Origin of the sequence: Pseudonocardia charpentierae (assembly GCF_031845345.1) — a bacterium.
Classification (GTDB): domain Bacteria; phylum Actinomycetota; class Actinomycetes; order Mycobacteriales; family Pseudonocardiaceae; genus Pseudonocardia; species Pseudonocardia charpentierae.
The window spans coordinates 1-57,671 of sequence record NZ_JAVREJ010000014.1 but is presented as its reverse complement, the minus strand read 5'-3'; the positions used below and the strand labels follow the sequence as shown (position 1 = coordinate 57,671).

The window sequence follows — 57,671 nt, the reverse complement described above, 5'->3', positions numbered from 1 at the left end:
TTCTAGGGGTAGGGTAAGGCTCGTTGTGCGTCGGGTCAAGGCTTCAGCCCTAGAACGTTCTATGATCAGGGGGTACTGTGTCGACGTGACAGAAGCAGAGCGCCCGAATCGGCCGCGGCGGCCAACGCTGGCAGACGTCGCAGCTCGGGCAGGGGTATCGGTCGCGCTGGTGTCGATCGTGATGCGAGGCGTGCCCGGAGCCAGCGCGGACTCACGGCGCCGGGTAATGGAGGCCGCCGACGAGCTGGGCTATCGTCCCGACAGCCGTGCCCGGCTTTTGCGCAGCAGCAACAGCCGGTTGATCGGCGTCACGTTCGGAGTCCAGCACCCCTTCCACGGCGATCTGCTCACGGGCCTGTACACGGCGGCTGAGGAGGCGGGCTACGAGCTGGCTCTCAGTGCCGTCACTCCGGGCCGTGACGAGGGCCGTGCCGTGGCGAGTCTGCTGCAGGACCGCTGCGAGGCGCTCATCCTGCTCGGTCCTCACTCGCCGACGTCCTACTTGGCTGAGCTCACCACGCGGCTGCCGGTTGTCGTCGTCGCCCGGGCCGTGCGCCACCGTGCCCTCGACGTCGTCCGCACCGCTGACGCCCTGGGCATGCACCAAGCTGTCGATCACCTCGTCGCACTCGGGCACAGCCGAATCGCCCATATCGACGGCGGTCGCGCGCCCGGCACGGCTGAACGGCGGCGTGGCTACCGCGAGGCGCTCGACCGGCACGGCCTCGCCGACACCGCCGTCGTCCTTCCGGGCGGCCTCACCGAGGACGACGGTGCCACCGCTGCACGCGCCCTTCTCGCATTGAGGCAGCGGCCTACAGCCGTCACGGTCTTCAACGACCGCTGCGCCACAGGTGTCCTGGATGTTCTCCACGGCGCGGGGCTGTCCGTGCCGCGTGACATGTCCGTCATCGGGTTCGACGACGACCGCCTTGCCCGTCTTTCCCACATCGCTCTGACCACGGTGGCCCAAGACACCGAGCAGCTCACCGCCCAAGCCGTCGCTCGCGCCGTCGGCCGGCTCGACGGGACAACCGCGGCTGAACGGGAGGTGGTGATCCCACCCCACCTCGTCGTCCGTGCTACCACCGGTGCCCCGATGCAGGCGTTCGCCGAGACCATCTAGTTGCTGGTTGTCCTGGGCCGTGTCGTTGGTGGCACCAGGCCGACGAGATGGCAGTGGCGCAACAAGGCGCTACGGGTACTCGGCGTTGTGACCAGATCTGTGACCACGAAGCTGCGGCATCGCTCGATCCGGGCGTGTCCTGGTGAGACGACTGCAGGCTCGCGCGGCAGGTCGGAGGGACATCAGCGGCACCTATGAGACGCCGTGCGCCGTGCTGCTCCCGACTCATAACCCAGAGGTCGTAGGTTCGAATCCTACCCCCGCTACCAGCCTAAACGGCCCTCGGGAGATCCTCCCGGGGGCCGTTTCGCGTTGTCCGGTAGTACCCCGCGCAGGGTGCGTGGTCGGCACTGCCGGGGGCCTGCCCTACCTCGCGAGGTAGGGCGCAGGAGTGCAGGCCGCGGGTCTGCCTCATGTCGTCCGGGGTCTGCGGTTGCCACGCTCGATGCACAACGAAGCATCCAGCGCAGGGAGCTGCAGATGACCCGGCCCGAGAACGTGAATGGACCCTTCGGCGGCCCGACCCAGCAGTGGGCCTGGCCCGCGGCCCCCGCTGGTCGGCAGTTCCCGGACCCGGCCTCGGGGGCGCAGCCGCCGTACCCGGCTTACCAGCAGGCCTACCAGCCCTACCCGCCCCAGCAGGCGCACCCGTCCGCTTGGGCGCAGCCGGCCCGGCCGTTCCCGCCGGCACCGATCGCTCCGGCGACCGCTTCGCGACCCCGCACCCGCCCCTCCGCCGGCAGGATCCTGGTCTACGCCCTGGTCGGGATCCTGATGGGCGGGCTCCTCGGCGGGGCGCTCCTCCTGCTGACGGGCAACGGCACCGTCCCGGGCGGGGCCCCGTCCGTCGCGTCACCGGCCGCCCAGGTGGTGACCATGTCGTTGCCGCCGGTCGTCGACGGGCATCCGCAGATCGACGACGAGTACTCCCGGCAGCTGGTCGACGCGGCGAAGCAGCAACTGGCGGCGGTGACGCCGAACCCGGTCGTGGGCATGTACGGCGACCCCGGGCAGCCGCCCGCGTTCGTGGTCGTCGCCGGCACGACGACGTCCGGTGACCCGGATCTGGTGCTCACGGGCATGGCCGCCGGCTTCCAGCAGTCGCTGGGCGCCCAGGGGCTCGAGTTCGTCGACCAGCCGGCCGGCCCGCTCGGAGGCACGATGCGCTGCGCGCAGCAGACGCCGATGACCACGTGCATGTGGACCGTCGACGGCGCGTTCGGCATGAACATGGTCTTCCAGCAGGACCTGGCGCAGGCAGCGGCGGCGACGCTGCGGGTCCGCGACGCCATCGAGGTCCACGCGAGCTGATCGGTAGGTTGCCGGGGTGCTGACGCCGTTGCTGCAGCGCCTCGGCAGCGTCCTCGACGAGGCCGGGGTCGCCTGGTCGGTCGTGCACGAGGAGTCCGGCCCGCAGATCGACGACGTGACGCTGCACGTGGCGCCCGCGGACGCCGATGTCACCGTTGACGCCCTCGACCGCTGCGGCTTCGCCCCGCTCGGATCCGGAACGGGCCACCTGGCCCCGGACGGACCGCGCTGGCTGCGGGTCCGCCTCGACTCCGGCGGGGCGCCCGGGCGCACCTGCGCCACCTCGCGCGGCGTGACCGTCGCCCTGCTCGGCCCCGACGGCGTGGGCAAGTCGACGCTGCTCGCCGGCCTCGCGACGGCCTACCCGCTGGCGATCCGGCAGATCTACATGGGCATGTGGCAGGGCGCAGGACAACCCGGCTACACCCGTCTCGACGCCGTCCGCGCGATCCTCGTCCGCCCGTTCCGGGTGTGGTGGCGCGTCCTGTGCGGGGCCGTGCACGTCGCCCGCGGGCGGGTGGTCGTGTTCGACCGGTACACCTACGACGCGCTCCTGCCGGTCACGGGCTCCTGGCCCCTGCTCAAGCGGCCCTACTTCTGGGTCCTGGCCCACCTCGCCCCGCGCCCGGACCTCGTGCTGGTGCTCGACCTGCCCGGTGAGGTCGCGTTCGCCCGCAAGGGCGAGTCGACCCCCGAGCGGCTGGAGGCCGTCCGGCAGGGGTTCCTCGCGCTGGTACCGCGGCTGGGTGCCGAGGTCGTCGACGCGGCCGCGCCGCCGGAACAGGTGCGCGCGGACGTCGTGGCCCGGATCTGGCAGCGACACCGGGCGCGGCTCGCCGAAGATCCGGTCAGCAGACCTCGACCGGCAGCGAGGACCGCAGCCCCGTCAGCTCCAGAACCCGCGCCACCCGCGACCCCGCGCTGATCCGCAGCGCGAGCGGTACACCCTGCTCGCGTGCCCGCGTCGCCAGTTCCACGAGCAGCGCCACCCCCGCGCTGCTCACGTAACCCGTCGGGTGCAGGTCGACGACGACCCCGCCGGGCACGAGCGCATCGAGCAGCGCCGGGCGCACAGCGGCCACGCCGTCCAGGTCGAGATCGCCGGTCACCCGGAGCACCGGCGGATCCGTACCCGGCACGGTGGCGACGGACGTCGTGCCGCCGGGCTGGACGGGCCCCACAGCGCGGGGCCGATGCGGAGCGACGGCCGTCGGCACCGGGACCCGGAACGTCACGGTCGTGCCGTCGTCGCCCGCCACGATGCGCACGTCCTTCCCGACGGCGTGGAGCACCTGTACTCCCCGCCCGCGGTGCCCGGCGTCGGTGGGGACCGGGCGCCAGCTGCCGGAGTCGCGCACCTCGACGGCGACGCCGCCGTCCGGTCCGGGACGGCGGTCGAGCGTGTAGCGGAACTCGCCCGCGCCGGTGCTGCCGTAGGCGTGCTCGACGGCGTTCGCCGCGGCCTCGCCCAGCGCGTACTGCAGGTCGTCGAGCACCTCCTCCGGCAGCCCCACCGCCGCGGCCCACTTCTCGACGGCGCGGCGCATCACGCGCAACTGCCGGGGCTCGGCGGGCAGCACCTCGTGCAGTGGTCCGGGCATCAGCCGGACGGCGACGACGGCGATGTCGTCGGGCTGGGCGGCGTCGCCGAGCGCTCCGTCGGCGAGTGCGGTGTCGACGACTGTGCTGACCAACTCGTCGGGGGCGAGGTCGCGGACGCCCGCCGCGGCCCGGGCGAGCCGCTCCAGGCCGTCGTCGAGGACCTCGCCGCGCCGCTCGACGAGCCCGTCGGTGTAGAGCAGCACCGAACTGCCCGGGGCGATGACGGCCTGGGCCTGCCGGTACGGCGGCCGACCGGTGACCCCGAGCACCGTGCCGCCGCCCTCGTCGAGGTAACGCGGGCCCCCAGGCTCGAGCAGCAGCACGGGCGGGTGCCCGGCCCTCGCCCAGCACAGTGCGCCGTCCGCGCAGTCGACGACCAGGCAGACGCAGGTACTGCCGGCGGATCCCGGGACCCGGCGCGCGAAGCGGTCGAGCCGCTCCAGCGCGGCGGCGGGGGTGTGGCCGTCGAGCAGGTACGCGGCCAGCGCGCTGCGGAGCTGGCCCATCACCGCCGCCGCGGTCGCCCCGTGCCCGACGACGTCGCCGACCACCACGGCGACGCGGTGGTCGTCGATCGGCAGCAGGTCGTACCAGTCGCCGCCGGCGGCGACCCCCACGGCGCTGGGCAGGTAGCGGGCGGCGACGCCGAGCCGGGGCAGCTCCGGCAGCTCCGGCGGGAGCAGGCTGCGCTGCAGGACGTCGGCCACCTCGTGCTCGGCCTGGTGCAGCCGCGCCCGGTCCAGCGCCTGAGCGCACTGCCCGGCCAGCGTGAGCACGGCGGCCCGCTCCTGTGCCGAGAAGGTCGGGCGCCCGCCCGGGAAGCGCAGCACGATCGCGCCCAGGGGGCGGGTGGGGCCGCCCAGGACGAGGGGCACGGCGACGAGCGCGCCGGCATCGGGACCACCGCCGTCGCGCCCGGTGCTCTCCCAGAGGGGCTCGCCCGTGCGGGCCGCGTGCGCGGCGGGGTCCGGGTCGTCGAGCGGCAGCCGCCGGACCGCCGCGGGCATCGCGTCCGCGCCCCGGGCGGCGAGCACGTCGAGGTGCTCCCCGGAGCGCAGCAGCACCGCGGCGGAGCTCGCGCCCAGCCGGGCGGTGTGGTCCAGGACGACCTCGGCGACGTCGACGAGGCGGGTCGCGCCGGACAGCGCCCCGACGACCTCGCCGAACTCCTCCGCGGTCCGCCGCGCGGCGCTCTCCGCGGCCAGCAGGCCGGCGCGCTGCAGCGCCTGTGCGCACAGCTTGGCCAGAACGGTCAGCGCCGCGCGTGCTGCACCCGTACGCACGTCGCGGGGATGCCCGCCGAGCCCGACGACGCCGAGGCACATGCCCGCCGCGACCAGCGGGACGCAGTCGACGGCGTCGCTGCCGGGCTCCGCCCACACCGGGCTGCGCGTGCGGGCGGCTTCGGCGGGCGCGTCCGGGGCGGTGACCGGTATGGGCCGTGGCTCGGTGAGGGAGGTCGCGGCGTCGGCCGGCTCGAGCACCGCGTCGTCGCCCGTGCCGGACAGCCGCCACAGCACCACCGCAGTGGCCCGGGCCAGCCCCGCGAACTGCTCGGCAGCGGCCGCGGCGACCTGCTGTGGGGTCGCGGCGGCGGACAGTGCGGCGGTCGCCCGCTGGAGGACCTCCAGCCGGGCCCGGTTGGCCTGCTCCCGCTCCAGCAGCAGCGCGTTGTCCAGCGCGGTCGCCGCGCGCTCGGCGAGATCGGCGAGCAGCGCGATGTCGCCGTCGTCGAACGGGGCGGAGCCGCGGGTCCGGCCGACGGCGAGCAGCCCCGAGGTCTGCCCGCGCGCGGCGAGCGGGACGAGCGCAATCGTCGCGAAGTCCATGCTGCGCCGCAGCTCCCGCTGCCGGTCGTCCGTGCTGCTGGCCTGGATGAAGGCCTCGTCGATCGTGTACTGCCGAACCTCGCCGACGTCCATGGACCTGACCTGCATCCAGCTGACGTCGAGCCGGTGGAGTGTCGCCTCCTGCTCAGGCGTGTGCGCGGCGATGGCACGCCCGTCGGTCGCCCGGCCGTCGTCGATCTCGACGAAGCGCGCCATGTCGACCAGGCCTTCGTCGACGAGCGTGCGGACGAGCATCTGGCGCCGCCCGGTGAGCGTCGTCTCGCGGTCCAGCGCGGCGCCGACCACCGCCAGCAGCCGCTGCCGCTCCCGCTCGCCGACCCGGCTGTCGATGTCCAGGCACCCTCCGACGTAGCCGCCGACGTATCCCTCGGCCGGCGCCCCGCGGTCGAGCACCCACCGGTGGTGGCCGTTGGCGGCACGCAGCCGGTACTCGACCTCGAACGGGCCGCCGTCCGCCGCCGCACGCACCCTGGCGTAGTGCGCGCGGTCCGCCGGGTGGATGCGGTCCTGCCAGGCCAGTCCCAGGTCGGCGTCGGGCTCGGCGCCGGTGAACTCCGACCAGCCGCGGTTGACGAAGAGCCGCCTGCCGCCCGGCCCGTCCGCCCAGATCAGTGCCGGGGTCGAGTCGGCCATCGCCCGAAAGCGGCGCTCGGCCTCGCGGCGTGCGCGGCCGAGCGCGACCCGGCCGTCGACGCGTGCCCGCAGCTCGCGGGCGGAGAATGGCGTGACCAGGTAGTCGTCGGCACCGGCGCCCAGCCCCTCGACGGCCGCCTCGGGCCCGGCCCGTCCCGACATCAGCACCACCGGGACGAGCGAGGTGCGCGGGTCGCCGCGTAGTGCCGTGAGCAGTTCGAGGCCGCTCAGTCCGGGCAGGGAGACGTCGGCGAGGACGAGCTCCGGCGGGTCGGCCACCGCCGCTGCGAGTGCGGCCGTTCCGTCCGCGGCGGTGTCGACGCGATGCGTACGACTGAGGAGGCGCACGAGATAGGCGCGCATGTCGGCGTGGTCGTCGACCACCAGGATCCGGCCCGCGCCGGGGTCGACGGTCGGGATGACCGGCTGTGGGTCGCCCGCGTCGGAGTCGCGCAGCCACCACAACGCCTCCGCGACGTACTCCTCGCGCAGCTCGTCGTCGTCGCCCGGCGGGGCGGCATCGGGGATGCCGGACGGTACGTGAGCACGTCCGAGCGGGACGGCGACCGCCACGGCGAGACCGGACGCCGTCCGGTCCGTGCTCACCGAGCCGCGGAGGAGACCCACCAGCTCTGCGACGAGGGCCGGCCCGATCCCGCCGTCGTCGGGCTGCACCCCGGCCGCGGCGGGGTTGGCGATCCGCAGCACCGCGGAGTCACCCTCCCGCCCCAGCGTGACCGTGATCCGTCCGACGGAGGAGACGGCGACGGCGTGGGCGAGCAGCGTGAGCACCACCTGCTCCCACATCCCCCGGTCGACGAACGCGGGCTCGCCCAGGTCGTGGCAGTCGAGGTCCAGCGCCAGTCCGGCGTGCTCCACCGCGGACCGGAACATCCCGGCCAGGCCCGCGGTGAGGGCCGTGAGGTCGACCGGTTCGACGTGCGGGTCGACCTGCCCCGCGTAGAGCCGCGACAGCTCCAGCAACCGGTCGACCATGTGCCGCAGGCGTTCGGCGTTGCGCTGCACGAGCTCGAGGTCCCGACGGAGCGCCGAGCCGGGCGCGGCGGCCTCGCGCAGCTCGGCGAGCGGGCCGAGCACCAGCGACAGCGGCGTGCGGAACTCGTCGCTGATGCCGGCGAAGAAGGCCGTCTTGACCCGGTCCACGTCGCTCAGGTGCTCGGCACGCCGCTGCTGCGTGGCGAACGCGTCCGCGGCAGTGGCGGCCGTGGAGACGTGGACGCCGACCAGCTCGAGGAACGTGCGGTAGTCGTCGTCCAGCGCCAGGTAGGCGCTGACGCCGGTGATGAGCACTCCCGCCGCCCGGTCCGCGCCGATCCGGACCGGCAGGGCGACGGCCTCGTCGAACGGCGCCTCGTCGTGCCGCTCGCCGCCGAGAAGCCCGGGGCGCAGCGGACCGCCGCCGGGGAGCCGCCCGTCAGGCAGGGCGCCGGCCAGACCGGAGACGACGGTGCTGAGCCCGGTCGTCGCCACCTCCCGGAAGGACGCCGCCCAGAGGTCGTCGTGGCCGACCGTCGCCGGGGCCAGCGGCTCGCCCGGCTCGACGCCCTGCGCGGCCACGAGCCGTGCACCGCCGCCGTGGCCGTCGAGCAGGTAGAGCAGGGCGGCGGGACGTCGGCGCGGTAGCGCGACAGGACGTCGACGGCGGCGGTGCCGGCCGCCTGCACGTCCGTGGCGTCGCCGAGCCGGGCGAGCTCGCTCAGAGCGCGCAGCCGCCGTTCGCCGATGACGCGGCCGGTGGTCTCCGTGCAGGCGCAGAACACACCCTCGGCGCCCGACTCGTCGGCGCCGAGCGCGCTCAACGAGTAGGTGAACCACGCCTCCTCCGGCCGGTCCCGCCGGGCCAGCAGCATCGGCATGTCCTCCTGGAAGACCGCCTTGCCCGCGAGCGCGTCTGCCAGCGCGGGCTGCAGCCCCGGCCACAGCTCGGGCCAGGTCGTCGCGAACGGCGCGGCCAGGGCGTCGGGGTGCCGGTCGCCGAGCAACGGGGCGTAGGCGTCGTTGTAGAGCAGCGCCCACCGGGGACCGGCCGCGACGTACATGGGCAGCTGCGAGCGCAGCAGCAGTTCGACGGCCGTGCGCAACGACGCGGGCCAGCGCTGCGGCGGCCCAAGGGTTGTGCCGGCCCAGTCGACCTCGCGCATGCGCCGCGCCATCTCGCTGTGCCCGACGAACGGCGACTCCACGCCCTCATCCTCCCGGATCCGCCCTCGGGCCAGAATGTCCGCCGCCGTCGGGGCGGTGCAACCGGGGTCGGCCGGGCGCGGGGTGTCAGCAAGGTGGCCTTCCAGACGCGTGGTGACAGGAAGGTGGCCTTGCAGGCGTCGTGGGGCGCGCGGCCGCGGGCTCCGCGCGGCAGGCTGCGCTCGTGGAGATTCCCGGCTGGCCGGCGCAGCTTCCCCCGCTCGTCCGCGCCGAACCGCTGCCCGGCGGCCTCGTCTGCACCGTGCTCGGCGGGACGCTCGCCGACGGGCGCCAGGTGGTGGTCAAGCGCTGCCCCTACCCGGCCGAGGTCGAGGCCGACGGGCTCGCGGCACTGGCCGCAGCCGGTGCGCCGGTCCCGCAGGTACTGGCCGCGACCGACGACCTGCTCATGCTCGAGCGCGTGGACGGCACGCCCGACTGGGCCGGGCTCGGCCGTACCGTCGCCCGGCTGCACCGGGTCACCGGCCCGCGCTTCGGCTGGCACCGCGACAACTCCGGTGGCCGGATCACCCAGCACAACGGGTGGCACGACGACTGGCCGAACTTCTTCGTCGAGAACCGGGTGCGGGTGCACCTGGCCGACCCCGCCGTCCCCGACGCGCTACGGCGGCGTCTCGAGCGCGCCTGCGCCGGCCCGCTGCCTGCGCTGCTGCCCGCCCGACCGCCCGCGTCGCTGACGCACGGGGACCTGTGGACGGGCAACGTGGTCGGCGGGCGCTGGCTCGTCGACCCCGCCGTGGCCTACGTCGACCGCGAGCTGGAGTTGGCGTTCATGGACCGGGCCGACCTGCCGGCGGAGTTCCACGACGCGTACCGCGAGGAGTGGCCGCCGGACCCGGGCTACCCGCAGCGCCGGCCGGCCCTGCAGCTGCACAAGCTGCTGGTGAACGTGCGGCATTTCGGCGAGCGGTACGTGCGGCCGATCGAGGCGGTGCTCGACGGTTACGGGTGGTGATGCCCGCGAAGTCAGCAAAGCCACTTTGCTGCGGTCCGATTGCAGGAAAGTGGCTTTGCTGCAATCCCCGGCCTGCGCCACGGTTACGGGCGGTGAGCGGCGAGTTCGAGCTCGTACGCGTCGTCGCCCACCCAGATCCGCAGGCCGTCGCCGTCGTCGGTGATGTACCCGTCCTCCTCCTCGCCCAGCTCCCGCAGCGCCCCCAGCGCGAGCACGCCGACCTCCAGGAGCCCGCCACCCAGATCGCGCGGCCGGTACTCCGAGGCCAGCCGGGCGGTGCGGCACTCGGTCGCCAGCCACCGCGCGTTCCGCTCGCCGACGTCGGCACGCCAGGTCTCCCGCGATCCGGTCATGGATCGGAGTATGAGCCCGACGGCGCACGCCGACGAGGGGGATGAGTGCGACACTGCCAGTCGCCGAGCCGACGCGGACCCGAGCGGCCGGGGCGGTGGGCGACAGCCGGACGAGCGGGATGCGGGGGCGTGCGATGACGGGTCTTCGGCCCGGCCCGGGCCGCAGGCGGCCGTTGACACGCCTACGCCTGCGCGGCTCCGTCCCGCCCGCGTCCGGTCCGGTGGCGCCGCGCCGGGCTGTGGTCGCGAACGGTGCCGCCCGGCCGTCGGAGCGTCGCGGACCGGAGCGACCGGACCCCGACGAGGCCGTCCGCTACGGGCTGCGGGTCGCCGCCGGCTACGCATGGCGGTCGGTGGCCGTGGCCGTCGCCGTCTACCTCGTGTTCGTCGCGCTGGGGCGGCTGCACTTCGTCGCCATCTCGGTGTTCGTCGGGCTGCTGATCACCGCGCTGCTGCGTCCGCTGACCGACCTGCTCGCGAGGCGGGTACCCCGCGGCGGGGCCGTCGCGATCGCGATCATCCAGGCGATCGTCGTCGTGGGGGGCGTGGTCACCTTCGTCGCGACGCAGGCGGTCGGGCAGTTCGGGCGACTCATCGGCCAGTTCGCGACGGGCATCCGGGAGATCGAGGTACTGCTGTCCGGGCCGCCTCTGCGGCTTCCTGCGGGCGAGCTGAACCGCTGGACGACCCAGGGCCTGGCGTGGCTCGCGGAGAACCGCGGCCGGCTCGCGGCGCAGGCCGCCGGCGAGGCGAGCGTCGTCGCGGAACTGTTCGCAGGCCTCGCGCTGGCGGTGTTCTGCTCTCTGTTCTTCCTGCACTCCGGCGAGCGGCTGTGGAGCTGGGTGCTCGGCCAGCTGCCGGTGCGCCGCACGCGCTGGGACGCCGCCGGGCGGGCGGGCTGGACGGCCTTCGCCGGCTACACCCGGGGCGTCGTCATCGTCGCGGTGTCGAACGCGACGCTCGTCGGGATCGCGTTGTTCCTGCTCAAGGTGCCCCTCGCGCTGCCGCTGACGCTGCTCGTGCTGCTCGGCGCCTTCATCCCGCTCATCGGTGCCCCGATCGCACTGTGGATCGCGACGCTCGTGGCTCTGGCCGGCCGCGGCCCGCTCACCGCGCTGGCCGTGCTCGTGCTGATCGTGGTGATCGGGCAGATCGAGGGCCACGTCCTGCACCCGTTCATCATGAGCCGGGCGGTGAAGCTGCACCCGGTCGTCGTCGCGGTGTCCGTGGCGTCGGGGACCGTGCTGGCGGGGATCATCGGGGCGGTCGTCGCGGTGCCGATGGTGGCCGTGGCGTGGGCGACCTTCGCGCAGCTGCGCGCCATGAGCGCGCTCGACGACGCGGATGCCGAGGCCCCCGACCCCCGCGACGCGGACCCACCGCCGCCCGGAACCCCCGTGACCCCGCCCACGGTGCTCTGACCGTGGCGTGCGATGCGGGCGTCAGTAGCCCAGGTAGCCCCCGGCGCCGTTGCTGCGCCCGCCGGCCACGACGGTCTTCATCCCGTACCGGTCGACCATGTAGCGGACGCCGGCCGTGATGTTCGCGACCGGGTCGGTGATCGGCCGACCGGCGAGCTGGGGGTGCACGTAGGCGCGGAACGTCGACGGGATCGTCTGCATCAACCCGCGCGACGGAGTACCCCGCACCGCGTTGCTGTCCCAGGTGTTGACCGCGTGCGGGTTGCCGCCCGACTCGGCCAGGATGATCTTCTTGACGCCGGAGGCCAGGCTCTGCGGCATGCCCATCACCTGCAGGGCCTCGGCGATCCAGCCGTCCAGCCCGCCCGCCCGGATCTGCGACTGGGTGCGGGCCTGCTGCGCGTGCAGGGCGGCGAGCTGGTCCGCGAGCCGGCTCGCCTTCTGCACCGACGCAACCCGTTGCTCGGCCGCCTCGTCGTCGATCGAGTAGGCGACCGGCAGCATCGGGGCGGCCTCCGCCAACGTCCGGATGCGCTCCGCCGGCTGCAGCACACCGGCGCTCGCCGCGAGGACGGAGTGGGGCGCCGCGTCGGCGGCCGCCGCAGCGGGGGCCGGGTCCGCCGAGGCCGACGACCCGGGCAGGAGGGCGGTGACCGCGCCCGCGGCGACCGCGCCGAGCGTCGCAGCCGTGGCCACGACCTGGACGCGGCGGTGACCGTCGGACGGCGCCCGGTGCGAGGCCCGGTCGCGGACCGGGACGGCCGGTTGCGTCCGGCCTCTCGGAGTGCGGTGACCAGCCACGGATGTGCCCTTTCAGCGCGGGGGAGCGACCCGTCCACGTGCCCACCGGTTGGGGAGGCCCGGGGAGCCGGTGGGGAGTCCGGCTCCGTCGTGCACGTGATCGGGTCGTGACGCTCGGTGCAACTGTAGGGAAGCGGTGGGCGCCCGGACAAGCTCCTGTTACGTCATTCGGCGCAATGCACTCGCCGCTCATCCGATCTCCGCGGTGGCGCATGATTACGCCTGAGCGGCGATGAACGGTCGTCGGGCGCGATCGGTGGTCTTCGTGCTGGTCGCGGAGCCGCCGTGCGCATCGTCACGCTGTGCAACCGCTGCCCGGTCTCGAAGGCGGGCCGGACGGTGCCGGGCCGGGTTAGGGTCGTGCAGTGGGTGACGCTGTGCAGGAGACCGTGGACGCCGTGCAGGACGCTGTGCAGGAATCCGAGCCGGACCGCTGGTTGCGGTTCGACGGGCTCGACAACGTCCGTGACGCCGGGGGCCTGCCCCTGCGCGACGGCGGCCGCACCCGGTTCGGGCAACTGTTCCGCAGCGCCAATCTCCGCTACGTCACCGACGCCGACGTCGCCCACCTCGTCGACGTACTCGGCCTGCGGCTGGTGATCGATCTGCGGACCGCGCGCGAGATCGACCGCGACGGCCCGACGGCGGTGGCCGACGCGGGTGTCGAGACCGTCGCGCTGAGCTTCATCCCCGAAGACGGCGAGGCGCTGCCCGAGACCGGCGACCAGACGGACCCGCTGCTGCGCGCCTACCTCGGCTACCTCGTCGACCGCACGGAGAACGTCGTACAGGCGGTCCGCCTCCTGGGTGGGCCCGACGCCGGTCCGGCTCTCGTGCACTGCGCGGCGGGGAAGGACCGGACGGGCGTGCTCCTCGCGCTCGTGCTCGACGCCGTCGGGGTGGAACGCGAGGCCGTGATCGCCGACTACGCGCTCTCCGCCCAGCATGTCGAGACGATGTTCCGGCGGTGGACCACCGCGGCCGGCCGGGAGATGCCCGACGACCTCACCCCGCACCTCCCGCGGGCCGAGGTCATCGCCACGGTCCTGGCCCGGCTGGACGACGAGCACGGCCGCGACGGTCGCGACGGCCCCGCCGGCTGGCTGCGCGCGAACGGCCTGGACGACGCCGTGCTGGACCGGCTCCGGGAGCGCCTCGTCGGCCGGTGACGGAGTTCGTCCACAGTGGACGCAGTCGGCCACTGTGGATCCGTCGGCGCGCGGCGGACGCCGACCCGTGTCACCGTTACGGAATGACGCCGCGGGGGAGAGCGCCATCTGTCAACGCCACCGCAGCCGCTCTGCTCGGCCTGTTGCACGACGAGCCGATGACCGGTGGCCAGCTCGTCTCGGCCGCCGACGGCAGGTTCGGCGCCTTCTTCTCCGTCACCCGCAGTCAGGTCTACCGCGAGCTTCCCGCGCTGGCCGAGTCCGGGCTGCTCAAGCTGGGTGAGCAGGGTCCGCGGGCGTCCCAGCAGTACGTGCTCACGGCGGCGGGACGGCGCGCCTTCGCGGCGTGGCTGGCGTCGGGCGGCGGGGCCGACTCCCTGCGCAGCCCCCTCGTGCTCCGGTTGCTGCACGGACGCCAGCTCCCGGTGGAGCAGCGCGTAGAGCTCGTCCGGTGCAGCCGCGAGACGTTCGGCGCCCGGCTCGCGTCCGCCCGGGCCGCCGCGCGCAACGAGGACGACCCGTACCGCCGAGCCGTCGCCGACTTCGCGGTCGCCCACAACCGGGCCATGGTCAAGCTGCTGGACGCGATCCCGCTCGACTGAGGCTGCCGGCTCCACGCGTAGTCTGGGCAGTTGTGAACCCCGACGTCGCAGCCGAGCTGAAGGACCTCTCCGCCACGCTGGAGAGCATCGAGGCGGTCACGGACCTGCCCGCGCTGCGCGCCGAGATCGCGGACCTGTCCGAGCAGGCCGGACGCCCGGACCTGTGGAACGACCCCGATGCCGCCCAGAAGGTCAACAGCCGGCTGTCGCACGCGCAGGGCGACCTGCGCCGCGTCGAGGAGCTGCGCCGCCGCCTCGACGACCTGCCGGTGCTCTACGAGCTCGCCGAGGAGGAGGGCGACGAGGGGTCGCTCGCCGACGCCGACGCCGAGCGGGCCAAGCTGCACCAGGACATCGAGAGCCTCGAGGTCCGCACGCTGCTCTCGGGTGAGTACGACGCCCGCGAGGCGCTCGTGACGATCCGCTCCGAGGCCGGCGGGGTGGACGCCGCCGACTTCGCCGAGATGCTCATGCGCATGTACCTGCGCTGGGCCGAGCGGCACGGCTACGGCATCGACGTCTACGACACCTCCTACGCCGAAGAGGCCGGCATCAAGTCGGCCACGTTCCAGGTCCACGCGCCGTTCGCGTACGGGACGCTGTCCGTCGAGCAGGGCACCCACCGGCTGGTGCGGATCTCGCCGTTCGACAACCAGGGCCGCAGGCAGACGTCGTTCGCCGGCGTCGAGGTGGCACCGGTCGTGGAGACCAGCGACCACGTCGACATCGACGAGAAGGACCTGCGCGTCGACGTCTACCGCTCCTCGGGGCCGGGCGGCCAGGGCGTGAACACCACCGACTCCGCGGTGCGGCTGACGCACCTGCCCACCGGCATCGTCGTGTCCTGCCAGAACGAGCGCAGCCAGCTGCAGAACAAGGCCTCGGCGATGATGGTGCTGCAGGCCAAGCTCCTGGAGCGCCGCCGTCAGGAGGAGCAGGCCCGGATGGACGCCCTCAAGGACACCGGCTCGTCGTGGGGCAACCAGATGCGCTCGTACGTGCTGCACCCGTACCAGATGGTCAAGGACCTGCGGACGGAGTTCGAGGTCGGCAACCCGTCCGCGGTGCTGGACGGTGAGATCGACGGCTTCATCGAGGCCGGAATCCGGTGGCGCCGCAGCCAATGACGGTCCGGTCACGGGGCCTCGCTAGGCTGCGCCTCCGTGATCCGCCTGGAACGCGTCACCAAGATGTACAAGACGTCGACGCGCCCGGCGCTCGACCGCGTGTCGGTCGACATCGAGCGGGGGGAGTTCGTCTTCCTCATCGGGCCGTCGGGCTCGGGCAAGTCGACGTTCCTGCGGCTGTTGCTGCGTGAAGACGTCCCGACCAAGGGCACGATCATGGTCGCGGACCTCGACGTCGCGAAGCTGCCCCGCCGCCGCGTCCCGCGGCTCCGCCAGCGGATCGGCTGCGTCTTCCAGGACTTCCGGCTGCTGCCGAACAAGACCGTCGGGGGCAACGTCGCGTTCGCCCTCGAGGTGATCGGCAAGCCGCCCCAGACGGTCCGCAAGATCGTCCCCGAGGTGCTGGAGCTCGTGGGCCTCGACGGCAAGGCCGAGCGGATGCCGCACGAGCTCTCCGGCGGCGAGCAGCAGCGGGTCGCGATCGCCCGGGCCTTCGCCAACCGGCCGATGGTGCTGCTGGCCGACGAGCCCACCGGGAACCTCGACCCCGACACGAGCCAGGACATCATGCTGCTGCTCGAGCGGATCAACCGCACGGGCACGACCGTCCTCATGGCCACCCACGACCACTCGATCGTCGACTCGATGCGCCGGCGCGTGGTGGAGCTGAGCATGGGCAAGCTCGTCCGCGACGACGTGCGGGGTGTCTACGGAGTGGGCCGCTAGTGCGCACCGCCGACGTACTTCTCTCCGCGGAGGCGCCATGAGAACCGACTTCGTCGTCCGCGAGGTCGTCACCGGCCTGCGCCGCAACGTCACGATGACCGTCGCCATGGTCCTGACCACGGCGATCTCGCTCGCGCTGGTCGGCACCGGCCTGCTCGCCGTGCGCACGATCGACCGCACCGAGCAGCTCTACAGCGACCGCGTCGAGGTACAGGTCGCGCTGACCGCCGACGTCTCCGTCGCCGACACCGACTGCAGCCAGCCGGTCTGCTCCGGCCTGAAGGCGACGTTGGAGAACTCCCCGCTCGTGGCGTCGGTGCGCTTCGAGAGCCAGCAGCAGGCCTACGAGCGCTACCTGCAGCTGTTCAAGGGGCAGTCGCTGGCCGAGGTGGTCCGCCCGCAGTCGCTGCCCGCGACGCTGCGGGTGAAGCTGAACGACCCCGAGGCCGGCGCACAGGCCGTCCGCGAGGCGATGACCGACCAGGTCGGCGTCCGCAACGTCATCGACCAGCGCGACGTCGTCGCCAAGCTCTTCGACTTCCTCTCCGGTGTGCGGAACCTGACCTTCGCCGTCGCCCTCGTCCAGGCCGTCGCGGCACTGTTGCTGATCTCGAACACCGTGCAGGTCTCGGCGTTCACGCGGCGGGTGGAGGTCGGCGTGATGCGGCTGGTGGGGGCGACGCGCTGGTACACCCAGTTCCCGTTCCTCATCGAGGCCGTGGTCACCGGGATCGTCGGCGCGGCGATCGCGTCGTTGGGGCTGCTGGCCGGCAAGTTCCTGTTCATCGACGACCTGCTGTCGGGCATCGTCAGCAACGGCGTGATCCCGCCGATCGAGGTGGCCGACATCCTGTGGGTCTCACCGATCCTGCTGATGATCGGCGCGGGCGTTGCCGCGGTGACGGGGTACGTGACGCTGCGGCTCTACGTGCGCCTCTAGAGGTCGCGGCCCCGGCGTAAACTGGACAGGTGAAGGAGCAAGGCCGGAAGACCATCGCGCAGAACCGCAAGGCGCGCCACGACTACAGCGTCCTCGACACATACGAGGCCGGTGTCGCGCTGATGGGCACCGAGGTCAAGAGCCTGCGGCTGGGGCGCGCGTCGCTCGTCGACTCCTTCGCCACCATCGACGACGGCGAGGTGTGGCTGCGCGGCCTGCACATCCCCGAGTACACGCAGGGCAGCTGGACGAACCACGAGCCGCGGCGCAACCGCAAGCTGCTGCTGCACCGCGACGAGATCGAGCGGCTGATCGGCAAGACCCGCGAGGGCGGGCTCACGCTGGTCCCGCTGTCGCTGTACTTCCGCGACGGCAAGGTCAAGCTCGAACTCGCGCTGGCGCGGGGCAAGCGCGACTACGACAAGCGCCAGGACCTGGCCAAGCGCGATGCGGACCGGGAGATCTCGCGCGCCTACGGTCGCGCGGCGAAGGGGCGCGTGCGGGAGATGCGGTGACGGTGCCGTCGCCGCCCCGGTACGACGCGGACGTCCCGCGTTACCTCGCCGACCTCGGCGTTCCGGGGATTGTCGACGTCCACGTGCACTTCCTGCCCGAGAACGTGCTCCAGAAGGTGTGGGGTACTTCGACCAGGCGCAGGAGCACTACGGCATGCCGTGGCCGGTGCACTACCGGCTGCCCGAGCCGGAGCGGGTCGCGATCCTGGAGAAGCTCGGCGTGGCGACGTTCGCGCCGTTGGTCTACCCGCACCGCCCGGGCATGGCGCGCTGGCTCACCGGGTGGGTCACCGCCTTCGCCGACGCCACGCCGGGCGCGGTGCGAACGGCGACACTCTTCCCCGAGCCGGACGTCGCGGACTACCTCGGTGCCGCGGTCGGGGCCGGGGCGCGGATCGCGAAGGTGCACGTGCAGGTCGGCGGGTTCGACCCCCGCGACCCGGTGCTCGCCCCGGCCTGGGGACTGCTCGCCGAGGCGGGCGTCCCGGTCGTCGTGCACTGCGGCCACGGCCCGCGACGCGGCGCGCACACCGGCCTCGACGTCTTCGCCGAGGTCCTCGCAGCGCATCCGCGACTGCGGGCCGTGCTCGCCCACGCGGGGATGCCCGACTTCGGGGCCGCCCTCGACCTCCTGGCCCGCCATCCGGCCTGCCTCCTTGACACGACGATGGTCGGCACCCCGTTCACCGAGGTGATCGCCCCGTTGCCGTCCGACTGGGCCGCGCGGCTCGCGGACGTCGCGGACCGGGTGGTGTTCGGCTCCGACTTCCCGAACATCCCGTACGCCTACGCCGAGCAGGTCCGGGCCGTCGCGTCGTGGGCGGCCGCCGACGACCGGCTGGGCGCCCCGTTCCTGCGGTCGGTGCTGCACGACGCCCCGGCCCGCCTCCTGGCGCTGGAGCCCGCCGGCACACAGGAAGCCGGGCCGACACCAGAGTCGTGACCTGGGTACGGGCCCGGGTTCTCTTGTGTCGACGTCCGGGATGATCCGGCGCCCCGGAGGCGTTACCCTGGTGCAGTCGCCGCTGGGGCGGCGCTAGGGGGTGAACGGTTTCGACTCCGGAAGCGGATCGAGGGGAAGCGTGCCGAGGAAGGCGACGATGATCTCGTTAACCACCCGTCGCAAAAAAACAAGTGCCGCTAATAAGCAGCACGTTCTGGCTAAGAGCCAGGCTGAGCTCGCGCTCGCTGCCTGATCTAGTGCAGAACTGTCGGCCCGGGGGTGTTCCCGCTCCGGTGTCCGGCATCAGCTAGGGGACTCACCCGTCCGCCCGGTCGCGGGGTGGACGGGAACATCAAACAGCGACTGGGATCGTCACACCGGCTCGTCCGCATGACCGGTGGATCCGAGTAGAGGCACAGCGGACTGCGCACGGAGAAGCCCTCGCGAAGCAACGGAGGACCCGGGTTCGATTCCCGGCACCTCCACCTCGCGCGAACGCCCAGGTCACCGACCTGGGCGTTCGTGTTTTCACGAGGCGGACTTGACATACAACCGATCGGTTGTATGTTGGAGACATGACCGAGACGGACGAGAACCGGGCCGACGCCCTGTTCCACGCGCTCGCCGACCGGACCCGGCGCGACATCATGCGCCGGGTGCTGGCCGGCGAGCACTCGGTCTCCACGCTCGCGGCGAAGTACGACATGAGCTTCGCCGCGGTGCAGAAGCACGTCGCCGTGCTGGAGAAGGCCGGCCTGCTCACCAAGCGCCGCAGCGGTCGTGAGCAGTTGGCCCGCGGCGACGTGGAGGCGGTGCGGTCCGTGGCGTCCCTGCTCGTCGACCTCGAGCAGATATGGCGCGGCCGCATCGCCCGCATCGACAACCTCATCGCATCCGATACCGAACCGGAGGGCTGAACCATGCCTGTCACCGACGTCCGCCATGACATCGACAACCTGACCCTGACCATCACCGCCGAGTTCGCCGCCCCCGTGGAGCGGATCTGGCAGGTCTACGCCGACCCGCGCCAGCTGGAGAAGGTCTGGGGGCCGCCGAGCTACCCGGCGACGGTCGTCGACCACGACCTGCGGCCCGGCGGCCGCGTGAACTACTTCATGACCGGTCCCGAGGGCGACAAGCACGCCGGGTACTGGCAGGTCACCTCGGTCGACGAGCCGCGTGGTTTCTCTTTCGACGACGGTTTCGCCGACCTCGACTTCACCCCGAATCCGGATCTGCCGGTCTCGAAGAACGAGTACACCTTCACCGAACGCGACGGCGGTACCCGCGCGACCTATGTGAGCACCTTCGCCTCCGCCGAGGGGCTCCAGCAGGTGCTGGACATGGGCGTCGTCGAGGGCGCCTCGTCGGCGATCAACCAGATCGACGAGCTGGTCGCCGCTCGAGACAATGGAGTCAGCGGGTCGCGCTGACTAGTGACAATCACCTCCGGATACCCGGATACACGGCGAACAGGGATGCGCCAGCGGTGTCACTCAAGTTGATGATTCCCCTGCGTACCGGTTAACGCAGGGCGCCTTTGTGCGACACGTCGGCAGGAGTGATCCACCGGCGGAGCAGGCCGGCGGATCGCTGCGACCCGCTTTCCGCCGCGCCTTCCGGAGCTGATGCATGCCGCGTGACCTGTCCGCCCGTGTCCCGTCCCGCCTCGCCGCCGTCGTCGCGCTGGTGGTCGTCGGGCTGGCAGCCGTCTCCGTGGGGTCGACCCCGGCGCATGCGCAGGGCAGCGTCTACTACGTCAACCCGGACACGAAGGTCGGGAACAACGCCAACACCGGCACTTCCAGCGGGGCACCGTTCGCCACTCTCCAGAAAGCCCTCGACGTGGCCCAGGCGGGAGCGACGATCAATCTCGCCGCAGGCACCTACCGCGAGGCCGTCATCACCAAGCGTGCTGGGACCGCGGCGGCGCCGATCACCGTCAAGGGGCCGCAGGAGGGCCGCGACAAGGCGGTGCTCTACGGGCTCGGAGGGCGGGTGTTCAGCATCGACCACAGCTACTACACCCTCACCGGCTTCACGATCGACGGGCAGCAGAACATCGCGCGCTCCGAGTACCCGAATGTCAGCTCGCTGTCGCAGATCGAGGCCTTCAAGAATTCGGTGCAGGCGAAGGCCGTGAACAGCAAGCTGGTCTACGTCGGGGCTTCCACCACCTCCGCGGACATCGTCGGCACGACCATCTCGAACATGTTCCTCAACGGCTCGGGTGGCGAATGCGTGCGCTTCCGCAATCGCGCCGCGAACAGCCTGATCGTCGACTCCGTGATCCAGTGGTGCGGGATGCGGGCCTCGGGCAGCGGCGACCAGTACAAGTACCACAACGCGGAGGGCGTCTACATCGGCACGAGCCCGAAGTCGACGGACCAGCCGTTCGCCGCGAACGACACCAGTAACAACATCGTCGTGAGCAACTCCACGATCAACACCTATGGCTCCGAATGCTTCGAGGTGAAGGAGAACGCGAACCGCAACCGCCTGGAGAACAGCGATTGCGGGTGGAACGACGAGCCTCTGGCGAACCAGGGCAGCAACGTCGAGCTGCGCGGCGACCACAACACCGTGCTCGGCAGTCGGCTGAGCCAGAGCCGCAGCTGGAACCTCAAGCTGGCGTCGGACTCGACGACGTACGACAAGGGCGGCAACACCGCGCAGGGGACCACGTTCAGCAGTGCCGCCACCTACCCGATCATCAACAAGCAGACGGGCTCCGGGCCTTTCTGCGGCAACACCTTCCCGTCCGGCACGATCGCCGACCCGAGCGGCAAGGCCGTCAGCAGCCCTGCAACCTGCACCGGCTCCACCGCGCCGACCGTGACGGCCCGGACGCCTGCGGCCAACGCGACCGGAATCGCGCCCACGGACAACGTCACCGCGACGTTCTCCGAGGCCGTGCAAGGGGTCAGCGCCACGACATTCACGCTCAAGCCCAGCACGCCGGTGACGGCTGCAGCGGTGGCCGCGACGTTCAAGTACGACTCCGCCTCCCGGACCGCCACATTGGATCCGTCGGCCGACCTGGCGGCGAACATGCAGTACACGGCCACGCTGACCGGCGGTGCATCCGGTATCAAGAGTGCGACCGGCACCCCGCTGGCGACCGCGACCTGGAACTTCACCACTGCACCGGGATCGGCGGCGCCGGCTCCTCCGGTGGACACGGCCGCGCCGACGGTGGCCACTCGGACGCCGGCGGCCAACGCGACCGGATTCGGAATCGGAGACAACGTCACGGCGACGTTCTCCGAGCCCGTCACGGGTGTCCGCGGAACGGTCACTGGTGGTCCCGCGGCCACGTTCTCCCTGAAGAACGCCACGACCGGAGCCGCAATCGCAGCATCGGTCGGCTACGACGCCGCCACCCGGAAGGCAACCCTGGACCCGACGTCAAACCTGGCCGCGAACACGCGCTTCACGGCCACGCTGACCGGCGGCACGACGGGCATCAAGGACATGGCCAACAATCCACTGGCGACCGGGTCCTGGACCTTCACCACCGGAGCTGCACCCGACACCATCGCACCGACGGTGACCGCGCGGACTCCGAGTGCCAACGCCACGGGGGTGAGTCGCACCCGGGACATCACCGCCACCTTCAGCGAAGGCGTCGCTGGTGTGGGCGGCACTTCGGTCACGTTGAAGAACGCTTTCACGGGCGCCGTGATCGCCGCAGGAGTGAGCTACAGCGCCTCGACACGGGTCGTCACTCTCAACCCGAGCTCAACCCTCGCAGCGAACACCAAGTTCACCGTCACCCTCACCGGCGGAGCCGGTGCGATCAAGGACGCTGCGGGCAATCCGCTCACCACCGTCTCCTGGACCTTCACCACCTCGCGGTGACCGTCGATGTGGTGATCTTCCGGCGCGTGCGTTAGACGGCTCCTCCTCCGGGTGACGTCTTCAGCATCGGTGATCCACCAGCGGAGGAGGGGCCGCCGGCCCCTCCCCGCCGCGCCTTCCGGAGCTGCTGCATGCCGCAGGACCAGTCCTCCCGTACCCCGTCCCGCCTCGCCGTCGGCGTCACGTCGGTCGCCGCAGCACTGTTGATGGCCGGGGCGCAGGCCCCGGCCTACGCCGCACCTCCCGCGGACAAGACCGCGCCATCACTGACGATCACGGCCCCGGCGAGTGACGCCGCCGGGGTGCCGGTGACCGGCACCGTCATGGTGATGTTCACCGAGCCGGTGCAGGGCGTCGACGACAAGTCGTTCACGCTCCGGGGGGCCGGTGCGGCCGCGGACGTCGCCGCAGCGGTGAGCTACGACGACTCCACGTGGATCGCGACGTTGGACCCGAAGGCCGACCTGTCCGCCGACACCCGCTACACCGTGACGTTGACCGGTGGCGCGTCGGCGATCAGGGACGTGGCCGGCAACCCGCTGCTGAACGTCTCCTTCACGTTCACCACCGGAGCCTCCGTCCCTGCGGCTCCTTCGCCTGCTCCCGCCCTCCCGGTTCCCGCCATCCCGGCTCCCGGCGCGCGCTGACCGGACACGGAATCGGGTCGGACAGTCCGTGACCGGAGTGTGACCGCCCCCGGTTGCCGGACCGCCACCCGCTTGCCAGGCTGCCCGGACGGGTGATCGGACAGGCGGCAGCGGGGGGTAGCAGTGGTGCGATCGCAGAGGTGGCGGGTCCGGGTCGGCGCGATACTGGCGACGACGGCCGCGCTGGTCCTCACCGGCTGCGCCGACCAGGGCAGCGCGCCGCCACCCAAGGTGCCCGGCCAGGCCGACACCAGCGGGTACGACCAGATCATCGCCGGGTCACCGGTCGCCGATGCCGCCGCGATCCCCGCCGGCTCCTGGGCCGACACGATCAAGCAGCGCGGCAAGCTGATCCGCGGCGGCACGGACCAGGGGGCGCTGTTCTCCCTCAAGGACCCGGCCACGGGCAAGGTCACCGGCTTCGACGCCGGGATGGCGGCCATGCTGGCCCACTACATCACGGGCAAGACGGACGCGGACGCCGTCGAACTGGTGGCCACCACCGTCGACACCCGCGAGACGCTGATCCAGAACAAGACGGTCGACGCGGTGTTCGCCACGTACACGATCACCGAACCGCGGGCCCAGAAGGTCGCCTTCGCCGGACCGTACTACGAGTCGGGCACGTCGATCATGGTGAAGAAGGACAACACCGCGATCAACAGCGTGAACGACCTCGCCGGCAAGAACGTCGCGACCGAGGCCAACTCGACCGCCGTCCTCGCGCTGCAGCAGTTCGCGCCGCAGGCCAACGTGCTGCTGTTCCAGGACGACGCCTCCTGCGTCGCCGCGCTGCAGCAGGGCCGGGCCGACGCCTACGTGCTCGACGAGGCGATTCTGCTCTCCGACGCGAGCACCAACCCGGTGTTCAAGCTGGTCGGCCAGCCGTTCACCAAGGAGCCCTACGGCATCGGGCTGCCGCTCGACGACCCCGCGGCCAAGCAGTTCGTCAACGACTGGCTCCAGAAGATCTACGCCGACGGCAGCTGGGCCAAGCTGTGGAAGGCGACCGTCGGCACCGTCGTGAGCGGCGACGCGCCGACCCCGCCGACGCTCGGCTCGGTCGCCGGTTCCTGAGGACGGCCGGCGGGTGCGTGTCGTCACCGACAACCTGGGCTTCCTGCTCGGGGGACTGCTGGTCACGCTCGAGCTGACGGTGCTCGGCTTCGTCGGGGCGCTGCTGCTCGGCACGGTGCTCGCGGTGTTCCGGGTCAGCCCGATCGCCCCGCTGCGTTGGGTCGGCGCGGTCTACGTCGAGGTGCTGCGGAACATGCCGCTGCTCACGCTGCTGATCCTCGTGGTGTTCGGGCTGCCGGACGTCGGGATCACGTTCTCGCTGTTCACCTCGGCCGCGGTCTGCATGGCGGCGTTCGCGGCGGCGTTCGTCTGCGAGGCGGTCCGGGGCGGGATCAACACGGTGCCGGTCGGGCAGGCCGAGGCGGCGCGCTCGCTCGGATTCACCTTCACCCAGTCGCTGCGGTACGTGATCCTCCCGCCTGCGTTCCGGACGATGGTGCAGCCGCTGGTCAACATCTTCATCGGCGTCGTGCTCGGGTCGTCGCTGGCCTCGGCGGTCGGGGTCAGCGAGCTGACCAACCGCACCCAGGTGCTCAATCTGCAGTCGGCCGAGGCCGTGGTGCTGTTCCTCGTCAGCGGGGCGATCTACCTGGTGATCGCGCTGCTCGGCGGAGCCGCGGGCGGAGCGCTGGAGCGGCGCGTGTCCGGCGGGCGGGCTCGGTGACTCCCACGGCCGGGAGGCAACGGTGAGGGGGAAGACACTGTGACGGCCGCGGCGACCCGTGTCCTGTTCGACGAGCCCGGCCCGCGCGGGCGCGCCCGCATCCGGATCTTCACCGTGATCGGGCTGCTGCTCGTCGCGGGGATCGTCGCGCTGGCGCTCTACCAGTTCTATCGCAACGGCCAGCTCGGCCGGAGCCGCTGGCTCGCGTTCGCGGAGCCCGCCTACCTGCGGTTCCTCGCCGACGGGATCCGGGGCACGATCATCGCGACGGCGCTGGCCGCCGTCCTGTCGTTCCCGCTCGGGGTGGTGCTGGCGCTCGGACGGCTCTCGCGCAACGCTCTGCTGCGGCGGGTCTCGACCTGGTACATCGAGCTGTTCCGCAGCATCCCGCTGCTGCTGCTGATCTACGCCTTCCTGCTGGCGCTACCCCGGTACGGGATCAACCTGCCGATCCTGTGGAAGCTCGTGGTCCCGATCGTCCTGGTCAACGTCGCGGTGCTCGCCGAGATTTTCCGCGCCGGCATCCTCGCGGTGGACCGCGGCCAGTCGGAGGCCGCGGCGGCGTTGGGCCTGCGCGAGGGCACGGCGATGCGGTCGGTGATCCTTCCGCAAGCGATCCGGCTGGTGATCCCGACGCTGGTGACGCAGCTGGTCGCGCTGCTGAAGGACTCCACGCTCGGCTACGTCGTGAGCTACCCGGAGCTGATGAAGCAGGCCCAGAACCTCACCGTCTACACCCACCTGCTGGTGCAGACCTACCTCATCGTCGCCGCGATCTACGTGGTCGTGAACCTGCTGCTCTCCCGGTTCGCGGTCTGGCTCGAACGCCGCCTCGGGTCGCGGACGAGCAGCCGCGCGGCCCGCGGGCAGGCGGCGGAGCCCGAGGGCGTCCCGCAGACCATGGCGTGATCGATCCGACGGTGACGGAGCCGCTGCCCGGGCAGCACTGGTGTCACCGTCGGGCCGCCTTGACCAGCTCGTCCCGCAGCCGTGCGGCCACCCACCGCGGGCGGCGCATGATCTGCGCTGTCGTGAACCGCAGCACCGTCCAGCCCGCGGCGCTGAGGTACGCCTGCCGATCCAGGTCGCGTATCGCGCGTTCCTGGGTGCGGTGCGCCTCGCCGTCGTACTCGATCGCGAGCCGGATCGCGGGGTAGGCGAGGTCGAGCAGGTAGGCCCCGACCGGATGTTGAAGCGCGGGGACCGGCAGGCCGTCGAGCACGATGATCATCCGCGTGCGGCTCTCCATGGGCGACTCGGCCAGCGGGTTCGCCAGCCGGACGACCTCCGGCAACTGCGCGCTGCCGCGTGCGCCGAGATGACGGCACCCGAGGTCGAGCACAGCACGAGGGACGAACTTGTGCCGATGGCTCAGCGCGTCCACGGCGACGACGGCGTCGGTCAGAGGCGGGTCGCGGGCCAGGTCGTAGGCGGTGCGGACGGGCGCGGTGGCGGCGATCCCGTTCACCGTCGCGACCTCGTCGGGAAGCAGCAGACCCCGGTGCACGACCAGGCCGGGGTACGCGCGGTACGCACCGCCGGGCACGACGACGTCGACAGGCGCGTCCCTCGGACCGCAGGAGGCGTCGAGCAACTCGGCCGCGGCGTACCCGCCGATCACCCCGCGCCCGTCGACCAGCACGTACGCCGCCCGCGCCCGCAACGTGAGGTCGACCTCGACGGCCGCGCCGACGTACACGTCGGGGAACAGGCGGGTGAACCGCGGGCCGCGGAGCACGCCGGGAGCGAGCAGTCCGGAGGCGACGGCCGCGGAGCCGCGAAAGGGGAGGGTGAAATCCATGCGGCACAGACGGCGGCCGCGGCCTGCGGGTTCCGCAATCCGCCGAGCGAGTGTGACGCCACCGCTGCCCGGGCAGCCGTGACGTCACGCCGGGAACGATCAGCCGGCCGGAACCTCCCACACGTGCGCCGGCCGGAGGGTCAGGACGTTCCGGCGACGACGCGCTCGAGCTGGGCCAGCGCGTCGTCGAGCCACTGGCGCACCTCGCCGGCTGCGCTGCCGTGGCGGCGCGCCTCCGGCTGGTCGCCGAGGAACGACAGGTGCATCACCACGGACGAGTGGCCCGGCTCGGCGTGCTCGACCTGCAGCCAGCCGGCGTAGTCGGGGGAGTCTTCACTGCCCCACTCCAGCCGCAGCTGCTCCGGCCGCACGCCGACCAGGCCGTCGGCGTGGACGTCGCGCGAGTCGACGTCGGCGTGCACCTCGCCGTCGCCGGTCTGGCGGACACCGATCGGTGTCGGCATCCACTCCGAGAGCCGGTCCAGGTCGCCGACGATCGCGAACACCTGCTCGGCCTCGGCCGGCATACGCCGTTCCGCTTCGAACTCCGCCATGCGCACCCCGTACCCGCCACGGGGCCGGCCCACTCGGGGGCGTCGTCGCCGGGACCGGGCCTGACGCCCGATCGGCGTTAACCGACACGTAACGTGGGGGTGCAGGCTCGGGTGGAGGAGGACGTCGTGGTCGGTATGGACCGCGACGTCGTGCGCGTTCGACTGCCCCGGGAGATCCGGGTGCTGGCCGCCGCGGCCTTCGTGATCGCGATCGGCTACGGCCTCGTCGCCCCCGCGCTGCCCACGTTCGCCCGCAGCTTCGACGTCGGCGTCACCGCCGCGTCCGCCGTCATCAGTGCCTTCGCCCTGTTCCGGCTGCTGTTCGCCCCGGTCAGCGGACGTCTGGTGAGCCGGCTGGGGGAGTTGCGGACCTACCTGTTCGGGCTCGGCATCGTCGCCGTCTCCACCGGGGCGTGCGCCTTCGCGGCGGAGTACTGGCAGCTGCTGGTGTTCCGGTCGCTAGGCGGCATCGGGTCGACCATGTTCACGGTCGCGTCGGTGTCGATGCTCGTGCGCTTCGCACCGCCGGCCGCGCGCGGCCGCGCCTCCGGCCTGTGGGCGACGGGCTTCCTGCTCGGCAACCTCGCCGGCCCGCTGCTCGGCGGCGCGCTGGTCACGTTCGGGCTGCGCGCACCGTTCGTCGTCTATGCGGTGATGCTCCTGGTCGCGATGGCCCTGACGGGCGTGCTGCTGCGGGGGCAGGTCGGTGCCGTCGAGGTGACCGGCGACCTCGCGCCGGAGCTCTCCTTCCGTGCGGCGCTCGGGCACCCGACCTACCGCGCGGCCCTCGGGGCGGCGTTCGCCAACGGCTGGGCGGTGTTCGGAGTCCGTGTCGCGCTCGTCCCGCTGTTCGTGGTCGAGGCTCTTGGGCGGGCCGAGTCGTGGGGTGGGATCGCCCTGTCGGTCTTCGCCGCGGGCAACGCGATCACGCTCCTCACCGCGGGGAGCCTCGCCGACCGCAGCGGCCGCAAGCCGCCGGTGGTGATCGGTCTCGCGGTCTCCGCGGTCGCGACGGCGGTGCTCGGCCTGATGCCGACACTGCCGCTGTTCCTCGTGGCCTCCTTGGTGGCCGGGCTGGGCAGCGGCCTGCTGAACCCGCCGCTGAACGCGGCGGTGGCCGACGTCGTCGGAGCGCAGCGCCGGGGCGGGACGGTGCTGGCCGGGTTCCAGATGGCGTCGGACGTCGGCGCGATCGTCGGCCCGCTCGCGGCGGGTGCGGTGGCGCAGATGCTGGGCTTCGGCGCGGCGTTCGGGTTGACGGGCCTGATCACGGCGCTGGCTCTGGCCCTGTGGCTGCGGGCACCCGAGACCCTGCCGCGTTAAGCCACCGACGCGCCGATCAGCGAACCCACCAGGAACGTCGCCCCCGCGGCGATCGCGCCGAACAGCAGCTGCCGCCCGCCCGCGAACCACCACGGCTTGCCGGTGAACCGCGACGTCACGGCGCCGACGGCGAACAGCCCGACGGCGCCGACGAGCAGGCTCACCGCCAGCGACGAGCTGCCCAGCAGGAACGACAACAGCGGCACGATCCCGCCGACGGCGAAGCACACGAACGACGACAGCGCGGCCGTCCACGGTGACGGTTGCTCGTCCGGGTCGACGCCCAGCTCCTGGGTGACGTGGACCTTGAGCGCCAGCTCCGGGTCGGCGTGCACCTCCCGCGCCACGGCCTCCGCCGTCTGCTGCGTGAGCCCCATCTGCCGGTACATGTCGACGAGCTCGGCCTCCTCGGCCTTCGGGTGCAGGGCCAGCTCGGCACGCTCGATGGCCACTTCGCCTGCCACAGCGTCGTTCTGGGTCTGCACCGACGCGAACTCGCCCAGCGCCATCGAGAAGGCGCCGGCGACCAGCCCTGCCATCCCGGTCAGGATGATCGCGTTCCGGTCGGCGCCGCCACCCCCGACGCCCGCGACGAGGGCGATGTTCGTGACCAGCCCATCCATGGCGCCGAAGGTCGCGGCCCGCAGTGCGCCGCCGGAGACGTCACGGTGGGTGTGGTCGCCCTCGTGCTCGGCGAACTCGGCGGGGCCGGGGAGCTCGGACATGACCGCAGCGTAGGTCGGGTCGCGGGTCGACCGCCGCACAGCGACACTGCGGAGATGACCACCGAGCCGCTGTGGCTCTTCGCCGACCAGCTCGGCCCGCACGTGCACTCGACGGACGAGCACCGCGACCGGGAGGTCGTGCTCGTCGAGTCGACCCGCGTCCTGCACCGCAAGCGGTTCCACCGGCAGAAGCTGCACCTGGTCCTCTCCGGCATGCGCCACCTCGCCGCCGAACTCGGCGACCGGGCCACCTACCTGCGCACCGAGACCTACCGCGAGGCGCTGGAGCGGGTCGGGCGCCCGGTCGTCGTCCACGAGCCCACCTCGCACGCCGCCCTCGCGTTCGTCGAGCGGCTCCAGAAGGAGGGCCTGGTCGCCGAGATCCTCCCGACGCCCACCTTCGCGCTCCCGCGTGCCGAGTTCACCGAGTGGGCCGGCGACCGCACGGCGTTCCGGATGGAGGACTTCTACCGATCGCAGCGCCGTCGGTTCGACGTGCTGATGGAGGGCGGCGAGCCGGTCGGCGGGAAGTGGAACCTCGACCACGAGAACCGCGAGCCGCCACCCCGCGGGGAGAAGACCCTCGGCATCGTCGCGCCCTGGCAACCGCCGGAGGACGAGATCGACGAGCAGGTCCGCGCCGACCTCGATGCCCTGGACCTGCCGACCGTCGGCCGCGACGGTCCGCGATGGTTCGCCGTCACCGCGGACGAGGCCCGGCGCGCGCTCGCGCACTTCGTCTCGCACCGCCTGCCGCACTTCGGTCCGCACGAAGACGCGATGCTGCAGGACGACTGGCCCATGGCCCACTCGCTGCTGTCGGTGCCGCTCAACCTCGGGTTGCTGCATCCCCTCGACGTCGCCCGCGAGGCCGAGTCCGCCTTCCACGCCGGCGACGTGGCCCTGGCCAGTGCCGAGGGTTTCGTTCGTCAGGTGCTGGGCTGGCGGGAGTACATGTGGCACCTGTACTGGCACTTCGGGCCCGACTACCTGGGGCGCAACGAACTGCGGGCGCACACGCCGCTGCCCGACTGGTGGGTCGGGCTCGACGCCGACACCGTGACCGCGGCCTGCCTGCGATCGGCGTTGGAAGGCGTCCGCGACCGAGGGTGGACCCACCACATCCCTCGGCTGATGCTGCTGGGCAACCACGCCCTGCAACGCGGCTACCAGCCGCGGGCGCTGTCGGACTGGTTCCGCGAGTCGTTCGTCGACGGGTTCGAGTGGGTGATGCCGACCAACGTGATCGGCATGAGCCAGCACGCCGACGGCGGCCTGCTCGCGACGAAGCCGTACGCGTCCGGCGGGGCCTACATCAACCGGATGTCCGACCACTGCGGCCACTGCGCGTTCGACCCCCGCAAGCGGCTCGGGGACGACGCGTGCCCGTTCACCGCCGGCTACTGGGCCTGGGTCCACCGCCACCGCGAGATGCTCGCCGCGAACAACCGGACGGCGCGGGCCGTGGCGTCGATGCGCCGGCTCACGGACCTGGACGCGGTGCTGGAGCAGGAGTCGGCGCGGGAGGCGTTCTGAGCGTTCGTCCCTCAGTCGGGCCTCAGTACGCCCGGCTACCCTTGGCCGAGTGGAGTCGGTGCGGGTCCGGGACATCATCGGGACGGCCGCACGCCTCGGGCTCGCAGCGGTGTTCCTGATCTCGGGAGTGATCAAGGCGATCGACCCCGACGCCACCTACCTCGCCGTCCGGGCCTACGACGTGCTGCGAAGACCGGCGTGGAGCTTGTCGCCGGGGTGCTGCCGTGGTTCGAGATCGTCCTCGGCCTCCTCCTGCTGGCGGGTATCGCAACGCGGGCGGTGGCCGTCGTCTCGGCGGGCCTGCTGCTGGTGTTCATCGCCGGCGTGACGCAGGCGTGGGCCCGCGGGCTGTCGATCGACTGCGGATGCTTCGGCGGAGGCGGCGCCGTCGCCCCGGATCAGACGACCTACGGCCTGGAGCTGCTCCGCGACGCGGGGTTCCTGTTGTTGGCCGGGTGGCTGGTGGTGCGGCCGCGGACGCTCGGCGCGCTGACGCTGCCGAGCAGGCAAGAGGAGAGGATCTGACGTGGGCGGAGCGTCGCGCAACGAACGCAAGCGGCGGCAGGAGGCTGCGGCGGCGTCGCGCAAGCCCTCTGTCGACCGCGTCCCGGGCGCCGGGAGGAAGGACAACCGCGTCACGGTCGGCATCATCGTCGCCGTGGTGATCGTCGCGGTGTTCGCCACGACCTACATCGTGCTGAACCGGCCGTGGGGCTCGTCGTCGCAGGCTGCGGCGACGTACCCGGTGTCCGTCGACGGCGCTGTCGTGATGGCCGGTCAGCCGACCGCATCCGTCACGATCGACGTGTACGAGGACTTCCTCTGCCCGTACTGCGAGCGGTTCGAGACCCGCAACGCGGACGACCTGACGGCCGCGCTGAACGCGGGCAAGGCCAAGGTCAACTACCACGCCCTCAACATCCTCGACGCCCGCACCACGCCGCCCGGCTACTCGACCCTGGCCGCCAACGCCGCGCTGTGCGCCGTCCCGGCGGGCATCTGGCCCGCCTATCACAAGCGCCTGTTCGCCGATCAGCCCGCCGAGGGCAGTGCAGGGATGACCGCGGCCCAGCTCTCGGCGATCGGTACCGAGCTCGGCGCCGGCCCGGCCTTCACGCAGTGCGTCGAGGGCAACGGCAACGCCGGAGCGATCAGCGCGGCGACCGACGCCGCCTCGGCGAACCCGGCACTGCAGACGGACGGCCAGTTCGGCACCCCGACCATCGCCGTGGGCGGCCGCAAGATCGACGTCTCGGACTCCGGCTGGCTGCAGACCGCCCTCGCCGGAAGCTGATCGACCCGCCCCCGGCGCGAGGTACCGGGGGCGGTCGTGTACCGTCGTCGTCGCAAGGGGCTGTGGCGCAGCTGGTAGCGCATTTGACTGGCAGTCAAAGGGTCAGGGGTTCGAGTCCCCTCAGCTCCACCCATCTCACCAGCGGATACACTCCGCTGGTTCGATCTTTAGATCGACGCACCTGTCGTCTGAGTGACTAGATGAGTGACTACGGCTTGGCACGCTCGGGAAAGATGGCATCCATCGCCCCAGCACCTTCCTCTAACACGGGCCGCAGCTGGTGGCGGTAGACCCGCTCGGTCACGGCTGTGCCGCTGTGACCCAATAGTCGGGCGATCTGCTCCAGTGGGATCCCAGAGTCCGACAACAAAGACACGAAGCTGTGCCTCAGCTCCCGCGGCGTCCACGCGGCGGGGTCGAGTCCGGCAGCGGCGACGACTCGGCGGAACGCGCGGCGGACGTTGTGTGCGTCCAGTTCGGTCCCGTGGCGGGTGCCGAAGACTAGTGCGCTTGGAGCAGGTGGAGCGCTGAACGCAGCCTGATAGGTGACGAGGGCGTCGACGGCGCGGCGGGAGATGGCAATACGGCGGCGGGACCTACGGGTCTTGGTGTCGCCGCCCTGTCGGACCGAACGGAGTACAGCGATCGAGGGCGGGACCGGGGAAGCGGCTTCAGGGTCGCCGATGAGGTCGACATGTGCCCAACGCAACGCTCGAACCTCTTCAGTACGGGCCCCCGACAGCAGCGACAGCACAATGTAGGCGTGCAAATCGGAACCCTCCGCCGCGTCGAGGAGAGCGTAAGCCTGCGCAAGTGTCAATGACTTCGACGGCCGTCCGCTCTGTCCAGCAGGCACCGTGCATAGGGCCACCACGTTACGTCGGACCTTGTCCCGTGCCATCGCTCGGACGATGGCGCGGTTGAGGATGGAGTGCATCAGGCGCAAGGTGCGGGTGCTGACCTCCGTGGCTTGGACACGAAGCCAGCGATCGACGTCCTCGGCGGATAGGTCACGCAGGCGCCGCCGGCCCAGGGGGACGATGATCCGCCGTTCGGCGATGCTCGCGTAGTTTGCTGCGGTGGTACCGGCGCGTCCGGCGAGGCCGTAAGTGAGCCAGTCTCGTACGGCGTCTTCAACGGTGTCAGTGCTGCGGCCGGCGGTGAGTCCGTCGGCCTTATCGCGAAGCATGTCGCGGAGTTTGGCCTTGGCGGCGGTCTTGGTCGTTCCACTGGCCTTACGGGTGATCCGCTTCCCACGTCCGTCGAAGCCGAGGGTGGCCGTAGCTATCCACCGTTGTCGGGCTTCGTCCCAGTGCAGTCCTCCCTCTCCACGGCTGCGGCGAGTAGTCATGACACCTGGCTGACGTCGGCGGCCTCGCGCTCGAGGAGCGCGACGTAGTCGGCGATCGCGGCGACAGGGATGAGCCGTGTTCGGCCTACGTGGACCGAGCGCAGCCTGCCACAGCGCAGTTGCTCGTAGAGGACGCTTCGGCTGAGTGACAACAGCGTCATCGCCTCGGTCACCCGGTACAGCTCGCGCGTTCGTGTGCTGCTTCTGCTTCCGCCTTCGATCTCCTCTTCGCTCTCCTGCCGCAGGCTCCTCCGCCGCAGGTTCAGTTCTTCCATGTCCTCCTCCTGTGGGTCGTGCTCCATGGCGGTGTTGATCGACCATGCCCGACTAGCGCCCCTTGATCAGGCGATCTGACGTTCTTGCTTGACGGCACGGCGGTACTCGCGGGCGCGCATGGCGGCGCTAGTGGCGAGTTCGGCGTCGGCGGTGGTGTTCCAGCCGATGCCAGCGAGGGTGAGGTCGCAGACGATCGAGACGGCGTCGGTGTCGGTTTCGGTGGTCGACGACAAGTCGTCCCGGCTGCAGCCCTGGCGGTCGCGCCAGTCTGTGCGACTGGTGCGCTGGTATTCGCGGCGGTCGGCGCGCAGTTGCTTGTGGGTGGTGGAGTAGCGGCGGCTCTTGGTGGCGAAGTGGCCGCCGAAGCCGAGCATGTGGGTCCAGCGGCGGAGCCTGCCGTAGGTGTCGTGCCAGTCCTGGCACTGCTGCTCGGTGGTTTGCGAGGAGGGCAGGGTGCCGAGTTGCCAGGCGTAGGCGATGAGTCGGCCCAGGTGAGTGTCGGGGTCGCTGTAGTACTCGGCGGTCTCGCCGTTCATGCGGCCGGTGACCGGCAGCCCGGTGGGTTCGGTGGCTTTCGTGGCGTACTTGGCCAGGTAGGCGGCGACGGCGTCGGTGCTCACATCCGGCGCGCCCTCGCTCGCTGATGTGGAGCGGATGGGACGGACGTCGAGCTGCCGGCCCCAGGTGATGGGCCAGGAGTGGCTGGTGTCCGGGTAGTCCGGGGTTCGGAACGCGGTGGTGGTGACGGCGGCGGCGACGAGCTCGCCGAGGGTCTGCGTGGTGATTGCGGCCGGTGGCGGGAGTATCGCATCCGGATCGTTCGGGTCGCGGGTGTCGAGGCGGATGAGTGCGTGGAAGTGGACGACGCCGCGGCGCTGGTACTCGGCGACCTTGCCGTAGGAGACCCGCAGCTGGACCCCGTGCTGGCGTTCGAGCGGCTTGAGCAGACGCCCGAGGGCGATCATGGTGCGGCGCCAGAGTTCGCCGACCCAGGCGTTCCAGACGACGTGATGGGCGTGGTCGTAGCAGTTCAGGCAGAGCGGCTGACCGAGTGATGGGTGGTTGTCGGTGTGCCGGGCGGTGCAGATGAGCTGTTTCCCGTGAGGGCAGGGGGTGAGGTCGCGGCGCATTCGGCACGGGGCGACCTTCCCGGTCCGGCGGTTCAGGTTCCGCGAGTGGACGGGACCGAAGGACGGGGCGGTGACCGTCGCGAAGACAGCCGGATGGCTCGCCACGGAGGTCGGTACGCCTTTGCCACCGGCGAGGCCGGCACGGATCAACTGGTAGGTGTCGGCGCGGTAGGTCTCGGCGCACGGTGGGCAGATGCTCGTGCGGCGGTCGCCGCAGGGGACGTAGAGGACGCCGTCGGGCATGTCGGTGACGGTGTGCCGGGACGAGATGATGCGGCCGGTGTCCTTCTCGACGGTGTGCAGGTGCCCGGTGAGCCGGACGGGGCGGATGCAGCCGCGGGTGTTCGCGGTGTGGGCGAGCCACCGGTGGTGGTCGGGGGAGGCGGCCCGGCGGAGCAGCTGGCGGTCGTGCTCGGAGATCCGCCCTCCGGGCAGTGTCCGCAGTGAGGGCGAGGTGGCGGCTGTGGCCATCGGCGCTACCAGGGCACGGCGGGGAACTGACGCCCGAAGTAGTCGCGGGCGATCGCTTCGGCGCGGGCCCGGACGGCGGCGACATCGACGGGGGAGCGGCCGGTGGTCCAGCCGGTGAGGTCGGCGCCGTCGAAGCGCATAACGGCGTCGATCGCGCACAGCGGGTCGACGACGGCGACGCCGAGGGTGTCGCCGAACCGAGCCAGGTGCGCGGCGAGGGCGAGCACCACCTGCCGGGCGGTGAGGGTGTAGGTCTCGGCGGTCAGGAACACCGCCTCGCCCCGAGCGTTCGGTGAGCTCGAGGCGGCCTCTGTCGCCGAGTTTGTCTTGGCCGGGGTGGTGAGGGTCGTCGTCATGGCGCTGACCTTTCGGATGTCGAAGCGATTCGGGTCGGGTGGTTGGCGGTCACCAACACCCCCGGCGCGAGTGCCGGTCCGGGGGTGAAGGTCGCCGTCAACGCCCGGGAGCTCGTGGCTCGTCGGTGGTCGGGAGGTTGGCGAGGGTCGCGGCTTCTGCGGCGTCGCAGCCGTCGCGTTGGCAGTAGCGGAGCAGTCCGCAGCCGAATAGGGCGTGGTCCGGGTTCCGGCCTTCGCAGACACACGGCATCCAGGGCGGCAAGAACGTCGCGACCGAGGCCAACTCGACCGCCGTCCTCGCGCTGCAGCAGTTCGCGCCGCAGGCCAACGTGCTGCTGTTCCAGGACGACGCCTCCTGCGTCGCCGGAGATCGACCGGTCGTGGCAGCGCACATGCTCCTGGGCGAGCACGGCGGAGGAACTCGTCGAGGATCGTGTCGACGTCCCGCGTCAGCGTCCGCGGGCTGTGGCTCCGGGGTGCGGAGCGCGGGTGAGGTGGGCTCGTGGACGACGACCGGGCGCCCGACCCGCTCCAGCGCCTCGCGGTAGGTCTCGGTGCGCAGGTAGGTGGCCCGGTCGCCGAGTTCGGCGGCGAGGTGGCGCATGCCGGAGAGGACCAGGTGCAGCTTCTGCCGGTGGAACCGCTTGCGGTGCAGGACGCGGGTCGACTCGACGAGCACGACCTCCCGGTCGCGGTGCACATGTACTCCCGCCAGCCCAGCACCTGACGAACGAAACCCTCGGCACTGGCCAGGGCCACGTCGCCGGCGTGGAAGGCGGACTCGGCCTCGCGGGCGACGTCGAGGGGATGCAGCAACCCGAGGTTGAGCGGCACCGACAGCAGCGAGTGGGCCATGGGCCAGTCGTCCTGCAGCATCGCGTCTTCGTGCGGACCGAAGTGCGGCAGGCGGTGCGAGACGAAGTGCGCGAGCGCGCGCCGGGCCTCGTCCGCGGTGACGGCGGCCCTGCGTCACTCACGCATCTTTCCGCGGTGCAGGGCCAGCCGCTCCGAAACGCTCACCTCGTGCTGCGGGGCTCCCGGGTCACGACGCGCTTTACGTGCGGCGATGGGCCGGCGGATCACGACGGGGGGTCGGCCGGACGGGCGGGGCCGGTGCAGGCTCGGTGCCGTGGCGGCGCAACCACTCGTCCACGTGATCGGGCATCGGGTCGGCGTAGTCGAGTCCGGGGCGACTCAGCCACTCATCGACGTCGGGCGGGCGAGAGACGTCGGCCGGTCGCCGGATGCGAGCCAGAGCCGCGTCACGACGCTGACGGCGGACATCGGGCGGGTCGGGCACCGCCGGTAGGTCGTCGTCCTCGAGGGACACGTCAGCGGGCGCGTCCCCGTCGTCGGGGGACGGCTCGACCGGCGGGGCTCGAGTCCCCCGTCGAAACCCCGCGGCAATCACCGCGCGCTTTACTTCTGTGACAGCAGCGGCGAACTCACCGCATGCTGCCAGTCGATCCTGACGAAGGCGTTCCCTTCGAGCGGTCGCCTCAGAGTGGAGTGCAGTACGCCGCTGAAACAGGTACGTGCTGAGTGATCCCAGAAGAGTTCCGGCGACAGCGATAATGCTTGTGAAGAGGGCGGTCACGGGCAACATGATGCTCAGCCGGCGGCCGGGCAACGACCAGGTCGCCCCGGTCGCGACCGCCCGCGCCGCCGGCGTCCCGGTGCACGTGCTGCGCACCCCCGATCCCCACGGCAGCGGCGAGCTCGTCACCGCGCTGTTGTCGGCGCCGCAGGAGAAGGTGCTGGCCCTGGGGGCTGCTTTCGGCAGCGTCGAGCAGTTGCAGCAGCGGCTCGCCGTCGTCCGCACCGGCGTCCAGCTGCCCGGTTGTGGCCAGCTCGCGTTCCCCGGCCACCGCATGATCGCCCCCTACGGGACGCCGGGCACCGCCGCGCTCGGTCGCCCCTGCGTCGACGCCGCAAAGGGCGCGGGCGTGTACGTGGTGCTCGACCTGCAGCCCGGTCGGACCGACTTCCTCACCCAAGCCAGGCATTACGAGGAGCTGCTTGCGGAGCCGCACGTGGGCCTGGCGCTCGACCCCAAGTGGCGCCTGCAGCCACAGCAGGTGCTCTCGGTGCAGATCGGACCGGTGAACGTCGACGAGGTCAACCAGGTAGGCAACTGGCTCGCGGCGTTCGTCCCGGAACGCAACCTGCCTCAGAAGCTGCCCGCTCACCGTGCAACGCTCGACACATCACCCGCTACGTCGCGGCCGCGGGCGACGGCCGGTTCACCATGTCCAGCCGCGGCGCCGGACCCGGCTCATTCACCTCGGCACGTTCGGCCCGACGGGCTCTGATGGTCGGTCGGCCGTCACGCCGCCCGCAGCGAGCGACGACCGGGTCCGTGCCCCTGGGCGCCGATCAGGACGCCGTCCTGCAGCCACGTCTGCGAGACGACCTCCGCGAACCTGTCGCTCGCCGACAAGCCCGCAAAGTCCTGCAGAGCCGCAATAGCGGTCGTCCGATTTCATGATCACGCTGCAGAAGGAGTGAACGTGAGCCTCACTCGACCGTCGGAACTGACGGCCAAGTCCAGCTGGCCGTCTCGACTCATTATCGTCGATCCGCTCGAGCCGCCAGCGGCTGGAGTGGCGCCCTCGTGAAGAGCGTCGAACCACCGAAGGAAGTCCGGAATTGTTCCGATCTTTGCGACACGCTGGTGCAGGGCCGTCTGCTCGTGACCGCGGACGAACTCGCCGCTGAAGATCTCAGTCCCGCACCCACACCCACAAAGCCAGCCACCTACGGTGGAGTCAATGTAGGTGACGGGGTTGCGAACGCGAGCGCTGTCCGGAGTGGGACGGCCGACGTAGGCCTGGTAGACCGGGTGGCTTTCGGGCAGCGGGCGCCCCTCGATGATCCTTTTACCCGGCTTCCCGGGGGCATCAATGATCTCGGCGATCTCGGCCGCCATCACCACTTCGTGCTGTTCATTGTAGGAGAACAGTACGTAGGACTCGCGCTTGGCACGGGCGCCGAGAACCCAGTAGCCGCGGTTGTTCTTCCAATTCTGCTCGGTCGTGGCGTGCTCGTCCCAGCCGTAGAAGGTTCGGCCCAGCGGGTCGGTGGGGTCGTTGGCGAGCTTCTTCTGGGTCAAGGTGATGTGCAGCATCAGACGCTCCTGTTCAACTAGTCGGCTCGACTATCGGGTTACCGGAACTCTGCCTGCCTGGTTTCATCGTGTCAAGTAGCAAACACGGGTACCCAAGTATCTACGCTCGGCGGTGCCAGCTACGACCTCGTCAGGTTCGACGGTGCAGGGTCCTGCCCGGCTTCTCTCCAGAGGAGGTCAGTGCGGCGGTCGGCGGCGCCTGCGCTTGCGCAGAGCTGGCAGCCGCACGGGGTGGCCGATCGGGATGCCGCGGTTCACTCATGGGATGTGCGTCGGGTCGACGGTCAGCTGGCGCTGCCACTCCACGTTGTCGCTCGGGGCCCGATGGAGTGAGACTGCCGAGATCACCGAGGCGACCGGGGCGTGTGCACCCGGGCCTCCCAGGACCAACGTGCCCAGCGCGATGCCGAGCCGGTGGCTGAGGTCTCACATGACCCCCATCTGGCAGCTTGAGCCGCGGATCCGGACGCGCTACCGCCTGAAGCCGCTGCACAGGCCCAGGCAACCGAACAGACGGGTGCGGAAGTCCTGCGCCTGCAGGAGAGCCTTCATAGTTTGCGGTGGCCGCGTTGTTGGCGATCGGGGACAGCGCGCCGGCTGTCCTACTCGCGGACGGCGCCGCCACATCGGGTTCGAGCTACCGTCCAATCGTCGGGCGAGCGCCGTACACGTACGTCGTCCCGACTTCCTGCGGGAAGATCGTCGACCAGTCGTGGCCGCAGCCTGGGCACTCAAAGGTGAGTGCTACCCGCGTTGCTTGGCTCGTCGCCGACCGGTACCCGGGAACCGGAGTTCCGTCGTTCGTCGCTCCTGCACCCGTCCCGACGTCGATTCTGTGCGTGACCAAATCGCCGCCAGCGCTGCTGGCCACCTGAACATGCGTAAGCCGGACGTCGCCGTGGTTGCACTTAAGGCAGTACACCGCCATGCCGCTGTGTCCGTTCGGACGAGTCCGCGGCGCGATGCGGAGCACGTCTCGGTGCTCGGCCGGGTCACGGTTCCTGGCGCTCGCAGCGTCGGGTGCGTTGAAATCCACACATAGTGCTCGTTCCGAACGTCTCAAGCGCTAGCGTCCGTCTCAGTTTCCGTCTCAGTTTCGAACGGTCCCGGTGCATCCCGACCAATCGGTCAACTGCCTGAGCAGTTGCAACCGCCCCTGCCGGACGGAACGAGACGACCAGCTGTCGACTGAAACGGCAAATTGAAGGCTAGTGGCGTTGCGGGCTGGCTTGGCGCGGTGTGCGCCACGTACCCGTCCTCGCGCACGGGACAAGGGCGGACACGTACGGCTTCGCCCACCGTCTGTGACGAACCTGTTCAGCTGGGAGGATGACGGGGTGGTTTCCGACTCGTGTGCCGACCGCAAGCGGGACCTCGTCTTCGTCAGCTACAGCCACGCCGACGTCGCATGGGTGCAGCGGTTCGAGGTCATGCTGCGGCCTTTGCTGCAGCCTCGGCGGTTGCGGCTCTGGATCGACCGCATGACCCGCGCTGGCGACGAGTGGCATCCGGCCATCGATGCGGCGATCGACGCCAGCGACGTGGCGCTCGTTCTGGTGAGCGCGGACCTGCTCGGCTCGGCCTACGTCATGGACTTCGAGCTTCCTGCACTACTCCGGCACGGCGTTCGGCTGGCGCCGGTGCTGATCGGTGACTGCTACTGGGACGCGGTTCCGGCCCTGGAGCAGGTCCAATGGCTTCACGACCCGGGTCGTGAGGGCGCGCTCGGCCTCGATGCAGGCGACAGCGCGCGGCGGGACCGGCGGATCCGGCAGGTCTGCGACAGACTGCTCGAGGTCGTCCGCACCGACCCCGGGACGCCGCCGATCGCGGAGGTGCCCACCCGAACCGCGAGCGGCGCCGCAGTGGAGCTGGGCACCGGGGCGCGCACCGACATGCTCTCTGGCGTTCCCGCCCTCCCGCCGGGCTATGTAGTCCGCGATGAGCTTGGTCCTCTCGTCGAGGCTGTCGTTGCCGCGGAGGCCGACGGCGCGGTGGGACTGGTGGGCCCGGGTCCCAGGCTGGGCCTGCACGGACAGGGCGGCATCGGAAAAACGGTGCTTGCCACGGCGCTTGCTCGGCACGACGAGGTCCTGCGCCGTTTCCCGGACGGGGTGTTCTGGGTGACGGTCGGCGAGCGCCCCGATCTGCTCGCGCTGCAGCTGGACCTGCTTGCCCGGCTCGGCGCGCCCGGCCAGCTCCCTCGTGCCGTGCCCGAGGCAACGGAGGCGCTGCAGGGCCTGCTTGCCCAGCGACGCACGCTGCTCGTGGTTGACGACGTCTGGTCCGACGCCGCCGCGGACGCGTTCCGGGTCATAGGACCCCAGGGGCGACTCCTTTACACGACACGTGACGCCCGCATCATCGACCGACTCAGTGCGCGACCCCACGCCGTTGGCCTGCTCACCGTGGAGGCGGCTCGCGGACTGGCCGCCGCAGTACTCGACGTACCGGTCACCCGTCTACCGGCGGCGGCGGACGAGGCATTCACTGCCGTGGACCGGGTCGCCCTCGCTGTCGCGCTTCTTGCTGCAGCGGTCCGTGGCGGCCGCCGCTCGTGGCGCGAGGTAGCCGGAGCTCTGGCTGACGAGCCGGACGTCTACGGCGACCATCCGTACGCCAACACATTCAAGGCCATGCAGATCGCCGTCTTCGCCCTGCCCGCGGAGCTGGTAGCCGCGCTGCTCCGCCTGGCGGTCTTCCCGCCCGACACTGAAGTTCCGGTGGCCGCGATCGCCCGGTACTGGGGCCGCCCCCTCGAGGACGCAGCTAAGAATGTTGGCCAGCTTGCTACCGCTGGGGTGCTGCGCTGGGACGGCGCACAAGTCGGATTTCACGACCTGCAGCACGAGTACCTGCTGTTACACGCTCCGGCACTGCCGGTCCTGCACGCGGAGCTGCTCGATGCCTACCGCCGTCTCTGCAACGATTCCAAATCCTGGGACGAGTGGTGGCAGCTTCCCGCCAACGAGCCGTACATCGGCGACCACCTCGTCCACCACCTCGTTGGGGCCGGGGAACGGCGGGTACTCGCGAAGACGGTGACCGACCCCGCGTACCTGTGCCGCCGCGTCGCTGCGGCTGGCGTGCACGCGGCCGAGGCGGACCTTGGCCGGGCGGCGACGGCGTTCCCCGACCACCCCGTACTCGGCTGGTGGCGCACCTGGTTCGCCCGACATGCCCACCACCTCGGCGGTCTGGCCACGGTCAACTTCGAGCCGTCGGTCCCCGGCCTGCCCCTCGCGCCGACGATGCTCACCTGGCTGGAAGCCGCCTCGGATCGAACCGTGGCGGTCGATTTCGGTCGGCTCGCTCCGCTGCTGCCGCCGCGATATCTCGGGGTGCGCTGGGGAGTCACGCCACCGGGGACGGCACTGGTCCGCGTGCTCGCCGACCACACCGGGCCGGTCCAATCGGTGGCCTGGTCTCCCGACGGTACCCAGCTGGCCTCCTGCGGCGATGACGGCATCCTCCGTCTGTGGAACCCGGAAACTGGAGACGGACGGGTCATGCCGACAGGCGTCAGCGGCCCGATTTACGCACTCGCGTGGTCACCCGACGGTGCCTGGCTCGCAGTGGGCGGCAATGCGGATATTCAACTGTTGGCGTTCGAGACAAATATCATCCGCACCTTCCCGGCTCCCGACTCGTGGCCAGTACGTAGCCTGTCGTGGTCACCTAACAGTCGGCAGCTGGCCAGCGGCGCCGGCAACGGATCCCTTCAGGTGTTGGACGTGGTTACCGGGGAGGCGCGTACCCAAATCTGTCGCATCGGCGCCTTGCGGGTCCTCGACTGGTCGCCGGACGGCCGACTTCTCCTCATCGTTCGAACAGACGGCAACCTGCAATTGTGGGACGTTGCTGAATGGCGGGAATCAGTTATCCAAGCTCCCTTCAGTCCCCAGCTCGTGAGCGCCGCTTCTTGGGCTCCGGGAGGAGCGCGGTTTGCCACCGGCTCAACCATCGGCACGATACGAATTTGGGACATTGCCACCGGCCGGACCAATGGCATCGACTGTCGTTCCTCTGGCTCGGTCGAATCGCTTTCCTGGTCGGCGGATGGCCGTTCAATCACGGTTGCGTGCGCTGCGATCCTCGAGCAGTGGAACGTCGATGACGGTGTGCGCATTGCGACATTGGCGGGTCACACTGCCACCGTGCGGACGGTGGCAGTGTCATCGACTGGAGCCCTTATCGCCTCCGGTGGAGACGACACCACCGTCCGGCTCTGGAAACCGGTTACCGGTTCCGAAACAACCGCCTCCCAAGGCGCGGATGAAGAGATTTGCATAGTGCGGTGGTCACCCGATGGCCGGCTCCTCGCCACAGTCGAGGGACAACGTGCCGATACCGTTCGGATTCGAGAGGCAACCGACGGCAGCATTACGACGACACTATCCTGCGAGAACACCCTCAAGGACATTTGGTGGCCGAACGATCACAGCATTGCGACGATGCCTGAGTTTGGACCTTGTTTGAGGTGGGACCTTGCTGCCGGCAGGACGATGAACGATAGTCCGTCTAATCTGCCCTGGCCGAACAGATACGCCCAGGAGGCTTGGTGGTCGGCCGACGGGCGCTACCCCTCATTCATTGAGCCGGATAGCTACAGCCCGAAGCTCTGGGACTTACCAGCGGACACCGTGAAGCAGCTTGAAGGGCAAGCCGAGGAAGAACTGCGAACCCTGTCGTGGTCACCGGACAGTCGCGTTCTAGCTGCCCTCGGCCGGTATGGTCACGTGTTCCTGTGGGACATTGACTCTGCAGGCGCGCGCGGACGTGAACCGCGAGTCCTCACACCTTCAGGGAACAAGTGGCATCGGGCAAAGTTGAAGACTGACCGATCTGTCCGAGACGCTAATTTATCGTGGGATCAATTCACTGATATTCAGGCGCGGAACGAGTTCGAACGGCGTGGGGCCACAATTGTGTGGTGCCATAATAGTCAACTGTTCGCTGTTCTCTCGGCCGCGGGCACGCTGCAGGTTTGGGATCCAGCAAGCGGTCAGCTGGTCTCGACAATTCACGAGCAAGCTATTCGCTCTGCAGCATCCGGACCTCTTTCCATCTCATGGTCGCCCGACAACCGCTACCTCGGAATTGTCGACCGTGACGCCCGCGCGCTTCGGCTATGGGACGCAGTCTCTGGTGCCAACATCGCCGCGATCGACGGCTTGCCTGCTAATGCGGACGTTGCGCGATGGTCACCGGACGGCCGCCATCTTGGCTTCATCGACCGCGCTACCCACACAATGCGGTTGTGGGACGCGTCCACGCTCACTGCCGTTGCAGTCATCGAGGGCCTGAGTGCAAGCATGGATGCCGTGCCGTGGTCACCGGATGGCGCCTACGTCGCCACCGTTACGAAGACTGGGACCGTCATCATCCGGAACACACGCGGCGAGCCGGTCACGATCCTGCGCCTCGACCCCGTGCGCGACATCGCGTGGGGACCCACCGGCGGCCTTGCTGTCCGCTGGCCAGACCGGGTCGGGGTTCTCGACCTCTGCGGCCCCGGAGCGCGTTAGGTGCCGCCGGCGCGGTCCCCGCGGACGAGGTCGAACAGGCGCTGCCAGTGTGGGTGACGGCGAAGTCCTCAATCGTGGCCGGCCCCGCGCGCTCAGGTCACTTCTTCACGGGCGAGTTGCGTTTCCGGTCGCTCATCTGGAGAACCACCTGAAACCTTCTGAACATCTTCAACCTGAACGGAAGACGGCAATGGCGCAGCAGACGACCGTCCGGTTCGTCGATGACCTCGACGGATCGGACGCATCGGGTACTTTCGACTTCTCCCTGGACGGACGGCAGTACCAGATCGACCTGTCGGACGAGAACGCAGCCAAGCTGCATGACGCCTTGGCTCCCTTCATCGGGGCTGCCCGCAAGACCGGAGGTCGTGCACGCGGACGTGCTTCCCGTCCGACAGCGGTGGCCGAGAAGCCGGGCCGTTCGAACCGCGACCAGACCACCGCGATCCGGCAGTGGGCACGCGAGAACGGCCACGAGGTCAACGAGCGCGGACGCATCTCGAAGTCGGTTATCGAGGCGTACCAGGCCGCGCACTGACCGCGAAAGGGGCGCTCACGGTCTCAATTGAGCGCCTCTTTTCTGCGTCTGCGGGGAGTGCATCCGTGGGCGATGACGTCAGCAGCATGGAACTCGGCGAGCATGTCGTCAACGCCCAGCTCCTGGACCTCGACAGTGCCATCGATGCGTCCCAACATGGCAGCCCCGGTTTACCCCCGGAAATGGTCAGCAAATGACCACAACCCCCATGTAGCGACCGCAAGATGGAGTCGTTGTCCAGGCAGGTGACAACATCTGATCGCAGGTTACAGCTCCCGTTGAAAGCAGTCGATCTTGACTCCGCGGGTTGCTGGTTCCGGGCCCACAGAGGAGGGGCGACGTGTACGAGTAGCCGTTTCTGTTGCGCCTATGGTTGCAGGACAACCGGGCACCCCTGGTCTACCCCCGGAGATGGTCGGCAGACGACCACAAGGACCGCCCACCGACGACGACGTCGCCCAGCGGTCCACCCAGGCAGCGGCATGTGTCAGCAGGCGACCGCAGCCGACGAGCGGCGTCGATCTTGTTTCGCAGGGTTACTGGTTCGAGTGGAGTCGCCGTAGCACCCCCTCGCATGAGCCCGGCAGGTCTGGCTCGAGTATATGAGGACGGCCTATTCAGTGCCCCGGCCTCGACTTGAACCCGGCCCTTTCACGCCAGGCGCTTCTCGCCGGGATCTAGCCTCGCAGGGAGCGGCCGGAGAGAGTGATTATCGCTTCGCCGATGGCCTCGGACACCAACTGGGTTGCTTCTCGGCCGGCAGCTCAGAGTCCTCGGCGACGACTTGATCGCCGCCGAATCTTAAAGGCGGTCGACCGCGCTTACCGCAGGACGTGAAACACGTTCATGCAGTGGCCCGCCTGACACCTCGTTCTGCCACGCCATCCCGGGCGTGACGGTCGCAGCACCGGCCAGTCGCCTCGCGATCATCTTCCTGACCTGCGTCGGTCCGGTCCCGGTCCCATGCTGTCGAGGCACCAGCCGATCGGGTTCCACGTCGCCGCGCGGCGGGCTATGGCGTACACCGCCGCGGCTTTCTCATGGTCGAGCACGGCGGGAAAGCCACGCAACGTGTCGAGCAGCTTGATGCTTCTTAACATCGTTACACGGCTCGGCTGCGTACCGACCACGAACTGGCCCCCGACGATGACGACCACAGACTGCACCGGCACCCGCCCAACCAGATCCGGCCGATCAGGAACGAGGGCTTGCAGCAGGAAGCCTGCGACACGCAGGGCCTCACGGCGGACCTTGAGCATGTACTCCGTCTGATGGCCGTCGACCTCGAGCCCGTCGCGGTGGATGCGGACCCAGACGTCCGGGGTCCAGTCGCCTGGTGCCCGCTTCACGGGGCGGTAGTCCTCGCTGTTGACAATCATCACGCCGGGTGGGCCGACGACCAAGTGATCGACGCTGGTGGAAATGCCGCCGCTGCCATCGCCGAGCGGAACGGAGTGCAGCACGAACCACCCGGTCGTCCGACCACGCCAGCGATCCCACCGTGACGGCTCGGTAAGCGTGGCCAGGAGATCACCGATCGCTGATTTGCTATCCGACTTATGCGGCGACGACGGGTCCCTCCCAGCCTCTTCGGCCCGCCGCCGGGCCTCCTCCGGGGTGACCTCGATGCCGGGCAAGTTGCGGGCAAGGTCTACCCAGCCCTCGTCACCGGTGCCGTTCGACCCTGTCACGTCCCGCATGTCCCACAGTGTCCCCCGGTGACGTTGGGCGGGGTGCCGGTACAAAACGCCGCAGCACACTTGTGCTCGTCGATGGTCCAGATCCGCATCGTGACTCCAAGCTGGCGGAGGCGAGCTAGAGCGTGTTTGGGATCGGGTTCGCTCGTTGGGCTCGGTGTGGCTCGTGGTGATCTATCGCAGCAGCAGCGGGAGATCCTGGAAGCGGTACTGCCGGTCAAAGCGGTCGGGCGGCGGCGGCCTCGGGATCACCGACGGGTGATCGACGGGATCCGCTGGCGGATCCGGACCGGGGCGCCGTGGTGTGACATCCCGCAGCGGTACGGGCCGGACTTGACCACGCCGCCTCTACGAGCGGGGTTCGTCGGAAGGCGATCACGTCCGGCTTGGTGGCCGAGACCGGGTCGGCCATGCGGCGATCGGAGTGGACTCCCGGGGCGGCGACGTGGTTACGCGACGACGACGTGCGCCGCGACAACGCCGGCTTGCAGTACGACGACGCCGGCCACGCTCTGGTGGCAGCCCAGTCCGCGATGCTTGGGCACGCTGCGGATGACGCGCAACCCCCCAGACATCGAAGACCTCTTACAGGAGACCTTCCTCAGTCGGACCTCCGCATCGCGCACTCAAAAAATCGGGAGCAGGTCGCGGCGGCATGTCGACTCGAGCGAGTCGTCATTACTCGCGACTTTAGCTCCGCCTGGTCTTTGTTGACAGCGGATGTTGACAGCAACGAATACCAACCGCCCGATGCCGGCCGCGGCGCTGCTGAACGACTCCTCGCTGGTACGAGACGTCGTCAGACGGTCACGTACGACGTGCCCAAGCCTGGGAGTCAAAGGGTCAAGAGTTAAGACTTCGCGGAAGTCGTGCGAGCGGGTCATGGCCGAGGTCAACTTGTTCGGACGCGCGATGCGGATCATGGGTAGGGGCAGCTGCCGACGCCCGGGGGTACGCCGGTGGGCGTGCAGGTCGGGTTTGACGGGGCCGGTACGACGCCGGTCTCTCGGTGGGTGATCGGCGGTGCCGAGCGGCTTGGCCGTGGCTGATGGTTGGCCTGGTAGCGGTCGTAGGCCCGTTGGCTGTCCTCGGCGCTGCGGGCGCCGGGCAACGGCACTCTCGGATCGGGCCTCCGAGGCTTAGAAGGGGTGGCTGCGGGCAACGGCTTCGGCGAGGTTTTCCGTGCGGGAGGGGTTGCTCGCTTCGTCGCCGGCCTGGTCTTCGGCTTCGCCGGCGGTGCCGTTGTCGGCTTCGGCGATGCTGATGTTGTCCGCGGGGGAGGCGGGTCCGGGGTCGAGTGCTGGTGGTCGGCGCGGTTCTGGCCGTCGTGGTTCCTCTCGCGGATGCAGCCGCGGGTGTTCACGGTGTGGGCGAGTCACCCGACGGTGGCCGGGGGAGGCGGCTCTGCGGAGCAACTGACGAGGTCTACGCAACGACCCGAACCTGCGCGCCGAGTGCGAAGCCCAGCGGATCGGCTACGTGCTTGCCATCGGCTGCGACCGCCGCGTGCCGACTCCGGCCGGCCCGGTCCGGGCCGACGCCCTCGTCGCCGGCCTGCCCCGATGGGCCTGGCAGCAGCTCTCCGCCGGCGCGGGCGCCAAGGGTGAACGCTTCTACGACTGGGCGTGGATCACCCTCACCCCGGACAGCCACGCCTGCGGCGCTGACACCGACATGGGGTGCTGGTGGCTGCTGGTCCGGCGCCATCGCCGCACCGGTGAGCTGGCGTTCTACCGCTGCTACTCCCCGCAGACGGTGCCGCTGCGTGAGCTGGTCCGCGTCGCCGGGCGCCGCTGGGCCATCGAAGAATCCTTCCAAGCTGGCAAGCGCCTGGCCGGGCTCAATGAACACCAGGTCCGCCGCTGGACCTCCTGGCGGCGCTGCACGCTGCTCGCGATGATCGTGCACGCCCTACTGAGCGTGATCGCCGCCAACGAGCACACCGACCGACCCGCACCCACCGGAATGATCCCATTGTCCTGCAGCGAGATCCGCCGCCTGTTCACCGTCCTCGTCGTCACGCCCCCCGCGTCCCGGCCTGCCCGCGAGCCTGGTCGAACTGGCGCCGACGCCACCAACACCGAGCCCGAACAAGCCACTACAGGCGTCAGGAGACAGCTCGACGACGGCCATAACGACCTACGGCTGGAGTACTAGAAGTCATCGTCACCGAGCTGTACGGGGCTCCGCCGGAACCTGAACGCCCGCAGCTCATACTCGTCCCGACAGAACCTGAACCGGTACGTCCGAGCTGCCCGCCCTGCTGGCTCGCCGAGGCGGACTGGAACACCGCCGAGCTGAACTATGCCGAGAAGGTCATGATCCGGCTGGCCATCGACGTGGTCGGCGGTCGGAACCCGAAGGCGTCGGAAGCGTTCTGCACCGCCGCCCAGCACTTGGGCGCGCAGGGTCGCACGCGGTACGAGCTGCTTCAGGAACTTGCCGGCATTCTCGGCCTGTACGGGGTCGAGCCGATCGGGACCGTCCGCCGGGCCATCGAGCTACTTAAGAGTGGAAAATATAGGAGGTGACATGACTGATGAAGCTAAAGAAGAAGACCTGCAACGGGAATGCTCCACCTGCGGGCATCCCAAAGTAGCACATTCGGTATTCAGCGGATGCGTCCGCTGCAAAGGTGACGATTGGTGCGACATGTTCGTCGCCAAGGTGGCCGAATGAAGACCAGTGCCAAGCCAGCCTGCCGTTGCGGCTGCAGCCTGGAGTTGACTGCCGACGCCTACTTCCTGCAGTACCTGACTGAGCGGTTACAGGCGTTCGAGGCCGAGCACCGCGGCTGCCGCCAGCGGCCTGACGAACCCGCGCCCCAGGCACTGCCGGACGTACCGGTCATCCGGGAAGCCGAACCCGGCCGCAACGTAGCCGATCCGATCAACAAGGCCAGGGCGAAGGAGCCGGTATCGACGGCCTGGAAGCGGTTTGACGGCCCGGACCGCACCTGCGCGATCTGCGGCGACAGCTTCAGCCCGAAGCGCTCCAACCAGACGCTCTGCGGCAAGCCGGAGTGCAGGAAGGCCCGCCGGAAACAGCATGCCGACAAGTTCAACGCAAAGGTCAGAGACAGAAGACTGCCAAGATCGCGGCCGATGACCACGAAGCCCGCGAACTTGAAGCAAGGCTGCGGGCGGCAACAGCGCCAGCCGTCCAGACCTTCCGCCGCGGGCCGAGCTCCAACCCGCAGTCGGCGCCACGGATTAAGTTCCGCCGGGTGCACCTGCCCTCAGCCGGTGAGTACGCACCGCCCGGCAGCCCTGAGGCAGCTGCGGCGATCGAGCGGGTGAAGGCCGCCGAGAAATCTGGTCAGGGCGTCCCGGACTTCAACGGCACCGTCAGGCTTGCTCAGAGGTAGCTCCGCAGCCTGAGGTGGATCGAGTACACGGTGCGCCTGTCCGCTGCCGCTTGGCGGCTTCCGATGATGCCGACAGAGTGAACCTAGGCAGTGTCTTATTCGTCGAGCGCTATAGTCTGCTGTGCCTGCACGCACCAGTCACTGGAGGCCCGTTGACGACCCTCGCCGACAGGCTATTTGTCGAACTAGATCGTCAGCTTGCCGAAGTAAGGACCATCGCTGACGGCTTGGCGGCGCGCAGCGGAATCCTTGTTAGTGCTAACGCGCTTGCCGCTGGCCTTCTCGGTACCCGCTTCGACGAGCTCGCCCAACTTCCCTTAACTGTAGTGTCACTAGTTTTGTTCGGGCTGGGTGCAACGTTTGGCTTCGCCGCTATAGCCCCATCTATGTACGTCGGCATGTCAATATCTAGGCTGACTTACTGGCTAGGCACCATTCCTAACGTGCCGGCAAGTGACGCAAGCGACACACCTACCGGAAACAGCACTTTAGAATTCTTCACGGAAAAGCTTATCTTCGTTAAACGTAACCACTCCCTCCTGCATCTGGCACGAGTGTTCTTTTATATCCAGGGCGTGTTAGTAGTCGCGGCCGTTTCTGCCGCCTTCCTCGCTCTCACTAGTCAAATAGATTTCCCATTGGTCGTAGAAGGACCGCTACAGTGACGAGTCCGTCCGGCCGCGATCTTGATAAGGAATCTGGGAGATTACTTGCACTGACGGAAGCGGATGTCCTTGCGGCGGGACGACGCCTTCAGCGGCACAGCAGGACACCCGGCGCGCTAATCAACAATATGCTGATCGATCGTTCGACGGTCGGCCTGATCGCAGGCATGCGCGGAGTCAAACGCTCCGACCTTATCGCCTCGACGTTTCTTTCCGAGCTTACGAAGGGCAGGTCTTCGACCGTAACGAAGTCGAGCGGCGCCTTCCTTCAGAGTTTACGGATGCTCTTAGTATTGGTCATCGTGGAGATGATGTTCTACTTTGTGGCTCTGGGATTCGTTTCAGTGTGGATAGGACAAGCGACAGCATTGGAGGCATCTCGAGTTGCGGCGCCATATGTAGTTGCCGGCCTCGTACTTCTGGTTGTTCCGATCCCAGTATTTAGTCTCTCCGTCTCAAGCTCGCGGATCCTCCGGCACCTGACCCCGGGTCCGAAACGTATGCGTCAGCCTTCGAGACGACGTAAGCGATGAATCTGGGCCACACCCGCTCTTCGCTGGCCGATCTACGGCCCGATGGAACTCGTTATTGAATAGATTTTCTACAGAGGTAGCTCGATCAAGCCCTCCTCCCTTGACAATCCCTCTCCATGAAAGCAATCCAAGCCACCCCAGAAGCGAGCGTCGCCCACTCTGCAATGTACGAACCTGAGCCAGATATTTGTTCAGCAATGACCAACATGGTTGAATAAGCGCATGGAAGACCGGCCGTCACGCACCGAGATTTACGCGGATGATTTTCCCGACGTGTACCGAGATCCCGGCATCGACGTCCGCCGGCTGGGCTGCATCATGCTGGTCACTGAGCCTTTGCCAACCTGGTGAGGGATCTGGCCAGCGGTTGTGCGGCGTGGCGTGCGGTCCGGGAGTGGATGTGCCAGCGCTGCGGCCGTCGTGGGCAGCTTGGTGGGGGCGGTGGTAAAGGTGGTGCCCACCGTCCTGGGCGGACGGATCGATCGCGTTGCCTTCGCGGTTGGTGTCCGACACCTACGTCCGACCTGTTCCCTAGAGTCCGGCGGGTGGGTGAGAACGAAGCGTTGGATCGGACCCGCCGAGACTACGACGAGGTCGCCGAGTTGTACGACGACATGGTGCGACAGGGCGACCAAGTCATCGATGCGCTGTCAGCAGGGATGATCAACGCCTTCGCCGACCTCGTCCGCGCCGGTGGATCGGTGGGTGCTGTGGTCGATGCGGGTTGCGGTCCCGGACAGTGGACCGATCACCTGGATCGAGCCGGTATCCGGGCTTACGGGATCGATCTGTCACCGGCCATGGTCGCGATCGCCCGCCGGTATCGTCCCGACCTGCGCTACGAGGTCGGTTCTATGCTCCATCTCGACGCAGGGGACGAGTCGATCGCGGGCATCCTGGCGCACTTCTCGTTGATCCACACGCCGCCGGACCTGCTTCCGCGCGTCCTGACCGAGTTCGCCCGAGTGGTAGAGCCGGGCGGACCCCTGCTGATCGGTGTGCAGATCACCGACACCGCAGACGCCAACGGTTGGGTCCCGTACGACCACAGAGCCTCACCGGCGTATCTGTGGACCCTCGACGGGCTCGCCGACCGACTGCGCGAGCACGACTTCGCCGAGCTCGGACGGCTGCGAATCGTTGCTCCGGCGCCAGGCAAGCCCCCCGCCGGATACCTGCTGGCGCGCCATGACGCCAGAAGTAACGAATGAATTTTGCCGACCTGGGCGGGCAGTCAGCGGTGTGCAGCGTGGCGTGACCTCGAATGGGTGAATCTCCTGGTAGACGGGCGATTGCCTAGATCAACACGTCCGACCAGGAGCTTCAACGTGCTGTCCTACCCGTCCGGGATGACCGTGTCCAGCCGCGCCCTCGGCGTGCTCTCCGATGCGCTGCGAGCGCATCGCAACCAGCGCCGAACCCGGTGGCGGAAGCTCTCGCCCGGCCGGCAGGCGCTGCTGGTGGTCGCGCACCTGCGTAAGGGCGAGACCTACGCCGACCTGGCCTGGGGCTTCCGCATCGGGACCTCGACGGTGTACCGGTACATCCGTGAGGCGCTCGAACTGCTCGCCGCGATGGCTCCCACCCTGGCTTAGGCGGTCGAGGTCGCCCGCCGCAAGGCGTTCGTGATCCTCGACGGCACCCTGCTGCGCATCGACCGGGTAGGCATGACATCGGGCTATGACCGGGCCTTCTACTCCGGCAAGCACAAGGCCCACGGGCTGAACGTGCAGGTCGTCGCCGACCCGATCGGCCGGCTGGTGTGGATCTCGCCGCCGCTGCCCGGCGCGAGACATGACCTGGGCGCTGCCCGTGAGCACGGGATCATCGACGCGCTGGCCACCCACGAGATCCCCGCGGCGGCCGATACCGCCTATCAGGGCGCCGGGCCGACGGTCGCGGTTCCGCAGCGGCGCCGTCGGAAGGATCTGGGCACCGGCCGCTACCGGCGCCTGTCCCGGAACCAGAAGGACGTCAACACCGCCCACGCCCGCCGCCGTGGACCCGGCGAGCGGGCCAACGCCGAGCTGAAGAACTGGCGGGTCCTGCGGAAGATCCGCTCCAGCCCGAACACCGCCCACCGGCTCATCGCCGCAGTTCAGACCCTCATGATCGCCAGCGCATGATCAGGTTGGCAAAGGCTCAGTGGTTCGCGTCGAACCGTCGCCCGATCCGAATACCGACTATCTCAAGGTGGTCCTTGAATTCCGAGCGAGACATCGGCGGCCTGGAGTCGGTAGTCCTGGTCCAGGTCCCGATCTGTCGCCAGTGTCTCGAACACGTCCGCGCCGTCACGCTCGTCACGCGAGGAGATCCGCCCTGCCGCATCGAAGCGCATGGCAGGTGGCATGGCGCGGTCGTCGACGATCCATACGAGCGCGGTCTCCCCGACGAGCACACTCCCTGGTGTCTGACCGCCGCGCTGGGCGACCTCGTCCAGGGCATTCATGATCGTGTTATCCCTAAAGAGCGCCCTCAGTTCGGTGAACGAGCCGCCGGCCCCCTCAACGAGCCGATGAGCGCCAGCCCAGATCCGGTACAGGTCATCAAGATAGGGTCGCCCGCTGCACAGATCAGGCACGTGGGGCAAGGAAACGGCCGGTTCAACCGCCACGCTGAACGACGGATCGGATGAGTCTAAGGATCAAGGACCTCGTAGGGACTTACTCCTCCTCATCACTTCTGATGAGAAATCTTGCTATTCCTCGATGAAAGTTGTAGGGAGACTGCACCGTTGAACGCCGCCGAATTTTAACAGTGACCATGCGGATGGACTGCCACGGCGACCTTCGCCAGCAGCGAATGAATCTTCCAGCAGTAAAGCGAAGCTAAGCCTTGCGCCATGTCGGCGAATAGAGGATAGTCAACAGTCTCGTCGAGGACTGCCCGCAACTCCCCCTGAGGGCGTGGCCGAACAGCGCAAAGATTGGCGGCATTTTTCAACAATGGCGACGCCCTGCGTGTGATTCCTGCCGCAGTACTCATGCTCTTCACCGTGAAACGAGTGGACCCGAACAGCAAGCTGCGTGTCGAGGCGGAAGAGGCGAGGCATGTACAGGTCGCGGCGTTGGACTCTATTGGGCAAGCTTACCCTTGCGTGCGCAGCGGTGATGGCTGCTCCCTTTGCTGCACCCGCTCCCGCTCAGGCTCAAGGCGGCCAAACGGCCGTGAAGTTCTGCGTAATCCACGAGGACCGTAGCCCATTCCCCAACGTCCAAGTCTATCTGATCAACACGCCTCCCGGATGGCAAGTAGTCGCTAGAGGCTCGAGCGGTAGCAACGGCTGCGGCGTTTTTTACAACCAGCTCGCCGGATTGCGCTACAGGGTGGAGGCGAATCAGAACCCGAATGTCTGCCCCGGAGGATACGGGATCCTCGGCCTTAGTCCAGAGCGATCTGATGCATCACTTCCGGGCCAGGCGTACGATGTCGGCTCAATCGTAGCCTTCCGGACTCAATTTCAGAGCAAGGACTGCGAACCGGCTTGAACCAAGCAGCTCTCCCAGCGAACGGGGAGTGGCCAAACGCGCCAACCCTATTCCCTGATCTCCGCAAAGAGAGAGCTATCCAGGTGAGGAAGGATCCATCGCCATGGCACGTACCGCCATCCGTCATCGAGGGACCGACGTGGCCACACGGACACAGCGGTGTCGGATCACGCGGTCTGCTGCTCTGTGCAGGGCCTTCGTGATCACCGGCATCCTTGGCGTTCTCGTCGCAGGTGCCCCTGCGGTCGCCAAACCGATTGAGGCAGACCAGCAGGCCACGCGCACCGCCGTTAGGCTCGTTGCCGAGTCATGCAAGACAGTGAAGATCAGCAAGAACCTCAGGGGCACGCTCTCGGTAGTCAAGAAAGACTACCGCCTCGGCGCGGTCAACTTGCAGCAGTACTGGTGCTTCGATGGACAAAAGATAACGCACGCCGCTGAGCCAGTTGTCACTACCAGCCTAACTAAGGCCGCCGGGTTGAGCGTTGTCTGGAAGATTACTTCCAAAGTGTCGAACAAGATGGACCCTCAGAACGGTGGCTACTGGACGCAACAAGCTGTGGTCACTGGAACTGCCGACCAGTGCGTCCTCAAGTATGGATGCGTCTACGGAATACCCTTTACAATGGAGCTGTTGGTCTTCGGGGACGGCGAAACGTTCAACGTTAGACCCGGGAACATCGGGTGACGCGGCATCGCTGCGCGTCGGGTACGGGCGGCATCGGGGCTTGCGCCTCGTTAGCGGCCGGACCGCATGCAGTGCCAGCGCCTGCCCGCCGGCAACCGTGTTCGAAGCATCGTACGCGGGTGGACGTGCTCGGACGCTACCTCGACATCCTGCGGTAGGAGCCACTCGTCTGGTCACCTTCAACGCGAGTGAGCCCTTTCCAACTTGACCCCGTGAGTGGGTGGCCGTGCTACGGAGCCAAGCATATGCAGTCCCTGGCTCAGTCAGCACGTAGCCGGGTGCGTCCAGGCTGTCGGCCAAGTCCTTGCCTGCGACCTCACGGGGTCCTCAGGTCGACCTGTGGTCGGGCTGTGCCGAATACGTGCCGAAGTTTCCTCGACCGCTTGACGAGCGACACCATCTGCGCAGGTCACGGCGCCAACACAGACAGTGCCGCGGGTCCCCTTAAAAGGGTCTCAGTGTGGGTTCGAACCCCACGGGGGGAGCACCACTGGGGCACCACCGGGGGCGCCGCCGCCCTGATCTTTTCTAGGCCGCTGGCCACCGTCATCGCGTAGCCGTCGGCGTCAAGTGGTGACCATCCCTGGTCCGGTGGCGTCCGGCGGGCACCGGGTCCATCGAGGGTTCGGCACCGGCATGCCCACGAGTCGGCCTGATGAGACGCCTGTCCACCTCGAGGGGCGTGACCAACTATTGCGGGCTTCGCTCTGCCACATATCTACACGCGGATTGACCCCGCAGGAATGATCATAGACCGCCGCCCGCTTTTTCTCCCTCGGAGCGCCAACCAGCCTGCACGGCAAAAGAGGGGGCTCGACCTGCTCATGCAGATGCTTTGTGGGTCGTCATTGCACCGTCGGAGGATCAGCCGCGATCACTACCTCTACCGTGTTCGGGATGGACGACACCGCCGGTGGCTCCTGCCCAGTCTGGTCCCAGTGCGCCTCCTGCAAGGGGACGGAGTTTCTTCGAGTGCGCACCGCAGTGTGGCCTGAGACAGCCGGGTTGTGCTGGACTCAGTGCGACGCCTGAGTCATCTTTGGCAGGAACCTCCGCTGGAGCGCGACGTCCGGCTCTACCTCATCGAGGAGCACCGGAAGCACCTAGTACTGCAACGGCGGTTTCGGCGTGAGTGGGATGCTGACGGCTGTCGGGCGGTGATGATCGCCGCGTGGTCGATCTTGCCGGGTGGGTTGCGGCGTTGGACGAGTTGGTGGAGCTGATCTCGGGCCGGTTCTCGCGGGTGGAGCCGCGGCGGCGGGTCGGGACGTATCTGCGTGGGCTGCTGGCGGGGTTGGAGCGCAAGAACGGCTGGACGTTGGCCGAGCATGCGGGTGCGGTGTCGCCGGATGGGATGCAGCGGCTGCTGCGCACCGCGGGCTGGGATGTCGACGGGGTCCGCGACGACGTTCGCGGCTACGTCCTCGAGCGCCTGGGCGACGAGGCGTCGGGGGTGTTCGCCCTCGATGACACCGGGTTCATCAAGAAGGGCCTGCGGTCGGCCGGGGTGGCGCGGCAGTACACCGGAACCACCGGGAAGATCGACAACTGTCAGATCGGGGTGTTCCTGGCCTATGCCAGCAGCAAGGGCCGGGCGCTGGTCGACCGGGAGCTCTACCTTCCGACGTCGTGGACCGAGGATCGGGATCGTTGCACCCGCGCCGGAGTTCCGGATGAGGTCGGTTTCGCGACCAAGCCGCAGCTCGGGATGGCGATGCTCGAGCGCGCCCACCGGGCGCAGGTGCTCGCCGGTTCCTGGGTGACCGCTGACGAGGCCTACGGTCAGAACCCGACCTTCCGCGGCTGGCTGGTCGATCATCAGGTGCCGTTCGTGTTGGCCACCCGCAACGACGATGTGCTGGTCAGCCCGGACGGACACCGCCGCCAGGCCAGGGTCCTGGCCACCATCGCCGGCACCGCGGCCGACGGGTGGGAACGACGCTCGATCGGCCCGGGCGCGCACGGTGAGCGCGACTACGACTGGACCGCCGTCGCTCTCGACACCGCCGGGCTGCCCGCCGGGTGGGGGCACTGGCTGCTGGTCCGCCGCCAGACCCACCCCGGCGAGGGCAAGAAGTACCGGGACCTGGCGTTCTATCGCTGCGCCGGGCCCGCGGCGACACCGCTGCGGGAGTTGATTCGAGTCGCCGGCGCACGCTGGGCGATCGAGGAATGCTTCCAGGCCGCGAAGAACGAAGCCGGCCTGGACCAGTACCAGGTCCGCGACTACCGAGCCTGGTACGCCCACATCACCCTGGCCATGGCCGCGGCGGCCTACCTCGCCGTCACCCGCGCCACCACCGCCGACGTCAGCACTGGCACGGCGGAAAAGGGGGACCCGCGGCTGGCCACTACGGCTTGATCCGGCTGTCGGTCAACGAGATCCGCAGGCTCCTCGCCGCCCTCGCCCTGCACCCCACGACCAGCCTGGACGCTGTTCTGCGGTGGTCGATCTGGCGCCGACGCCGACAGCACCAGGCCCGCGCCTGCCACTACCGACGCCGCGGTGATCGCCCACCACCCTGAACCGCCGTTGCAGTACTAGTACTCCAGCCGCAGTTCGTGATCGACAGTGGTCTATCCTCTCGATCTTGTGTTCGTGGAGGAGGATCTTGCTGCGTGGTCGGCCGGGTTGGACGGGTTGTTCGCGCAGGTCGCGGGCAGGTTCTTCCGGCCT

General features: G+C 69.6%; 49 protein-coding genes, 1 tRNA gene, 1 other RNA gene and 3 pseudogenes. 39 read left to right on the top strand and 15 right to left on the bottom strand.

Annotation, left to right across the window (positions count from 1 at the left end; genetic code table 11):
• Positions 1-61 precede the first annotated feature (61 nt).
• From RM445_RS19425 to RM445_RS19415, 3 genes are all read left to right on the top strand, one after another.
• Positions 62-1,126: a LacI family DNA-binding transcriptional regulator gene (locus tag RM445_RS19425; protein ID WP_311558116.1), complete on the top strand. Its 1,065-nt coding sequence runs from the start codon at positions 62-64 to the stop codon at positions 1,124-1,126.
• A 480-nt stretch (positions 1,127-1,606) separates the two neighbouring features.
• Positions 1,607-2,437, top strand: coding sequence for a hypothetical protein (locus RM445_RS19420; protein WP_311558115.1), 831 nt, complete (start codon positions 1,607-1,609; stop codon positions 2,435-2,437).
• 16 nt (positions 2,438-2,453) lie between these two features.
• The gene (locus RM445_RS19415; protein ID WP_311558114.1) at positions 2,454-3,362 is read left to right on the top strand and encodes a dTMP kinase; all 909 of its coding nucleotides are present in this window, start codon (positions 2,454-2,456) and stop codon (positions 3,360-3,362) included.
• On the opposite strand, the gene RM445_RS19410 is transcribed toward RM445_RS19415, so the two are convergent.
• Both RM445_RS19410 and RM445_RS19405 read right to left on the bottom strand, forming a co-directional pair.
• Positions 3,286-7,686, bottom strand: coding sequence for a SpoIIE family protein phosphatase (locus RM445_RS19410; RefSeq protein ID WP_311558274.1), 4,401 nt, complete (start codon positions 7,684-7,686; stop codon positions 3,286-3,288). The genes RM445_RS19415 and RM445_RS19410 overlap by 77 nt on opposite strands.
• Before the next feature lie 5 nt (positions 7,687-7,691).
• A complete protein-coding gene (locus tag RM445_RS19405; protein WP_311558113.1) occupies positions 7,692-8,726 on the bottom strand; it encodes a hypothetical protein in 1,035 nt (344 codons plus the stop codon).
• Positions 8,727-8,908: 182 nt separating this feature from the next.
• Between RM445_RS19405 and RM445_RS19400 the strand changes: the two genes are divergently transcribed.
• Positions 8,909-9,700 carry a fructosamine kinase family protein gene (locus tag RM445_RS19400; protein WP_311558112.1) on the top strand — a complete coding sequence of 264 codons (792 nt, stop codon included), beginning with the start codon at positions 8,909-8,911 and terminating at the stop codon, positions 9,698-9,700.
• 83 nt (positions 9,701-9,783) lie between these two features.
• On the opposite strand, the gene RM445_RS19395 is transcribed toward RM445_RS19400, so the two are convergent.
• On the bottom strand, positions 9,784-10,053 hold the full coding sequence (locus tag RM445_RS19395; protein WP_311558110.1) for a hypothetical protein: 270 nt from the start codon (positions 10,051-10,053) through the stop codon (positions 9,784-9,786).
• Positions 10,054-10,094: 41 nt separating this feature from the next.
• On the opposite strand from RM445_RS19395, the gene RM445_RS19390 reads away from it, so the two are divergent.
• Entirely contained in the window at positions 10,095-11,474 is a 1,380-nt protein-coding gene (locus RM445_RS19390; protein ID WP_311558109.1) for an AI-2E family transporter, read from the top strand.
• A 21-nt stretch (positions 11,475-11,495) separates the two neighbouring features.
• On the opposite strand, the gene RM445_RS19385 is transcribed toward RM445_RS19390, so the two are convergent.
• Entirely contained in the window at positions 11,496-12,170 is a 675-nt protein-coding gene (locus tag RM445_RS19385) for a transglycosylase SLT domain-containing protein (RefSeq protein ID WP_311558107.1), read from the bottom strand.
• Positions 12,171-12,640: 470 nt separating this feature from the next.
• On the opposite strand from RM445_RS19385, the gene RM445_RS19380 reads away from it, so the two are divergent.
• From RM445_RS19380 to RM445_RS19310, 15 genes and pseudogenes are all read left to right on the top strand, one after another.
• Positions 12,641-13,444 carry a tyrosine-protein phosphatase gene (locus RM445_RS19380; RefSeq protein WP_311558106.1) on the top strand — a complete coding sequence of 268 codons (804 nt, stop codon included), beginning with the start codon at positions 12,641-12,643 and terminating at the stop codon, positions 13,442-13,444.
• An 83-nt stretch (positions 13,445-13,527) separates the two neighbouring features.
• The gene (locus tag RM445_RS19375) at positions 13,528-14,046 is read left to right on the top strand and encodes a PadR family transcriptional regulator (RefSeq protein WP_311558105.1); all 519 of its coding nucleotides are present in this window, start codon (positions 13,528-13,530) and stop codon (positions 14,044-14,046) included.
• Between the two features lie 32 nt (positions 14,047-14,078).
• Positions 14,079-15,173 carry a peptide chain release factor 2 gene (prfB, locus tag RM445_RS19370; protein WP_311558104.1) on the top strand — a complete coding sequence of 365 codons (1,095 nt, stop codon included), beginning with the start codon at positions 14,079-14,081 and terminating at the stop codon, positions 15,171-15,173.
• A gap of 36 nt (positions 15,174-15,209) precedes the next feature.
• Positions 15,210-15,899 carry a cell division ATP-binding protein FtsE gene (ftsE, locus tag RM445_RS19365; RefSeq protein ID WP_311558102.1) on the top strand — a complete coding sequence of 230 codons (690 nt, stop codon included), beginning with the start codon at positions 15,210-15,212 and terminating at the stop codon, positions 15,897-15,899.
• A 37-nt stretch (positions 15,900-15,936) separates the two neighbouring features.
• Complete coding sequence (gene ftsX, locus RM445_RS19360; RefSeq protein ID WP_311558100.1) at positions 15,937-16,839, top strand: permease-like cell division protein FtsX; 903 nt, start codon at positions 15,937-15,939, stop codon at positions 16,837-16,839.
• Positions 16,840-16,868: 29 nt separating this feature from the next.
• Entirely contained in the window at positions 16,869-17,354 is a 486-nt protein-coding gene (smpB, locus tag RM445_RS19355) for an SsrA-binding protein SmpB (RefSeq protein WP_311558099.1), read from the top strand.
• Positions 17,351-18,297, top strand: a pseudogene (locus RM445_RS19350) (amidohydrolase family protein). The gene smpB and the pseudogene RM445_RS19350 overlap by 4 nt, the downstream one beginning before the upstream one ends.
• A gap of 96 nt (positions 18,298-18,393) precedes the next feature.
• Positions 18,394-18,785, top strand: a transfer-messenger RNA (tmRNA) gene (ssrA, locus tag RM445_RS19345).
• A gap of 87 nt (positions 18,786-18,872) precedes the next feature.
• On the top strand, positions 18,873-19,214 hold the full coding sequence (locus RM445_RS19340) for an ArsR/SmtB family transcription factor (RefSeq protein WP_311558097.1): 342 nt from the start codon (positions 18,873-18,875) through the stop codon (positions 19,212-19,214).
• Between the two features lie 3 nt (positions 19,215-19,217).
• Positions 19,218-19,730: an SRPBCC family protein gene (locus tag RM445_RS19335; RefSeq protein ID WP_311558095.1), complete on the top strand. Its 513-nt coding sequence runs from the start codon at positions 19,218-19,220 to the stop codon at positions 19,728-19,730.
• A gap of 199 nt (positions 19,731-19,929) precedes the next feature.
• A complete protein-coding gene (locus RM445_RS19330) occupies positions 19,930-22,158 on the top strand; it encodes an Ig-like domain-containing protein (RefSeq protein ID WP_311558094.1) in 2,229 nt (742 codons plus the stop codon).
• A 131-nt stretch (positions 22,159-22,289) separates the two neighbouring features.
• The gene (locus tag RM445_RS19325; RefSeq protein WP_311558092.1) at positions 22,290-22,805 is read left to right on the top strand and encodes an Ig-like domain-containing protein; all 516 of its coding nucleotides are present in this window, start codon (positions 22,290-22,292) and stop codon (positions 22,803-22,805) included.
• A 126-nt stretch (positions 22,806-22,931) separates the two neighbouring features.
• Positions 22,932-23,882: a glutamate ABC transporter substrate-binding protein gene (locus tag RM445_RS19320; RefSeq protein ID WP_311558091.1), complete on the top strand. Its 951-nt coding sequence runs from the start codon at positions 22,932-22,934 to the stop codon at positions 23,880-23,882.
• A 13-nt stretch (positions 23,883-23,895) separates the two neighbouring features.
• The gene (locus tag RM445_RS19315) at positions 23,896-24,546 is read left to right on the top strand and encodes an amino acid ABC transporter permease (protein ID WP_311558090.1); all 651 of its coding nucleotides are present in this window, start codon (positions 23,896-23,898) and stop codon (positions 24,544-24,546) included.
• Between the two features lie 39 nt (positions 24,547-24,585).
• On the top strand, positions 24,586-25,455 hold the full coding sequence (locus RM445_RS19310) for an amino acid ABC transporter permease (protein WP_311558088.1): 870 nt from the start codon (positions 24,586-24,588) through the stop codon (positions 25,453-25,455).
• Between the two features lie 43 nt (positions 25,456-25,498).
• Here RM445_RS19310 and RM445_RS19305 read toward each other — a convergent pair whose 3' ends face one another.
• Complete coding sequence (locus RM445_RS19305; protein ID WP_311558086.1) at positions 25,499-26,347, bottom strand: endonuclease domain-containing protein; 849 nt, start codon at positions 26,345-26,347, stop codon at positions 25,499-25,501.
• A 140-nt stretch (positions 26,348-26,487) separates the two neighbouring features.
• The gene (locus RM445_RS19300) at positions 26,488-26,901 is read right to left on the bottom strand and encodes an SRPBCC family protein (protein WP_311558085.1); all 414 of its coding nucleotides are present in this window, start codon (positions 26,899-26,901) and stop codon (positions 26,488-26,490) included.
• A gap of 135 nt (positions 26,902-27,036) precedes the next feature.
• On the opposite strand from RM445_RS19300, the gene RM445_RS19295 reads away from it, so the two are divergent.
• Positions 27,037-28,224, top strand: a complete 1,188-nt coding sequence (locus RM445_RS19295; RefSeq protein ID WP_311558273.1) for an MFS transporter — start codon at positions 27,037-27,039, stop codon at positions 28,222-28,224.
• Here RM445_RS19295 and RM445_RS19290 read toward each other — a convergent pair.
• On the bottom strand, positions 28,221-28,949 hold the full coding sequence (locus RM445_RS19290) for a VIT1/CCC1 transporter family protein (RefSeq protein WP_311558084.1): 729 nt from the start codon (positions 28,947-28,949) through the stop codon (positions 28,221-28,223). The two genes, RM445_RS19295 and RM445_RS19290, sit on opposite strands and share 4 nt — an antisense overlap.
• Positions 28,950-29,003: 54 nt before the next feature.
• Here RM445_RS19290 and RM445_RS19285 point away from each other — a divergent pair, with 54 nt between their 5' ends.
• From RM445_RS19285 to RM445_RS19270, 4 genes and pseudogenes are all read left to right on the top strand, one after another.
• Positions 29,004-30,485 (top strand): cryptochrome/photolyase family protein, encoded by a 1,482-nt coding sequence (locus RM445_RS19285; protein ID WP_311558083.1) that lies wholly within the window; start codon positions 29,004-29,006, stop codon positions 30,483-30,485.
• 76 nt (positions 30,486-30,561) lie between these two features.
• A pseudogene (locus RM445_RS19280) lies at positions 30,562-31,010 on the top strand (MauE/DoxX family redox-associated membrane protein).
• A 1-nt stretch (position 31,011) separates the two neighbouring features.
• On the top strand, positions 31,012-31,779 hold the full coding sequence (locus RM445_RS19275; RefSeq protein ID WP_311558082.1) for a DsbA family protein: 768 nt from the start codon (positions 31,012-31,014) through the stop codon (positions 31,777-31,779).
• Between the two features lie 56 nt (positions 31,780-31,835).
• Positions 31,836-31,908: transfer RNA gene (locus tag RM445_RS19270), tRNA-Ala, on the top strand.
• A 79-nt stretch (positions 31,909-31,987) separates the two neighbouring features.
• Here RM445_RS19270 and RM445_RS19265 read toward each other — a convergent pair.
• The 5 genes from RM445_RS19265 to RM445_RS19245 form a co-directional block, all read right to left on the bottom strand.
• A complete protein-coding gene (locus tag RM445_RS19265; protein WP_311558081.1) occupies positions 31,988-33,130 on the bottom strand; it encodes a site-specific integrase in 1,143 nt (380 codons plus the stop codon).
• Positions 33,127-33,405, bottom strand: a complete 279-nt coding sequence (locus RM445_RS19260) for a helix-turn-helix domain-containing protein (RefSeq protein ID WP_311558080.1) — start codon at positions 33,403-33,405, stop codon at positions 33,127-33,129. Before RM445_RS19260 ends, RM445_RS19265 begins: the two co-directional genes overlap by 4 nt.
• Before the next feature lie 66 nt (positions 33,406-33,471).
• Positions 33,472-35,007 (bottom strand): replication initiator, encoded by a 1,536-nt coding sequence (locus RM445_RS19255; protein WP_311558078.1) that lies wholly within the window; start codon positions 35,005-35,007, stop codon positions 33,472-33,474.
• A 5-nt stretch (positions 35,008-35,012) separates the two neighbouring features.
• On the bottom strand, positions 35,013-35,363 hold the full coding sequence (locus tag RM445_RS19250; RefSeq protein ID WP_311558077.1) for a hypothetical protein: 351 nt from the start codon (positions 35,361-35,363) through the stop codon (positions 35,013-35,015).
• 97 nt (positions 35,364-35,460) lie between these two features.
• Positions 35,461-36,063 (bottom strand): cryptochrome/photolyase family protein, encoded by a 603-nt coding sequence (locus RM445_RS19245; protein ID WP_311558075.1) that lies wholly within the window; start codon positions 36,061-36,063, stop codon positions 35,461-35,463.
• Between the two features lie 874 nt (positions 36,064-36,937).
• Between RM445_RS19245 and RM445_RS19240 the strand changes: the two genes are divergently transcribed.
• The gene (locus RM445_RS19240; protein WP_311558074.1) at positions 36,938-37,675 is read left to right on the top strand and encodes a hypothetical protein; all 738 of its coding nucleotides are present in this window, start codon (positions 36,938-36,940) and stop codon (positions 37,673-37,675) included.
• A gap of 176 nt (positions 37,676-37,851) precedes the next feature.
• On the opposite strand, the gene RM445_RS19235 is transcribed toward RM445_RS19240, so the two are convergent.
• On the bottom strand, positions 37,852-38,490 hold the full coding sequence (locus tag RM445_RS19235; protein ID WP_311558073.1) for a hypothetical protein: 639 nt from the start codon (positions 38,488-38,490) through the stop codon (positions 37,852-37,854).
• A 1,304-nt stretch (positions 38,491-39,794) separates the two neighbouring features.
• Between RM445_RS19235 and RM445_RS19230 the strand changes: the two genes are divergently transcribed.
• From RM445_RS19230 to RM445_RS19220, 3 genes are all read left to right on the top strand, one after another.
• Positions 39,795-44,018, top strand: coding sequence for an NB-ARC domain-containing protein (locus RM445_RS19230; protein WP_311558071.1), 4,224 nt, complete (start codon positions 39,795-39,797; stop codon positions 44,016-44,018).
• 190 nt (positions 44,019-44,208) lie between these two features.
• Positions 44,209-44,556, top strand: a complete 348-nt coding sequence (locus tag RM445_RS19225) for a histone-like nucleoid-structuring protein Lsr2 (RefSeq protein WP_311558070.1) — start codon at positions 44,209-44,211, stop codon at positions 44,554-44,556.
• A gap of 65 nt (positions 44,557-44,621) precedes the next feature.
• On the top strand, positions 44,622-44,753 hold the full coding sequence (locus RM445_RS19220) for a hypothetical protein (protein WP_311558068.1): 132 nt from the start codon (positions 44,622-44,624) through the stop codon (positions 44,751-44,753).
• Positions 44,754-45,482: 729 nt separating this feature from the next.
• Here RM445_RS19220 and RM445_RS19215 read toward each other — a convergent pair.
• The gene (locus tag RM445_RS19215; RefSeq protein ID WP_311558066.1) at positions 45,483-46,256 is read right to left on the bottom strand and encodes a nuclease-related domain-containing protein; all 774 of its coding nucleotides are present in this window, start codon (positions 46,254-46,256) and stop codon (positions 45,483-45,485) included.
• Between the two features lie 72 nt (positions 46,257-46,328).
• Here RM445_RS19215 and RM445_RS32425 point away from each other — a divergent pair, with 72 nt between their 5' ends.
• The 8 genes and pseudogenes from RM445_RS32425 (at position 46,329) to RM445_RS19175 (ending at position 52,944) form a co-directional block, all read left to right on the top strand.
• Positions 46,329-46,967, top strand: coding sequence for a transposase (locus tag RM445_RS32425; protein ID WP_397469372.1), 639 nt, complete (start codon positions 46,329-46,331; stop codon positions 46,965-46,967).
• Between the two features lie 792 nt (positions 46,968-47,759).
• Positions 47,760-48,410, top strand: coding sequence for a hypothetical protein (locus RM445_RS19205; RefSeq protein WP_397469363.1), 651 nt, complete (start codon positions 47,760-47,762; stop codon positions 48,408-48,410).
• Between the two features lie 161 nt (positions 48,411-48,571).
• Positions 48,572-48,784 (top strand): hypothetical protein, encoded by a 213-nt coding sequence (locus tag RM445_RS19200; protein ID WP_311558065.1) that lies wholly within the window; start codon positions 48,572-48,574, stop codon positions 48,782-48,784.
• 1 nt (position 48,785) lies between these two features.
• Positions 48,786-48,932 (top strand): hypothetical protein, encoded by a 147-nt coding sequence (locus RM445_RS19195; protein WP_311558064.1) that lies wholly within the window; start codon positions 48,786-48,788, stop codon positions 48,930-48,932.
• A complete protein-coding gene (locus tag RM445_RS19190; protein ID WP_311558063.1) occupies positions 48,929-49,552 on the top strand; it encodes a hypothetical protein in 624 nt (207 codons plus the stop codon). The genes RM445_RS19195 and RM445_RS19190 overlap by 4 nt, the downstream gene beginning before the upstream one ends.
• 220 nt (positions 49,553-49,772) lie before the next feature.
• Positions 49,773-50,285 carry a hypothetical protein gene (locus tag RM445_RS19185; protein WP_311558062.1) on the top strand — a complete coding sequence of 171 codons (513 nt, stop codon included), beginning with the start codon at positions 49,773-49,775 and terminating at the stop codon, positions 50,283-50,285.
• Between the two features lie 1,078 nt (positions 50,286-51,363).
• Complete coding sequence (locus RM445_RS19180; RefSeq protein ID WP_311558061.1) at positions 51,364-52,029, top strand: class I SAM-dependent methyltransferase; 666 nt, start codon at positions 51,364-51,366, stop codon at positions 52,027-52,029.
• A 117-nt stretch (positions 52,030-52,146) separates the two neighbouring features.
• Positions 52,147-52,944: pseudogene (locus tag RM445_RS19175) on the top strand (transposase family protein).
• Between the two features lie 62 nt (positions 52,945-53,006).
• Here RM445_RS19175 and RM445_RS19170 read toward each other — a convergent pair.
• A complete protein-coding gene (locus tag RM445_RS19170; RefSeq protein WP_311558060.1) occupies positions 53,007-53,399 on the bottom strand; it encodes a hypothetical protein in 393 nt (130 codons plus the stop codon).
• A gap of 1,106 nt (positions 53,400-54,505) precedes the next feature.
• Between RM445_RS19170 and RM445_RS19165 the strand changes: the two genes are divergently transcribed.
• A complete protein-coding gene (locus RM445_RS19165; protein WP_311558059.1) occupies positions 54,506-54,994 on the top strand; it encodes a hypothetical protein in 489 nt (162 codons plus the stop codon).
• A 1,171-nt stretch (positions 54,995-56,165) separates the two neighbouring features.
• On the top strand, positions 56,166-57,356 hold the full coding sequence (locus RM445_RS19160; RefSeq protein ID WP_311558058.1) for an IS701 family transposase: 1,191 nt from the start codon (positions 56,166-56,168) through the stop codon (positions 57,354-57,356).
• Positions 57,357-57,671: the final 315 nt, after the last annotated feature.

What these genes read in the sequence shown, in the direction of transcription:
- RM445_RS19425 (WP_311558116.1), top strand. Translation starts at nt 62, where the DNA reads ATGATCAGGGGGTACTGTGTCGACGTGACAGAAGCAGAGCGCCCGAAT.
- RM445_RS19420 (WP_311558115.1), top strand. Translation starts at nt 1,607, where the DNA reads ATGACCCGGCCCGAGAACGTGAATGGACCCTTCGGCGGCCCGACCCAG.
- RM445_RS19395 (WP_311558110.1), bottom strand. Translation starts at nt 10,053, where the DNA reads ATGACCGGATCGCGGGAGACCTGGCGTGCCGACGTCGGCGAGCGGAAC.
- RM445_RS19390 (WP_311558109.1), top strand. Translation starts at nt 10,095, where the DNA reads ATGAGTGCGACACTGCCAGTCGCCGAGCCGACGCGGACCCGAGCGGCC.
- RM445_RS19375 (WP_311558105.1), top strand. Translation starts at nt 13,528, where the DNA reads ATGACGCCGCGGGGGAGAGCGCCATCTGTCAACGCCACCGCAGCCGCT.
- ftsX (WP_311558100.1), top strand. Translation starts at nt 15,937, where the DNA reads ATGAGAACCGACTTCGTCGTCCGCGAGGTCGTCACCGGCCTGCGCCGC.
- RM445_RS19340 (WP_311558097.1), top strand. Translation starts at nt 18,873, where the DNA reads ATGACCGAGACGGACGAGAACCGGGCCGACGCCCTGTTCCACGCGCTC.
- RM445_RS19335 (WP_311558095.1), top strand. Translation starts at nt 19,218, where the DNA reads ATGCCTGTCACCGACGTCCGCCATGACATCGACAACCTGACCCTGACC.
- RM445_RS19330 (WP_311558094.1), top strand. Translation starts at nt 19,930, where the DNA reads ATGCCGCGTGACCTGTCCGCCCGTGTCCCGTCCCGCCTCGCCGCCGTC.
- RM445_RS19325 (WP_311558092.1), top strand. Translation starts at nt 22,290, where the DNA reads ATGCCGCAGGACCAGTCCTCCCGTACCCCGTCCCGCCTCGCCGTCGGC.
- RM445_RS19305 (WP_311558086.1), bottom strand. Translation starts at nt 26,347, where the DNA reads ATGGATTTCACCCTCCCCTTTCGCGGCTCCGCGGCCGTCGCCTCCGGA.
- RM445_RS19300 (WP_311558085.1), bottom strand. Translation starts at nt 26,901, where the DNA reads ATGGCGGAGTTCGAAGCGGAACGGCGTATGCCGGCCGAGGCCGAGCAG.
- RM445_RS19295 (WP_311558273.1), top strand. Translation starts at nt 27,037, where the DNA reads ATGGACCGCGACGTCGTGCGCGTTCGACTGCCCCGGGAGATCCGGGTG.
- RM445_RS19290 (WP_311558084.1), bottom strand. Translation starts at nt 28,949, where the DNA reads ATGTCCGAGCTCCCCGGCCCCGCCGAGTTCGCCGAGCACGAGGGCGAC.
- RM445_RS19285 (WP_311558083.1), top strand. Translation starts at nt 29,004, where the DNA reads ATGACCACCGAGCCGCTGTGGCTCTTCGCCGACCAGCTCGGCCCGCAC.
- RM445_RS19265 (WP_311558081.1), bottom strand. Translation starts at nt 33,130, where the DNA reads ATGACTACTCGCCGCAGCCGTGGAGAGGGAGGACTGCACTGGGACGAA.
- RM445_RS19260 (WP_311558080.1), bottom strand. Translation starts at nt 33,405, where the DNA reads ATGGAAGAACTGAACCTGCGGCGGAGGAGCCTGCGGCAGGAGAGCGAA.
- RM445_RS19255 (WP_311558078.1), bottom strand. Translation starts at nt 35,007, where the DNA reads ATGGCCACAGCCGCCACCTCGCCCTCACTGCGGACACTGCCCGGAGGG.
- RM445_RS19250 (WP_311558077.1), bottom strand. Translation starts at nt 35,363, where the DNA reads ATGACGACGACCCTCACCACCCCGGCCAAGACAAACTCGGCGACAGAG.
- RM445_RS19240 (WP_311558074.1), top strand. Translation starts at nt 36,938, where the DNA reads ATGCTTGTGAAGAGGGCGGTCACGGGCAACATGATGCTCAGCCGGCGG.
- RM445_RS19235 (WP_311558073.1), bottom strand. Translation starts at nt 38,490, where the DNA reads ATGCTGCACATCACCTTGACCCAGAAGAAGCTCGCCAACGACCCCACC.
- RM445_RS19225 (WP_311558070.1), top strand. Translation starts at nt 44,209, where the DNA reads ATGGCGCAGCAGACGACCGTCCGGTTCGTCGATGACCTCGACGGATCG.
- RM445_RS19215 (WP_311558066.1), bottom strand. Translation starts at nt 46,256, where the DNA reads ATGCGGGACGTGACAGGGTCGAACGGCACCGGTGACGAGGGCTGGGTA.
- RM445_RS32425 (WP_397469372.1), top strand. Translation starts at nt 46,329, where the DNA reads ATGGTCCAGATCCGCATCGTGACTCCAAGCTGGCGGAGGCGAGCTAGA.
- RM445_RS19200 (WP_311558065.1), top strand. Translation starts at nt 48,572, where the DNA reads ATGATCCGGCTGGCCATCGACGTGGTCGGCGGTCGGAACCCGAAGGCG.
- RM445_RS19195 (WP_311558064.1), top strand. Translation starts at nt 48,786, where the DNA reads ATGACTGATGAAGCTAAAGAAGAAGACCTGCAACGGGAATGCTCCACC.
- RM445_RS19190 (WP_311558063.1), top strand. Translation starts at nt 48,929, where the DNA reads ATGAAGACCAGTGCCAAGCCAGCCTGCCGTTGCGGCTGCAGCCTGGAG.